This is a genomic window from Erythrobacter sp. JB1-4 (assembly GCF_057365025.1).
Genome location: NZ_CP200292.1, coordinates 2361372 through 2416693 on the forward strand (window position 1 = coordinate 2361372; position 55322 = coordinate 2416693).

Here is a 55322-nt window from a genome sequence, read left to right on the forward strand (position 1 = left end):
GCGCGCGTTCATCCGACGCGGCTGATAGGTGCCACCATCAGAGCAAGAGCTGATCTCGCGGTAAGCGCCTTGCCCTGGCAGCCAAACCTCAAGGTCATAGGTCTTCATCATCGACGCGCCCATATCGCCAGAACATAGCGCCATTACGCGGTAGTGGAGCCCCAGTTTCTGCAAGAGCCCCTCGGCAATTCCTGTAATCCGTTCATGCTCCTGCGCCGCCTGATCGGGCGTTGCGGCAACGATCATCTCGACCTTTTCGAACTGGTGCTGACGGATAAAGCCGCGCGTGTCGCGCCCAGCTGCGCCCGCTTCAGAACGGAAGCATGGGGTGAGGGCTGTCAGCCGCATGGGGAAATCGCTTTCAGCAAACAATTGCTCTCGGAACGAATTGCCCAGAACCATCTCGGATGTGGAGATGAGAATACGGTCGTCCTTGGTCCAGAACAGGTCTTCGCCAAATTTGGGAAGTTGCCCGGTGCCGTAGCCTGCCTGCTCATTAATCAGCAGCGGCGGATTGCATTCGGTAAAGCCATGTTCGCGCGTATTGGTGTCGAGCATGAACTGACCCAGCGCACGGTGAAGGCGCGCCATATCGCCGCGCAGAAAGGTAAAGCGCGCACCCGAAATCTTGGCGCCCGTTTCGAAGTCCATCCCCAATGCTGGTGCCATATCGGCGTGCTCTTGGGGGTCGAAGTCAAAACTCGGCTTTTCGCCCCACTCGCGAAGGTACTGATTATCGTCCTCGCTCTCCCCATCAGGCACAGACGGGTCGAGGAGGTTGGGAAGAGCCAGCATTGTGTCTTGCAGCTTTGCGCCAAGCTCTCGGTCTTGCTCTTCGATCGCGGGCATGGACTGCTTGAGGTCGGCAACTTCAGCCTTCAGCGCTTCGGCCTTTTCTTTGTCGCCTTGACCCATCGCCATACCAATGGCCTTGGAGGCTTCATTGCGGCGCGATTGCATCTCTTGCAGCTTTGTGGTGAGCGCGCGGCGTTCCTCGTCCAGCGCGAGGATCTGCGCTGAGACAGGGGCGTGGCCCCGCCGTGCAAGGATGGCATCAAACCCGTCCGGGTCGTCTCGGATTAAGCGAATATCATGCATGGCAAGCGCCTATGCCCGTATCGCTTTGGTAAGGGAAGGGGGATCAGCTCGCGGCAAGCAGAACGCTTGCCGATGCCCCTGAAAGTGCGCCTTGATCTGCATCCAAGCTCTCTGGACGCTCAACGCTGGGGTAGGCTTCTGCCAGCAATGCAAGCGCTTCTTCGATTGCCTTTGCAAGGTCTGCATCTTCGCCATTGATTGCGCCACCAGAACGCTCGTAGGCCGCCTCAGCCGCCTTATAGAAGCCATAGCCATCAAGGTACGGGCCATAAATCGTGGTGTCGGCGGCTTGGCCGTACATCTGGGCCGCGCGCTCAATTTGATCAGCCACAACGCCGGCGGCCACTTTTCCTGCGCTTGCATCGCTGGTGGGTGCTTTGTTTTCAGCTGCGCGAAGGGCGGTGATGATGCCTTGCGCTTTGGCAGCGATTTCATCAGCGGTAGCCCCCTGAAGGGCTGCGTCTGATGCGCCTGTGAAAAGCGGAGAGAGGTCATCCACGCCGCGCTCAGCAAAGACGGGTGCCAGTTCCAGCAAAACCTCGGAAACGGGGTGCGCGAACATCTCAGCGCCTGCCTCTTTTTCGCCTGCTGCATAAGCATCGCGCGCGGCAATCACATGGGCTTCGGCAATCGCAAGGGCAGAGCCATAGACAACCGGATCGTTTGAGGCAGCAGACGTGTCTACGCCGCCCTCTCCGCCAGTGCCTTCACCACCCTCGCCGCCTTCACCTACGCCGCCTTCTCCTACGCCGCCTTCGCCCTCTCCAGCGGTGCCAACAACAGCATTCTCGCCGCCTTCGCCTGCGCTATCGCCTTCGCCAGCGTCGCCAGAGCAACCTGCAATAGTAAGTCCCAAAGCGGTTGCAACGCCAAGCGTGCCCCAGGTTTTCAATTCGACTTTCATGACACAGTGCTCCAAATCAGCAGAGGTTTGTGCTAGCCATAAGCCAAGCGATCCTTTTTGCAAACGATTATCAAGAGGGATGTATGATCCTCAATATTGCCGCTGTTTCTGACCTCGCAAAGCTTGCCGAAATTCAAGGCGCGCTTGCTAAGCTCGAGTGGCAGGATGGGCGCAAGACGGCTGGCATGGTGGCCGCGCGGGTAAAGGACAATGCCCAAGCGGTAATGACCAATGCAGCAGGCCGCGCGATAAGCCAGATGCTGATGCCGATCATCACAGACAACGCCATCGTCAAAGCAGGCGCGCGGCCAAAGCGCATATCGAACCTTATCATCAGCAAGACCCGGGATGGGGGTCATTACGGCGCGCATATCGACAATGCTCTGATGGGAAAGGGCGATGCTCAGCTGCGCACCGACATCTCATTCACGCTCTTCCTAAGCGATCCGGCGGATTACGAGGGCGGCGAATTGGTGGTGCAGACCGCCGGTATGACGCAAACGATTAAAGGTGAGGCGGGGCATTTGGTGCTTTATCCCTCATCAAGCGTGCATGAAGTGACCCCCGTGACCAAGGGCACGCGCATGGTCGCCGTGGGATGGATAGAAAGCCATATCCGCGACGTTAATCAGCGTGAATTGCTGTTTGATCTGCAAAACACACGCGCGTCTTTGGCCGTGAAACTTCCAGCGAGTGCGCCTGAGCTTTTGATGATCGACAAGACCATCGCGAACCTTACGCGGATGTGGGCTGGGCTTTAGGAGGCTTCCTTGGAGGAGTCTTGCGCTTGGCTTGAAGCGAGAAACCAATGATCAAAGCAACGCCAACGGTGCTTGGCAAAGCCCAGACGAGCGGGTTGAAGACATGCTCTGGGATATATCGGATTAGACCCACTGACATGAAGGCGGTGTAGGCGGAAATCCCCATGCCGATCAGCGCACGGAAATGCTCGCCCACGTAGGAGCGTTTGGTCGGCGGCTGAGCGCGCCAAATGTAAAGCTGCTGAATGCTCATCGCGACAATGCCAAGGCACGCGACAGCCATCATCAGCGCCTCGCCAATGCCAAATCCGAACCAGAAGCAATAGGCAGCGGACAGCAAAACGGCGGCGATCACAATCTGATAGCGCGGGGCCCGAAGGGCTGCGCGATTGCGGGAATGTTTGACCACAGCAAGGCCATAATCAGCAAAGCCAATGGTGAGGATGCCAAGGTAAAGCATCATCCATCCAAACAGCCCCTCGAACAGGACCCGGTCTGTGACGGAGGGAAGCCGCTCTTCGGACCCGTATAGTGAGATCAAAGCCATCGCGATTGCAAGCGCGCCTGCACCGATAAAGCCGTAGCAACAAATGCGCCCCCAGCGCCGGTGGTTCACTGCGCCTTTTTTGGCAACAATCGGCACCCAAAAGGCGATGAGGCCGGTCGTCCCGGCGATCACGTGCAAGACAATAAGAATCTCGAACAGATGCATAAGCGCTAGTTTACAGAAATTTAGACGGCTTGAAAATCCGCTCTTTTTGACAGTCAGGCTGTGGCCTTAGTGAACCCTTCGCTGTGATCCGCCGTTTGCGGCTGGGTGAGGAGGCTCACGACAATCAGAACAGGCACATGCACCATAAGCCCGAGCATCCCTTCGTGCAGATCATAGGGCCGCAGGTCATTGCCGAAATATCCGCTCAGGAAGAAGAATGCAGCGGTTAGCGAACCGCTTGCAAACCCTGCGATAACCCCCGCGGTGGTTGCACGGCTCCAGTACATGGCGGCAACGATGGGCGGGGCAAGCTGACAGATAATGCCATAGGCCGTGAGGAGCAGCACCACGAGCGACATGCCTTCGCTTACAGCGAACACGAATGCAATCGCGCCCACCACAACGACCAGCACCTGAATAAGGCGCCTGCGCGCCTCGTCCGACATGTCTTTGAAGGGCTTAATCCCGTCCTCCACGGTAACCGATGCAGCAGCATGCATCAGGGAATCGCCGGTGGACATGGATGCCGATAAAGCGCCTGCACAAAACAGCCCCACTACGATAGCGGGAAGCTCTGCGTTGAGGATCATGAACGGCAAGATGAAATCGGACGAGGGCGGAGCTTTGGGATAAAGCACGCCTGCAAACCCGATCAAAAACACCGGGATCAAGAACAGCTGAAAGGTCGGGAACAGGACAACGGTCTGGCGAAGAGTGTTGTCGCTCCTTGCGGTAAAGGCCTTCATGAACAGGTGTGGCCACATCATCAGGCCCACAGCAGAGACGATGATAGCGCTGGAATACCCGCCCCATGACCAAGGTTCGCCAGACGCGGTGAGCCCAGGCATAGTGAGAAGCTCTGGTCGCTCAGCCAAAATCTGGCTGAACATCTCACCCACACCGCCATAGAGCGAAATTGGCAGATACAGCCCTAGCGTCCATGCGATGGTGAGCATGAAAATGCCTTGGAACGTATTGGTCCAACCAACCGCGGCAACCCCAGAAAACAGCACATAAATCAGCACGATGCCATAAGCGACCAAAGCGCCTGCCCAAAGCGGCACATTGCCCTCGGTCACTGCCTCAATCACGATCCCTGCACCGCGCATTTGCAAGGTGATGTAGGGGATGAAGGCAAGCACGGTTAGAACCGCAATCATCAAGGAGAGCGCGCGCGATGGGAAACGCCCGCAAATCAGCTGTGCCTGTGTCACATAGCCAAATTTGCGGCCCAATGCCGCCGCTTTTGGCCCAAGGAAAAAGTAAGGCACAATGCCCAGCACACCGTAGCACAGTATATAGAAGGCTGCTGCTCCCCGGCTATAGGCCCAGCCCGGCCCGCCAAGGAATGCGAAGGCGGAAAAGATCGACGCGCCGAGCACGAAATACATGACCAGAAGGCCAAAATCGCGGTCTCCGGCGACATAACCTGCAACGCTTTTCGAAGCGCGCCTACCCGACAAAAGCCCAATCGCAAGGGTGACGCCAAGATAGGCTGCGATGACGGCTGCAATAATGTGCCAGCGTTCCATTGCCGCTTAGTCCTCAGCCCTGGTTTCGCTGACATAAAGCGCTGCGAGCAGCACGAGCGCAATGACGATCAAGGCTGCGATCACAAAGAGGTTGAAGGGGAGGCCAAAAACCGGAGGGGCCGCGACATTGTAAAGCATAGCGCCCGGCCAAGTTGTGGCCATCAAGAAGATGACCATGTATCCTGCGACCAATCCTCTGATTGCGTTCTTTTGCAAATTGCGGCTCCCAAACCAATTTAATGTGCGCTGCATAAACTCAGTGGCGATCCTAAAAAGCTCACTTCGTAATGCCCACCGCGTTCTGCCCAAGCCTCTGCCCACGCCTCTGCCCACGCCTCTGCCCAAGCCTCTGCCCACGCGCCTGCCTCGCCCAATTCGCGCCAATGCACAAGCGACAGGGATGATGGTGGCATGTTTCAGGCGTCCTAGAAAGGAACATTTGGCCGACTTTTTGCAAGCATCTGCACGCAAGGGTTGTGTGATCGCGATTTACAATTCTATGTCAAACCGCCCAGAATCGTGCGGGTCAGTCAAAGCTTGTGGAGCGGGCATGCAGATTGTTACAGCGCTAGTATGGCCTGCCCTCGCGCTGGTCTTTGCCGGGGCGTTTTTCTACCTCTGGAATGCTGATCGATCTAGGGTTCATCTCTTTAGCTTTGGGATCGGTTTTTTGGCGCTTTTTCTGGTCATGACCGTGGTCATTGCCATTCCTGCGGCAAATTCATCGCTTGTTACCTCACTCTTGCATGGCCTCGCCTGTACCAGCGTGATGGCGATCGTGTGGGGAGCAACATCGCGGCTTAAACAAAGAACACCACTGCTTGGAATGTCCGTGGTCAGCGTTATTTCGTGTTCACTTTTGTTTTTTGCTTTGAGCGAAGAAGAGCATTCGGTTGCCCTGCTTGTGCAAAATGGAACAAGTGGATTGCTTTTTGGAATTGGCGCTGTTTCCTTGTGGACGGCGCGCTCCACCAACGTATTTGACCGCGTGCTTGTATGGACCATGAGCCTGCTTGCCGGTTTCAGCTTGTTGAGACCACTTTGGGTCCTTTATCTCAAAATCGAAGTTGGCTCTCTCGTGAATCGCACGATTGAATTGGGCGCAGTCAATGTGCTTGTGCTTACAATTTTGACCGCGATTTTGGGCATTGCCCTTATTGCGATCGCAGTGCGCGAAGCGATTGAGATACGGCACGGTGCACAGCGCGCAGATCCCGTTTCTGGTTTCCTTGACCAGCGAACCTTTGAACACGGCTGCGAGCCAGCTCTTGCGACCGCTCAACGGCTGGATATGCCGGTCTGCCTCGCGGTGCTCCAACTCGATTGGTTTGATCGGATCATGGAAAAATGGGGGCCCGACACAAGCGATATGGTGTTGCGCGAAATTTCCGATGTTATCCGCGCCTGGCAGCGTGACAGTGACGTAATTGGCCGGATCGCAGAAAACCAATTCGGTATACTCTTCGTGGGTGTGAGCGCCCATTCTGCGCAAAAAATCGTATGCCAATTGCGGGCCGATATCGATCAAGCGTGCAATGACCGGATGGAAGGATTGCTAAAGTTCACTGTGACGTCTTCGATTGCACAGGCGGCGGACAGAACAAGCTTTAAAACGTTGCTGCGCGATGCTCTTACCCCTTTACCAAAAGCACAAAGTCGAGGGGCGGGAGTTAGCTTTGTAAACGGCGATGAGTTGCAAGAGTCACAACTGACCTCTCGCCGAGATGGAACCTTTGTCACTCATGGTTAGTATATTTACGCAGTGGCCGCGTGTTTATGGCGGTTGGGATTATCAAGGCTGAAATGACAAATGGCTTCCAAGAATACGTCGATGGCGTTCAAGCCATCGCGTGAGACTAGAACCCAAGTTGCGACACGGCTGTACCGAGAAAGACAAGCTCGAACAGAGCTGTTCGCGGATAGCGAGCTTTTCGGTGAGCCTGCTTGGGACATCCTCCTGTACCTCTTTCAAGGCCATTCGCAGGGCCGGGGCGTCAAGATTGAGCGGGTGGCAAGCGCCACAAGCTTACCGGCGACTTCGACCTTGCGATGGCTTGAGCTCCTTGAGAGCAAGGACCTTGTGTTTGCTTACCGCGACGAGGATGAGGTGAAGCAGATATATCTGCGTCTTTCGTCCAAGGGGCTTGTTGAGATGGGCAATTATCTCGATCGCATTGCAGCACGGCGCGAACCGGCGAGCGACGTTCGCTCGGTGGGTTAGCGCAGCTGTGTTCAGTCAGCCAGCCATGCGCCAATGACCTTCAATAGGCCGTCACCGTCCCGTGCACTGACGGATTGAGGACTGGTGGGACACTCAAGACAATAGGCCTGAATGCCCTGCGTCCCGGAAAGCATCTTTGCATCATGCGCCAATTGGCCAATCAAAACATCGCGCTGACGAGCGGTCGCTGCGAACAGGTCACTACGCGGTGCGGTGACCTTTGGTGCCACTGCATTGGTCACGAGCTGACGGATCAGGGAATCGTAATTGCCAGGAGCAGTGCCAAGGAACATCGCGCTCCAATCGTCTTCTTCAAGGCCCGCTTCTGAGGCCACCCATTGCATCGCATCCTCAAGCCCGCCGAATTGATCGACAAGGCCCAGTTGACGCGCAGTGCCGCCATCCCAAACGCGGCCTTGCGCGATGTCATCGACTTTGTCGGTTGTCATGCCGCGTGCTTCGCCAACGATGGTAAGAAAGTCGGTGTAGGTGTCTTCGATCCCGGCTTGCAAAATGGCGTCAAGCTCAGGTGAAAAGCCATCGATCAAATCAGGCTGACCGGACAAGGGGGTGGTTCGATACCCGCCCGCGCTCACGCCGATTTCATCCGCAGTGCCCTCAAACGTTGGAATGACAGCAAAGACGCCGATCGAGCCGGTGATTGTCTCAGGCTGGGCAAAAATGCGGTCTGCTTTCGTGGCGACCCAATAGCCGCCGCTTGCAGCGACATTGGCAAAAGAGACAGCGACAGGCACATCTTTTTCAGCACGGTAACGCTCGACCGCTTGGCGGATGTCTTCAGATGCGATGGCTGAGCCACCTGGGAATCGACCCGGACAACAAGCCCTTTGATGTCATCATTGCTAAAGGCGTCGTCGAGAAGGCCAACAATGCGCGCGCCTCCGGCGGTGCCGGGTCCCGCTTCGCCATCGACGATGACGCCGGCAACGGTTACCACCGCGATTTTGTTGCTGGATGATCCAGTGCCGGGCCCTACGTCAGCCAAGAACGGGGCAAGGTCGCTTTTGGCATAGGCGCCAGGTGTTTCGTCAAACGCATCTTCACCAGCGATTTGTGCCACGTGTTTGCCAAATTCGACCTTCGTGCCAATTGTGTCGACGAGCCCTGCGTCAAGCGCTGCTTTGGCAAGGTCGCCGGACGATGCCTCGACCCATGCGACAGGGTCTTTGGTCACCCGGTCCAGTTCCAGCGAGGGGCGCGCTTTCTTTACATTCGCCTGCCACTCTTCCCACAAAGAGCCGTAAAGCGCCTCCAGGTTTTCACGGCTTGCATCGGATGGCCCATCGAGCAGATAAGGCTCCACCGCCGACTTAAAGGTGCCCACGCGATACACACGCACGTTGACTTTCAGCTTTTCAAGAAGGTCCGCGTAATAAAGCCGCGCGCCGCCGGGACCAACGATTGTTGCGCCGCCCATCGGGTCGACCCAAACCTCGCTGGCATGAGCGGCAAGATGCATGTGGTCATCGCCATAACCCAAGGCGTATGTGAGGACCGGCTTATCAGCTTTGCGCACCCGGTCCATTGCATCAGCGATAGACTGCATGTGCACCTGACCCCCGCCAATAAATCCGCCAAGGTCCATCACAACCGCTTTCACGCGTTCATCGGTCGCGGCTGCATCAAGTGCGCGGACAAGATCACGGGCGCGAAGTTCGACCGGTGGAGCTGTCCCGCTTAGCAAAGCCTGGAAGGGATCAACCTCGCTTTTTTCTTCAACAACGTAGCCCGACATATCGATAAGGAGCGCGCCTTCGCGCACTTGGCCAGGGTTGGGAGCTGCTGAAAGGATGCTGAAAAGAGCGATGAAGAAAAGCAGCATGAATACAAGAACAAGTCCGTCTTTGATGCCGACGATGACCTTCCATGCTTTACCCAAAAAGCTCATTCTTATTCCTTATCTGTGCGTGACCTGGTTGGCTTGCACGCATTAACGCTTTTGCAGCCCATGCAGTTCCTTTGACGTATAACGGGCCCCGCGTAAACTTCTAGGGGAAGTGAGGCCTTCATGGGTTGAGCGTTGCACATGTCTCGACTAAGGGCTTGGCTTTAATGAACCAGACGCCAAATCCAAGCGAAGCCTCAACGTTGACCGGAGTGTCAGGCTCCGGACGATTTCCCGAAGGCCGCCTCGCTTTCCCCCATCGTGATCTCACCGGCATAAGCCAGCTTGAACGGCACGAAATCCTCTATTTGCTGGCATCAGCTGAGGAATGGGTCGACCTTAATCGTGGGCGAAACAAGCGCGCTGATCTCCTGAGTGGGCTCACCATCATCAATGCGTTTTTTGAAAACTCCACCCGCACGCTTTTGAGCTTCGAGATTGCGGGCAAACGCCTTGGCGCAGATGTGGTGAATATGCACGCCGCACAATCAAGCGTTAAGAAAGGCGAGACACTGATCGATACAGCGATCACATTGAACGCCATGCGGGCTGATGCGATTGTGATCCGGCACGGTTCAAGCGGTGCGACACAGCTGATCGCAGACAAGGTGGATTGCCCCGTTTTGAACGCAGGCGATGGACAACACGAACACCCCACACAGGCGCTTCTCGATGCGCTCGCTCTTCGCCAGGCTCTGGCATCGAGAGGCGAGGCGACGGAGGATTTCACCGGGCGAACGGTTCTGATTTGCGGCGACATTTTGCACAGCCGCGTTGCGCGCTCGAACATACTTTGCCTCCAAGCGATGGGGGCACAAGTGCGTTTGTGCTCACCGCCTGCTCTTATGCCGCAAGGGGTGGAGATGATGGGAGCAGAGCCTTTCCATGATTTCGATGCTGCACTTGCAGGTTGCGATGTGGTTATGATGCTGCGGCTTCAGTCAGAGCGGATGTCGGGCCAATTCATCCCTTCTGCGCGCGAATACCACCACCTGTATGGGCTGACCAAAGCGCGGTTGCAGCGCGCGGCGCCTGATGCTTTGGTCATGCATCCAGGGCCCATGAACCGCGGCGTAGAAATCGATAGCGAAGTGGCAGATATGCTCGACCGTTCAATCATCACCAGCCAGGTGGAAATGGGCGTTGCCATCCGCATGGCGTGTTTGGATGTGCTCACCCGTGGCACTCGCGGTGTTGAGGGGTGGGTCGCATGAAACAGTCACGACCCTTGACCATCGCGGGCGGAACGCTCGTCACTTCCAAAGGCCTCATTGAAGGGGGTGCGCTGTGTTGATGGAGTGATCGCGGCGGTAGGCGGTGATCTTGCTCCAGAGGAAGGCGACAAGGTCCTCCACGCCAAAGGCAAGCTGATAACGCCGGGTATCATCGACCTTGGTGTTTTCGCCGTGGATAAACCTGCGTTTCATTTTGGCGGCATTACCCGTGCAGCTTTGATGCCCGACCAATCCCCGCCGCTCGATTACCCGAGCCGGGTCAATTACATCGCAAAAAGCGGAAAGCCTGACTTGTGGGTCCACCCTCTAGCGGCTGCGACACGCGGGCTTGAGGGGCGCGAACTTGCTGAAATCGCGCTCATGCGTGACGCGGGCGCAAAGGGCATTGCCACAGGGCGCAAATGGATCGCCGATAGCGGCGTTATGCTGCGCCTCTTGCAATATGCAGCGATGCTGGATCTGGTGGTTGTGACCCATTCAGAAGATGCAGGGCTCATTGGCGAGGCGGCAGCGACCGCGGGAGAGTTTGCGACCCGATTGGGCCTCCCAAGCGCGCCTGCCGAGGCGGAAACTCTGGCAATTGCGCGCGATATTGCTTTGACTGAGCTCAGCGGCGGGCGGCTCCATTTGCGCCAAGTCACAACGGCGGCTGGCTTTGATCTGGTGCGCGCGGCCAAGGCCCGCGGTGTGGGCGTAACCTGCGGGATCACCCCTGCGCATTTTATGCTCTCAGACCTTGCAACAGCAGATTTTCGCACCTTCACAAAGCTCTCCCCGCCTTTGCGCAGCGAAGCGGACTGGCAAGCAGCGCTCAGCGCGATCGGGGATGGCACTGTTGATGTGATCTCCAGCGGCCATGATCCACGCGGACCAGAAGACAAGCGCTTGCCTTTTGCCGATGCTGAACCGGGTATGGCAGGGGCTGAGACCCTATTGGCGATGGTCCTTGGCCTTGTGCGCGATGAGGTGATCGATCTGACGCGAGCCTTCGAATTGTTGGCGGGCAATCCCGCAACGCTGCTTGGCGTGCCAGCAGGCGCTCTCACAGTAGGGTTAGAGGCCGATATCGCAATTATCGACCCGGAGGCCCCTTGGGTGGTGGATCGCCGCAAGATGGCTGCGACTGCTGACAATACGCCGTTCGATATGCAGGGCGTCCAGGGCAGGGTGCGCGCGCTTGTTAAAGGCGGCGTGGCGATTGAAAGCTAAGGCGCGTCAACAAAAAATGCCCCCGAAAGCATAAAGCTTATCGGGGGCAGTCTCGCTGAAGCTGATCAAAATGCTAAAGCGGGGGGAATTGTTTGGTGTTTAGCGCGCGGCAACACGCACGCTGCGCTTGACGGCACCGGCTGGTGGGCTGGATTTGGCATAGGCGAAACAGCCGCCGCCAGTAGCCTTAACGGAACCGCACATGGAACGCGCTTGACGCTCGCCAAAGCCTGCGGCGGCAACACGGAAGAATGTGCGACCATTTACCTGAGCTTCGGTGATGACAACATCGCGGCCCTTCAGGCTTGGATAGCGGCGTTGGAATTCGCGCCATTTTTGTTCGGCGACTTCGCGGGTGTTGAATGAACCGAGTTGAACGCGGTGTGTGTCGGCTGAACCACGGGCGGGATTGCTGCGGGTCGGGGCACTGCGGGTCGGGGCACTGCGGCTAGGAGCGCTTGCGCGGCTGGGTGCAGCGCGTGAGGCGACCTTTGGTGCGGCAGGCTTTGGTGCTGCAATTTTTTGGACAATTTCGTTTGAAACGAATTGCTGCCTAGGGCGCGGCGCTGGTTTTGGTTTTGCAACAGGTGCAGCAACCGAAGGTGCGGCGGGCTTAGGCGCCGAAGCGCTGTGTGTCACATTGTCAAAACCGCCTGCGTTAAAGGCAAGCGTTTCGCTTTGACGCGGCGCGGCAGGAGCGCTTTTGGGCGCCATTGTCTCATCCGCTTTAGCCACTTGTGCAGCTTCTGCTGCGAGCTCAGGCTGGCTTGGGAAGTTCGAAAGCGCCAGATATTGCGGCTGACCGCTATCCGATACGGGCCGTAGGCCAAGCAGGTTGGATACGCGCACCATATGGTCTTCCGGACGCGCGGTCGCGGCCCAATCAGACAGGCGAGTATCAAGTTGGTCCGGTGCCACATCCTCTGATGCCATCACACGCGCTGCCCGCCAATTGCCAGCCAGCGCATAGGCGTAAGCGAGGTTTTGACGCGCTTTGGGTGTTCCATTGCCTTCGCGAATTGTGTTCACGAGGATTTCAACGCCGCGATCCGCTTCGCCAGCAAGGGCAAGGGCAAGACCAAGATCAGCGCGAGGTACGCTGTTTTGGCGCGCTTGGAGAACTTTAACGGCCGCCCGGTTGTCACCGGTGGCCACTTGGGTGAGAGCATAGCTCAGCACGGTGCGCCCGCGGATGTCGCCCAGTTCAATTGCATCGCCAAATGCTGATGCTGCAGATGTGTAACGGCCCGCTTCGAGATAAGCAGAGCCAAGGATCGCGCGATATTCAGGGTCGCGCGGTGCCGCAAGCACGGCGGCTTCGGCGTGAGAAATCGCCTTATCGACCTTACCATTTTCAAGAGCGGCTTGCGCTTTATCGAAAGAAACTTGCGCAGGAGGCGCAGATGATGCGCAACTTGCCAGAGCAAGGCTCGCCAATGCGGAGCCAAGGACTAGGTGAAGCTTTGGGCTGCTTTTGCGCGCAGCGGCAACACCTTGGTTTGTGCAAGCCATTTCAAATTCCCCTAACGTAATACTGTTCTGGCGGCATTTATTTACCGCAAAGGGTTAAAATTCAGTTTCTTTTCATTCGGCTTGCGAGGGCATCAAGGTCCTCGATCTCGCCAAACATTGCATCGATTGCATCGGTCACCAGGGCTTGTGCGCTTATGCCGTGCATGGTCGCAGCAAGGCGCAATTTGAGGTGACGGTCTGAATCCAGCCTCAAGGTGAACGCCGCGCGGCGCTTATCTGCTTTTGCGTCTGCTTTTGACGCGGCAGATTTTTTTGAAACTTTGGTGGTTTTGGACGACTTGGGTTTAGGTTTGGCCTTCGCCTTCGTCTTACGAGGTGCGTGTCCACCCGGGCCACCCGGGCTGCCCGGACTTGCCTCTCCCATGTCATTCCAGCCAAGATCCTCAAGGCTGTCTGTGTCAATCGGTCCCACTTCGGGAAGGGGAGCGAGTTGTGGACGCATTGCTGGTTTGGCGCCGCCTTTGCGAGCAAGCAAAGTTGGTCCAAGCGAAGCAAAGCCGGTATCTGATCCGGTGTTTGACCGGGCTTTTGTCCCCGTCACTGATCTGGCACTCGACATTGCGCGCGGCACCTTCGGTTACTGCGCCACGCGGCGGCCAAAGCCACCTGCTGGGCGCTGAACGCCATTGGCTTGGACCTGGTGCCCGCTGCCGGGTGATGCGAAGACTGTGCGCCGGAAGTTTTTCTCAAGTCGGTCAGAGATATATTTCCACAAGGCGCTGATTTCTGCGGAACTGCGGCCTTCTGGTTCGACTTCCATAACCGTGCGACCATCGATCATCGAGGCGGCAAAATCTGTGCGGTGGTGAAGGGTGATGGGTGCAACTGTGCCATGCTGCGAAAGGGCAACAGCGGCCTCCGATGTGATCTTGGCCTTGGGTGTTGCGGCATTCACGACAAAAACCAGCGGCTTGCCGGCGCGCTCACACAAATCCACCGTTGCGCCCACAGCGCGCAGGTCATGCGGACTTGGCCGGGTTGGTACGACAATAAGCTCTGCAACAGAGATGACTGATTGGATCGCCATTGTGATTGCAGGCGGTGTATCGATGACAGCAAGCTTAAAGCCTTGCTGACGAAGCACTGCCAGATCATTCGCGAGCCGCGACACGGTGGTTTGAGCAAAGGCAGGATATTCTGCCTCGCGTTCATTCCACCAATCGGCAAGCGAACCTTGTGGGTCGATATCAATCAGCACAACCGGCCCAGCGCCAGCGCGCTGTGCTTGAACAGCCAAATGCCCGGACAAGGTTGTCTTACCCGATCCGCCCTTCTGCGAGGCCAAAGCTAGTACACGCAAAGCAGGTCCCCCTAAAATGTGACCTATAAAAACACCGCCCAATTGCGGCTTCTGAATTGCGTGGATCGCAGACTACCCCTAATTTAGAGTTAACAGCTAATCGCCTTACTTCGCCCATTTGCACCCGATTGAGGGCCAAACACGATTTAAGCTCGCGCCGCACACGTTGGCCGCGCTGCCCTCCCTTGCGAACGGGCACTCAGGCGGTGTCTGTCAATAATTTGCTAACCATTCTTGCGCTAGGAAAACTGCGAAGGCTCTAGCGAAAGCATGCGATTTCGTCCGAGCGAGTTAACACAAGAGCGGTTACACAAAGGACACCAAGCGCCATGGCACAAGGTATTGATTTTAAATCTGGCTTTATTCGCTCGATTGCGGGCCTTGGACTTATAGCTGCAGCCGCTGCAGCAGCGCCTGCGTCAGCCGATGTTAAGCAAGGCGTCGATGCTTGGAGCGCGGGCGACTACACCACGGCTGTGGCACAGTGGCAGCTGCCTGCAAGCAACGGCGATGCAGATGCGCTCTTTAACCTTGCGCAGGCCTATCGCCTTGGCCGCGGAGTTCCTGCCGACATTAACCGAGCCCGCGAGCTTTACGCCGAAGCGGCACAAAAAGGCCATGTGAAGGCGGCGGACAATTATGGTCTTCTCCTCTTCCAACAAGGTCAGCAGGCAAACGCGATGCCGCTTATCACAGACGCAGCAGAACGCGGCGATCCGCGCGCGCAATACGTTCTGGGCCTTGCTCATTTTAATGCTGATTATGCGCAAAAAGATTGGGTGCGTGCCTATGCACTCCTGACGCTTGCGAACGGCGCTGGACTGCCGCAGGCGGCCAATGCGCTTAAGCAGATGGACCAATATGTTCCCATCGATCAGCGTCAGATGGCGCAATCTGTGGCGCGCGAGCTCGAAGGCAAAGCCGCGCAGCGCCGCAGCGCTGAACTCGCAGCTCTAGATTTGGGGACACCTGGCAGCAAAGCGCCTCTAAATAGCACGCCCGCACGCAGCTATCCGGCAGCTTCAAGCGCTCCCATCACACAGCCGCGTCCTGCATTTGTAGAGCGTGCCCCGCGTGCAGCGCCCGTTTCGCCAACACCAGCCGTGATGACGAGCCCTGCACCAGCCCCGGTTCAGGCCTCCTCCCTTCAGGGGGCGCAATCATCAACCCGCACTGGCGATTGGCGGGTGCAACTCGGAGCATTCGGCGTATCGAGCAATGCAGATCGCCTGTGGTCAAAACTGCAAGCAAATCCTGCTCTTTCAGGCACCCGCAAATCGCTTGTGCCGGGCGGCAATGTCACCCGCTTGCAAGCGGTTGGTTTTTACAGCCGCGCCGAAGCACAGCGCGCCTGCGACAGCTTGAAACGTCAGGGACAAGGTTGCCTGGTGAAGCGGCCTTAAGCGCCCCTTACACCTCAAATTTCTCTTCCCTCTTCCCCTGAGCTGCAGTGATGCTAGTCTTTGCTGTAAACACGGCTCAGGGGGATATTTATGAGCGCTGCGACAACGCCGCATGAAGCTAAGGGTACGTCTGGTTCCCAGGAGCCAGTAATTCACACAGGGCCGGTCGCTAAAGGCGACAGGATTGAAACGCTCGACTTTATCCGCGGGATCGCCGTCATGGGCATTCTTGCAGCGAACATCGTTGTCTTTGGACAGCCGTTTAACGCTTACACCTATCCAGCGGCCTGGATTGGCCCGACGGGTGACCCTGATGGTTGGCTTTGGATCGCACAATTTATCCTTGTCGATGGCAAAATGCGCGGGCTTTTCACGCTTTTGTTCGGAGCAGGCATGTACCTGTTTATGGAGCGTGCATGGGCGAGGGGAGACACGGCCAAACTGCAAGCGTGGCGTTTGTGTGTCCTATTCGTGTTCGGCTACATCCATTTCCTCTTCATCTGGATGGGCGATATTTTGGCGATGTACGCTTTGCTGGGATTGCTAGCTCTCACTTGCATCAGGTGGAAGGCGAAAACGCAAATGGCCGTGGGCCTGACCGTCTATGGCTTTGGCGCTTTCGTTTATTCCCTTTTCTCATTCCCTTATTTCATCGTCAACACTGCGTTGGGCGAAGCTGAAGGTATGGAAGAAGTGCGCAAAGATATGAGCGATGGGGTCACCGAGGCGCTTGCCGATGATAAGATCGTCACAGCGCTCAAAACATCAGGTGATTATCTTGGCCTTGTTCAGCACCGCTTGAGTGAGGATTGGTACTTCCCGTTCGCCAATTCGAGCATATTCTTCCTCGAAACCCTTCCATTGATGCTCATCGGAATGGCGCTGTATCGCTTTGGCTTCTTCAGCGGTTCGTTCAATCGCACCAAGATGCTTCTATGGGGCTGGATCGGCGTGATCAGCGGCGGATTTGTCACCTTGCTTATTGGCATGGTCGCACGAGCCTCAGGGTTTGAATATTGGGCAAGCAATGCCGCATTCCTTGCCTGGAGCCCTCTGCCGCGCCTTGCCATGGTGCTGGGCATTGCTGCGCTTTTGGTGGCGTATTCGCCCGCTTGGACCGGATGGCTTGCGGAGCGAGTGCGCGCGGCGGGAAGGGCGGCCTTTACCAACTATCTGGGCACATCGGTGCTTATGCTGTTTGTGTTCCATGGTTGGGCACTTGGTCTTTTTGGCGAGCTTACCAGGCCACAGCTTTATCTTGTGACGGTGCTCACATGGATTGTGATGCTAGCCTGGTCCAAGCCTTGGCTCGACCGGTTCCGCTATGGCCCGCTTGAGTGGCTGTGGCGCTGTTTGACCTATCGCAAGCGATTCCCGCTCAAACGATAGGCACTGCGCAAGGCGCAGTTGTGGCAAAGAAAGCGACAGCGGAGCGCAGTTTTACCTTGCTATTGCGATTAATTCGCATATCTAAGTGTTGCAAACGCTTCGCAGGAGTGATTCCCAAGGAGCTATTGGAGCCTTATGTACACTTGCATTTGCAACGCTATTCGCGAATCCGACTTACGTGCAGCTGCGCTTGACGCTGGCGGCGATGCCGAAACGGTCTACGCAAGCCTTGGGAAAAAGCCGAACTGCGGGCAGTGCCTTGAGAAAGCTCAGAAAACTATCGAAGAGGAGCGCGCTCTTGTCGCCGCGCTCGATCCGGCCCGCACACTCTGCGAAGTAGTCGCATTATAAGGCGCTAACTCGCAATTGCGAGGGCTTCGCAAGGCACTGATTTAAAACAAAAAATTACGAAGGCACCCTTGCCGAACCATGGGAGTTGCCTCTATATGTCTGGGCATTCAGCATCTGGAGATAGAGGACCCATACCCATGAAGGGCGACCCCAAAGTCATCGAATTTTTGAACAAAGCTCTCACCAATGAGCTCACCGCAATCAACCAGTATTGGCTGCACTACCGCGTGCTCGACGATTGGGGCGTGACCAAGCTTGCAGAGTATGAGCGCAAAGAATCCATCGAAGAGATGGAGCACGCCGACAAGCTGGCTGCGCGTGTTCTGTTCTTAAACGGCCTCCCCAACTTCCAGGCGATCCATAATCTTCGCGTAGGTGAGACGGTTCTTGAGATCCTCAAGGCTGACATGGCTCTTGAGGAAGACGCGATCCCGCTGCTGCGCGATGCGGTAGAATATTGCGATAACGTGCGCGACTATGTCAGCCGCGATCTGTTCAACTACATCCTCGACAATGAGGAAGAGCATGTGGACTTTCTTGAGACCCAGTTTGATATGATCGAGCGTATGGGCCTTGAAAACTACGTTCAGTTGAACAGCCGCGCGGCGGGCGATAAAGGCGAATAATCTGGGGCTAATAAAACCGCCTGTTACCCCGCGAACAGATTTGAAATCTTGGCATTACGAATAAGGTCAGTCGCTTTGGCGGCTGGCCTTATTTTATACCGGTCATTCTGTGCATTCATCGCGGTGAAGGGCTGCCCTTTGGGAGTGTAAATGCGCGATGTGATGCTGCCATCGTCAAGCTCGTAATAGACCTCGCAAATCGTCAGTTTCGCAGTGGTGTCCATTAGGGCGTAGAACACGGCGCTTGCCCCGAGTTCAAGCTCGCCCCACTCATCGGTGTTCTTGGCCGAGTAGAGGGTTAAACCCATGTCGAACGAGCTGCACATTGCATTCCCTTTGCGGGTGTATCCGGCAACGCCGCCGATCCAGAAATCGGGAGCAAATCCAACCAATGCATGGTACTTTTGCGGTGTTTGCACCGGCGCAGCCAGCGTCCAGCTTCGATAGCCTTTAGGCAGCGAAATTGGCTCCTCACCAAAGGTGACTAAGCTAAAAGGGCTTTGCTCTTCGCTGACAAGAATATGGTCGGAGACATCGCCTCCGCGTGCTTCCAAGAAGTCCGGTAGGAAGATGCCTTTGGTGTTCCAATTCTTCTCAGGAGGGCCAAGCGTCATTAGCTCCTCCATCATGGGCTCCATCGCCGCGCCAAAGCTTTCATCCTCGAGCACAACCGAGAAAATCTGCGCCAATTGCTCACTCGATAGGTCCGGGGGCAAAATGCCTTTGGCTGCTGGATTGTCGTTAATAGGAGCGCTTTCGGAAACGCTGTCATGGGCACTGTTAGGAGCAACGTCCCGCGCGCTTGCTGCGGCCGAGAACACGCAGAGCAAAGCTGCGTGCAGGCAAAGGGATATTTGGAAAGTCATGGATTGTTGGCCCCACCTCGATGTGTTGGGAACACCCTATTTCCAATCAGACACGCCCTTCAAGCATTAACAAGCAGGCTCGCGCTTATTCCTTTTCTCGCGGACTGTCCGCAGCCATCAAAGATTCGCGCAGGAAATAGCCAAGTCCCGTGATCAACAACCCAATCGTGGTCACCCAAAGAACCGCAACGAGCACGCCGATATTGGGCTTTATAAATGCCGATACGAACAAAAGAGCGATCACAAGGCTGATTACAGCGGCGGCTGCGGTGGAGAACTTGACCGCAACCCGCACAAGGCGGCGGCGTTTGGAGAGCCATTCGACTTCAACTTCAAAAGGGATACGGCTGAGAAAGTCAGGCGTGGGCGACGTGGAGTTCACACAAATCCGCTCAATCCGGCCCGCCAGCCAGACAAGGCGCTGCATCATCACGTTGAGCAGACCGCCGATCCCGACAAGGAGGAACGCAGGCGCCAAGCTGAGTTCAACGGCCTCACGCACACGCGATGTCGATGCCGTTTGCTGAAGCAGCTCACTGGCAACGCCCACGGTAGAGATATCAAAAAACATCACCCCGCTTTAGCGTCAAGCGCGTGTGCCACAAGCGTCGCAATGCAAAAGCGGGCATTTCATGCAGTTTACGCTAAATCACAGCGCCCGGTGGCAGCGTGTAATAGATCACTTTGTTGAGTTCCGGGTCCACGATGTGCCGATACTGTGCGCCTTCCTCGAAAGGCCGCGACAAAAGACAAGGTTCGTTGCGCAAGAATGCCTCATACATTGCAGCAGCGAGAGCCTCTGGGCTTTCGTAGGACGGCGGCGTCAGATCCATATTGTCCCATTGTGACTGGCATCTGGGCGAATTGCGGATTGAATATGTGATCGGGTCTGGTTGAAATCCCGGCATAATTGCTTTGGGGCCGGTTCGCCAGATATCGGGCGCGGGGTTTATGGTCACGCTCTTGATATCGGGGTTGGTGAGCAGCGCTATACAGCGCATATCGCAGCGGACCTCGTTGGCGTGTGACCGGCGCTCAAAAAACTCTGTATGGATCAAGACGTCACCGGAAAGGTCCAACGCTGCCATGTCTTTATCTGTCATCACATATTGATCGATATCATGCTGCACCGCAGAAATATTGAGCCAAGGCAACGCGTTAATGGGGTAATGGGGCCCGATCATGCGTTGGGTGACGTAATCGCGGCGTGAGTGCTCTTGGATTAGAATGAATGCGGTTGCGATGAGGGCAACACAGACAACCACGGCAAGGAAAACGCTCAACTCAGGCCATATCCTTGAGCGCATAATAAAGGCGCCAAATGCAACCGAGATGGCAAGCGCGGTCGAGACCGGGGCAAACATGAAGAGTGAGACGAGCACCAGAGGGCACATCAAAGCGATTGTTGCTGCCCAAAAGATGCCAGGGGCTGAACCTGTTAATCGCGTTTGCCCCTGATGGCGTTGATCTGTGCGGATCGGCTGCATGAAGGCAACCTATCGCAAGAACGCCCTCTTCGCAAAATCGGCGTGATGTTAGCTTTTCTTATCGCCACCCGAATAATTCCCGCCCCCGCCGCGGTTGGCATTGTAGGGGTTCTTGGGGCTCTTCAAGGTGACGCGAACCGGCACCGCCTCAAAGCCTAATTTCGCGCGGATACCGTTGATCAAATAACGCTCATAGCTTTTGGGCAAATCATCAAGGCGCGATCCGAACACCACAAAGCGGGGTGGGCGGGTGCCTGCTTGTGTGATGTATCGCAGCTTGATCCGGCGGCCACCGGGCGCTGGCGGAGGGTTGGCGGCAAGGGCATCGTCGAACCAGCGGTTGAGGGCAGCGGTGGGCACGCGCTTGGACCAGCTATCGCGCAAGGTGAAGGCTGCGCTCAGCATAGTGTCGAGGCCTTTGCCGGTCTTGGCGCTGACGGCGAAAACGGGAAGTCCGCGCACCTGCGCAAGGCCATCGTGGAGCGCGGCTTTGATCCCGTTGAAGAGGGAGGAGGCGTTTTCGGCCACATCCCATTTGTTGATCGCAACCATCAACGCACGGCCCTCTTCAAGAGCAAGCGCTGCGATTTTGAGATCCTGGTGCTCAAGGCCCTGTGTTGCGTCGAGCAGCAGCACTACGACCTCAGCAAAATCCACCGCGCGCCTTGCATCAGCGACCGAAAGCTTTTCCAGCTTCTCGGTTACATTGCGCTTCTTGCGCATGCCCGCTGTATCGATCAGGCGGATTTCGCGGGTGGTGCCGGATTGTTTATCCTCCCACTCCCAATCGATCGCAATGGAGTCGCGGGTAATGCCTGCTTCGGGTCCGGTCAGCAGGCGATCTTCGCCAAGCAGCCGGTTGATGAGCGTCGATTTGCCTGCATTGGGACGCCCGACAATTGCTAGCTTTAGCGGGCCAAGCGGTGCGTCTTCATCCTCTTCCAACGGCGCATTTGCTGCAGCCTCGGCTGCATCGGCCTTTTCGCCAATGATTGGCCATAGCCCTCCGAACAGGTCTGCGATGCCTTCGCCATGCTCGGCGGACACAGCCACGGGCTCGCCAAAGCCAAGCTCATAGCTTTCCAAGACGCCAGCTTCGCCTAATTTCCCTTCTGCTTTATTGGCGACCAGTACAATCGGCACATCATGTTCGCGAAGGTAGCGGGAGATTTCATTGTCGAGCGGTGTCAGACCAGCGCGCGCGTCCACCACAAACATCGCTGCATCTGCGCCCTCAAGGCTGGCTTCTGTTTGTTTGCGCATGCGGCCGGGCAGGCTGAGTTCATCCTCATCCTCCCAACCGGCGGTATCGACCACGGTGAATTGCAGCCCCGCAATCTCCGCATCACCCAAACGGCGGTCGCGGGTCACACCGGGCTGATCATCGACGAGCGCAAGCTTCTTGCCCACGAGCCGGTTGAACAGCGTCGACTTGCCCACATTAGGGCGTCCGATGATAATGACAGTTGGTTTTTCGAGCGAGTTCATTGGTGATGCCTGATAATCTGGCCGCCAAGTGGCCCCTTACCGGCCAATTAGCAAGTTTTGTCGAAATACGCCGCCGTCAAATGTCAGGGGCCGCCAAATGTTACGGCCCATAGTTGTCACGGCTCGTAAAAACACGAAACAGCGTAAACCCGGAATTAACCCTTATCCAAAGGTTCATATCAAGATTACCGGGTCATTAGGGGTAATTATGAATTGCCACCTTAAACCTTTCATCGCTGCCAGCATCGCTCTGGCGAGCACATCTGTCGTTCTCGCGCCTGCACCCGCAGTCGCGCAAAGCTCCAGCTATCTGCAATGCGTTCCCTATGCGCGCGAGCTGTCTGGCATCCAGATTTACGGCGATGCGCGCACGTGGTGGGATCAGGCGGATGGCAAATACGCTCGGGGCAAACGCCCGCAAGAAGGCGCGGTGATGGTGTTTAAGCCCCATCGCAATATGCGCCTTGGGCACGTTGCTTATGTTAGCGAAGTGATCGATTCGCGCACGGTGCGCCTTACGCATGCCAATTGGTCAGAGATCAACGGGAAACGCGGACAGGTGGAGCGCAATGTCCCAGCGATCGACGTCTCGCCCAACAATGATTGGAGCCAAGTGCGCGTGTGGTATCATCCGATCCAAGCACCGGGACGCACCAAGTGGCCGCTTGCAGGGTTCATCTATGGCGATGAAATGTCGCAGCCAAAACAGGCAATGCCGCGTGTCCGGGGGCCTGTTAAGGCGAACCCCAGCCGCGAGTTTGAACGCGCTTTTGCAAAGTTCAGCCGCTAACAAGCGTTGCGGGGCTTAGCCCTTTTTTGCCACGGGTGGTTCGTCGCCAAGGTCTTCAAACCACGCCTCAACAGGGCCATTGAGTTTGATCGTCAGGGGGTTGCCCTTGCGATCCACGGTCTTTCCCGCTTGCACCCGGACCCAGCCTTCTGAGATTGAGTATTCCTCAATATCAGTGCGCACGCGGTCCTTGAATTTGATGCCGACGCCGCGCTGGAGCACGTCTGCGTCAAACACGGGGCTGCGCGGATTGACCGAGAGATGGTCGGGGGGCACGTCGCTTGCATTTGTTTCGTCGCTCATGGGAAAGGGCCCTTAATCGCCTCGCCCGCGCGAGACAAGTACGCCTGCACGAGTTGTTGGCGCTTGCCCTTTTGCTTGGGTGCCTTTAGGGGGCCTGTTCTGACGCGCGCGGGACAACTTTGGTTTTCCCGCGCGGCTTCGTCTGGGCAAGCGGGCGTGGCGAAATTGGTAGACGCGCCAGATTTAGGTTCTGGTATCGCAAGATGTGGGGGTTCGAGTCCCTTCGCCCGCACCAATATTCGCCCCTCTGTCGGCCTAAGGCGTTGAGACGAAATTTCTGTTCAAGAAGGCGTAAAGTACCACCTCATGGCTATTAAGCAGACCACTAACGAAGGCCTCAAGCGCGGCTATGTTATCACGCTCACCGCCGCTGAAATCGCTGCGAAGATCGAAGCTGAGATCAAGAAGATCGCGCCGCAGGTGAAAATGCCGGGTTTCCGCCCGGGCAAGGTCCCCGCCAATCTCGTGAAGAAGATGCATGGCGAGCAAATTCACGGTCAGACTGTCAATGACATGATTCGCGAATCGGTCGATGGCATGATTGCGTCGGAAGAACTGCGTCCCGCCATGCAGCCATCTGTCTCGCTTGGCGAAGATTATGAGGAAGGCAAAGACGCTGAGATCACGGTTGAGCTTGAAGTGCTCCCAGTGGTTGAGGCGCCTAGCACCGATGGGTTGAAGCTTGAGAAGCTCACGGTTCCTGTAAGCGATGAAGCACTTGAAGAAGCGATTGCGAACATTGCTGGCTCGAACAAGAGCTATAAAGATGCAGCCAAAACCAAGAAAGCGGCTGACGGCAACCAGTTGATCATCGACTTTGTTGGGAAGCTCGACGGTGAAGAGTTTGAAGGCGGCAAGGCCGAAGATGCTCCACTTGTGATCGGCTCGGGCGCGTTCATTCCGGGCTTTGAAGAGCAACTTGTCGGTTCAAAGACCGGTGATGAGAAAACCATCACCGTGACTTTCCCAGAGGATTATCAGGCCGAAAACCTCGCTGGCAAAGAAGCGACTTTCGATGTTACCGTTAAGGCCGTGAAGGTCGAAACCGAGACCAAGATCGACGACGAGTTTGCGAAGAACCTTGGCCTCGACAGCCTCGACAAACTCAAAGAGATCATGACAGGGCAGCTTGAGCAGCAAACCGCTGGCCTTACTCGCACGCAGATGAAGCGTCAGCTTCTCGATCAACTTGCCGCCGGTCACGATTTCGAAGTGCCATCGCAAATGGTCGATGCGGAATTTGAGCAAATCTGGGCTCAGCTTCAGCAGGAAGCCGCTAAGGAAGAAGATCCCGCAGCAGCGATCAAAGAGATCGAAGCTGAAAAGGATGACTATAAGACAATCGCTGAGCGCCGCGTGCGCCTTGGCCTCCTCCTTTCCGAAATCGGTCAGGCGAACAATGTCGAGGTCAGCCAGCAAGAGATGCAGATGCTGATCCAGCAAGCAGCGCAGCAATATCGCGAAGAAGATCGCGAGCGCTTCATGCAGTACATTCAGCAAGACCCAATGGCCGCCGCTCAACTGCGCGCACCGCTTTACGAAGACAAGGTCGTCGACTTCCTATTCGACAAGGCTGACGTGACCGAGCGTGAAGTGACCGTTGAAGAGCTTCAGGCCGCGATTGAAGCGGATGAGGAAGCTGAAGCGGCGAAGGCTAAGAAGGCGCCCGCTAAGAAGAAAGCTCCGGCTAAGAAGCCAGCGGCGAAAAAGGCACCGGCCAAAAAGGCAGCTGCTAAAGACGCTGAAGAAAAGCCAGCGGCCAAGAAGGCACCTGCTAAAAAAGCTCCGGCGAAAAAGCCTGCTGCTAAAACGGCTGAGAAAAAGCCAGCCGCGAAAAAAGCGCCTGCCAAAAAGGCTCCAGCAAAGAAGCCTGCTGCTAAGAAATAATCTTGCAGAACCAAGGCTAGAAATTCGAAAGCCTCGCCTCGGAATATTCCAGGCGGGGCTTTCTCGTTTTAGCCTTCAGGCGACCAGCGCTTGAAGCTTGGCTCCGGCAGTTCGGCGCTGCGCGCCCGCTCATACGCTGCGCCCACTTTTAGCACATCATGATCGGCCCATTTGGCCCCAAAGAAGCTGATCCCGACCGGCAGACGCTCCACACGGCCCATTGGCACGGTCAAGTGCGGATAGCCTGCAATCGCGGCAGGTGAGCCAAACCCGATGGAGCCGTTGAACTGGTCCCCCAGCACAAGGTCGCTCATCCAAGCCGGGCCGCGCGTTGGCGCGATGAGGAATTGCACATTGTGCTTGGCAAACAGCATGTCGAGCGTCTCTTTGCCCGCGATCCGCACCGCCGTTTCGCGCGCCTTTTCGTAGGCCTCCCGGTCGGTTGTCATTTCAGCTGCCTGAAAAAGCCCCTGATCAAACCAGCGCATTTCTGTTTCGGCATTCTCTTTGTTGAATGCGATTAGGTCGGCCAGGCTGCGCGGTGCAACGTCGCTATCGGTTTCGCCCGGGCCGCCTCCAATGGCAGGAATGCTCTCGAGATATTTGCCCATCTCTTTACGCAGTTCGAACAAGAGAACGGTAAAGCTGTTGCCGTACATTTCGGTGTTCACTTCATGCTCGATATCCACGAGCACCGCGCCTGCGCGTTCAAGGTCGGCAAGGGCGGCGGCGAACACGTTTTCGACCTGATCGTTGTCACCGATTTGACCACGCATCACGCCAATGCGCACGCCCTGAAGGGAATAATCGCTAAGACCTGCGGTGTAGTCGCTCACCCGAACTGCATCCGATGTGGCGCTGTCGGCGGGGTCTTCGCCCGCAATCGCGGTGAGCAATAAAGCAGCGTCGTACACCGTCTTTGTCATTGGCCCTGCGGTGTCCTGCGTGCTGGAAATCGGCACCACATGGGTGCGGCTAACGATGCCAACGCTGGGTTTAAACCCGACCACGCCGTTGATGGAGGCAGGGCAGGTGATCGAGCCATTGGTCTCTGTCCCAATCGCGCCCCAGGCAAAGCCAGCGGCCACCGCTGCCCCGCTTCCCGACGAAGAGCCGCAGGAATTGCGGTCAATGGCGTGAGGGTTGCGGGTAAGGCCTCCCACCGCGCTCCACCCGCTGGTTGAGCTGTTTGAACGGATGTTTGCCCATTCTGACAGGTTTGCTTTGCCCAGAACCACTCCGCCCGCCGCGCGCATATTGGCGATCAGAGGCGCATCCCGCCTAGTGAAGTTGTGTCGCAGCGCCAAACTGCCTGCGGTCGTGGGAAATTCCTCTGTCTCGATATTGTCCTTCACCAGCACCGTGCGCCCGCGCAAAATGCCCACGTCCGACATCTCGCGCGCCTTGAAACCGGCGGTATAGGAATAGGTAATGACCGCATTGAGCCCGTTTTCACCGTCATCATATTTCTTGATGCGCTCAACCTGCTCGCCGACCTCTTTGACAGCGTCATATTCGGGTGGGTTTTCCTGAGCATTGAGGGAAACGGGGCCAAGGGCGAGCGAAAGCGCGATTAGCGAAACGAGAGGTTTTTTCATGGGCGCAAACCTCGCACTTTTGGAGCTTTTGCCCAAGAGCAAAGTTAACGCCCTTGAAGAATGGACTTATCCGTCCGACATAGGACGCCAACATTCTTGATGAGGAAATACTCGATGATCGATCTGTTCGGCAATTCTGGCGAAACCTTCGGCTCGCAAGGGCAGTTTGGGCATGATCCCGTGACCGGCGCATTGGTGCCGACCGTGGTCGAGCAATCCTCACGCGGTGAGCGCGCGTTTGATATCTTCTCGCGCCTTCTTCGCGAACGCATCGTGTTCGTAACGGGTCAGGTCGAAGACAATATGGCCTCGCTGATCGTGGCGCAGCTCCTCTTCCTCGAAAGCGAAAACCCTTCCAAGCCGATTTCGATGTATATCAACTCGCCCGGCGGCGTTGTGACCGCGGGCATGGCGATCCATGACACGATGCAATACATCAAGCCTCGCGTATCCACCGTATGTATCGGTCAGGCGGCTTCCATGGGCTCATTCCTGCTGGCAGCGGGTGAGCCGGGGATGCGTGTCGCGTTGCCAAATGCGCGGATCATGGTGCACCAACCATCGGGCGGCGCTCGCGGTATGGCATCGGATATCGAAATTCAGGCGCGCGAAATCCTGCGCATTCGCACTCGGTTGAACGATCTTTATGTGAAATACACAGGCCAAAGCCTCGACGACATCGAAGCTGCGATGGACCGCGACACCTTCCTCGAAGCTGAAGAAGCCAAAAAGTTCGGCCTCGTCGACAAAGTCTTCGAAACCCGCCCTGAGGCAGGGGATGAGGCAGGGGAAGGATCGGACGACAAAGGTTCAGGCGGAGCGCCAGAATAACCGGTAACCAACGCCCGGCCCCGCGCCCCAATGCGGGACGCGAGGGCAACAGGCTTAATGCCATGTCCACTTTTTGGGCGTTATTATCGGCATTGCGGATCAAAAATGCTGCGCCATGTGTTGATTCATGTGGGCAGCTAGATACACTTGCCGAATCCGGTGTTGTGTCTTTGGTGAAGACGAACGCGGATTCGAGGAACATTAGGAATGACCAAATTGAGCGGATCTGACAGCAAAAGCACCCTCTACTGCAGCTTCTGTGGGAAGTCGCAGCATGAAGTGCGCAAGCTTATCGCTGGACCCACGGTGTTCATTTGCGATGAATGTGTTGAACTTTGCAACGACATCATCCGCGAAGAGACCAAAGCTGGCATCGCTGGCAAGAAAGAGGGCGAGGTTCCAACTCCGTCCGAAATCTTCGCAACGCTCAACGATTATGTGATTGGTCAGAAATCCGCCAAGCGCAATCTCTCGGTTGCGGTTCACAACCACTACAAGCGCCTAAAGCACTCAGGCAAAGCGGGCGAAGTTGAGTTGGCGAAGTCCAACATCTTGCTTGTTGGTCCAACCGGCACGGGTAAGACGCTACTGGCCCAAACACTGGCACGCACATTTGATGTGCCGTTCACGATGGCTGATGCGACGACGCTTACCGAAGCGGGCTATGTGGGTGAGGATGTTGAGAACATCATCCTCAAATTGCTTCAGGCGTCTGACTACAACGTCGAAAAAGCCCAGCACGGCATCGTCTACATCGATGAGATCGACAAGATCACCCGTAAGGCCGAAAACCCATCCATCACACGCGATGTATCGGGTGAAGGCGTGCAGCAAGCGCTGCTCAAGCTGATGGAAGGCACCACCGCATCTGTGCCTCCACAAGGTGGCCGTAAGCACCCGCAGCAGGAATTCCTGCAAGTGGACACGACCAACATCCTGTTCATCTGCGGCGGCGCTTTTGCGGGCCTAGATAAGATTATCGCTGACCGGTTGCAGAAACGCTCCATCGGTTTTGGCGCGCATGTCGCCGATCCTGAAAAACGCCGCATTGGTGAGCTTCTGGAAAAGAGCGAGCCTGAGGATCTCCTCAAGTTTGGTCTGATCCCGGAATTCGTTGGCCGTCTGCCGGTAATCGCGACGCTGCACGACCTTGATGTCGATGCGCTGGTGACGATCCTGCAAGAGCCCAAAAACGCTCTGGTGAAGCAATATCGCAAGCTGTTCGAACTCGAAGATGTGGACCTCACCTTCACTGACGAGGCCCTTAAAGCCATCGCCGAACGCGCGATCAAGCGTAAGACAGGCGCTCGCGGCCTTCGTTCTATCGTCGAAGGCATCCTGCTCGACACGATGTTTGACCTTCCCGATATGGAAGGCGTGACAGAGATCGTGATCGACGAAGACGTGGTCGGCGGCAAGAAAGACCCCGTGCGCGTTCACGGCGGTGAAGAGGCGAAGGAAGAGGCGGCCTGATAAAAGGCGTGCCCAGCTTTGGCTGAGCAAGAGTTCTTTGTTGCTGCCGTTATTGCCTTGCTTGGATGGGGTGTAGCTAGCGGGCTGGCCGCAATCCGGGCTCGTACCTTAAAAACGGACAGCGCTAAGTCGCTGTGTTGGACGGTCCCGTTCCTGGGCCTGCTTGTGTGGGCATATCTGATCTACGAAGGCCTCTATGGCAAAGCGAGCGGGTTTCGTTCTCTTGCGCTGGGTCTTGTGTCGATCGCCTTTTACTTGCTGACCGTTTGTTTGCCACTGGCACAGTTGCTGTTTGGCTATCTGGCACGAGCAATTGACCTGAGTGATGAGTGACACATTCGCTCTTACACCTATTATGAGAGGACAGGGTTGATGCGCACCATCGGCATCATCGGCGGAATGAGCTGGGAAAGCTCGGCGCAATATTACGCCTTGATCAATCGCGGTGTGCGTGATCGGTTGGGGCCGGCGCATTCGGCGAAAATCCTCATGCACAGCCTCGATTTCGGCCCCATTGCGGGGCTTCAGGCTGCGGGCGAATGGGATGAGCTTGCCGAAGTGCTCGCAGACAGCGCCCGCTCGCTTGAGGCGGGCGGGGCGGAGTGTATCCTCATCGCCACCAATACCATGCATAAGCTTGCGGATGAAGTGGAGGAGGCGGCGGACCTGCCGCTCATCCATATCGCGGATCCTGCTGCCGATGCGATTTGCGATGCCGGGATCACCAAGGTGGCACTATTGGGGACGGCCTTCACCATGGAAGAGCCATTTTACCGCGAGCGGCTGGAGGAATATCACGGCCTCGATGTGATCATCCCCGAGCCAGACGCCCGCGCTGAAATCCACCGCGTAATCTATGAAGAGCTAATTGCGGGGCAAGTGAACGAGGCCTCGCGCGAAGCATACCGCGAGATAATCGCAGAGCTTATTGATGAGGGCGCTGGGGGCATCATCCTTGGCTGCACCGAAATCGGGCTCCTGATCGATCAGAGTGACAGTGCAGTGCCGCTCTTCGACACCACTAAACTTCACGCCCAAGCTGCGGTTGAATTCGCTCTCAGCTAACCCTCAATAAAAACCCCGCCTGGCTCAGGGGGAGAGCCAGGCGGGGCGGTTACAAGCGTCTCTTGGTTGGGAGGGGGACAGGTAAGAGACGCCTGTTTTCAGCGGGGTGTGAGAGAAGTTACGCCGGCAGGAAGACGCCGTCCGTTACATGGATGATGCCGTTTGAGGTGCTCACATCGGCGGTGGTGACAGCGGTCGCGCGGCCTTTCGCGTCGGTTACCACGATATTCTCGCCTGAAAGCCGCGCTTCGAGGACGCCGCCAGCAAGAGTCTTAATCCGGGCGATCCCGTCATGGCTGTCGTTAATGTATCCAAGGATCATCTCGCTCGTGATGCGGCCGCCCACTACGTGATAGGTGAGGACGCCGGTGAGGGCCTCTTTGTTTTCCGGCTTCACGAGGGTGGCGACGGTGCCTTCGGGCAATTTTGCAAAAGCTGTGTCAGTTGGGGCAAAAACGGTGAAGGCGCCCGGTGTGGAGAGTGTGTCCACAAGACCCGCCGCTTGGACTGCGGTGACGAGCGTGTTGTGGACGCCGGTGCTTTGTGCGGTCTGGACGATGTTGGGCGTTTCAGCGGCGCGCTGCTTGTGTGCGGCGAGCGGGGTTGTGCTTACTGCAACAAGGCCGGTGGTGGCAGCGGCAAGAGCGATCGAGATGGTACGGAAGGTCTTGAATTTCTTGGACATAAGGGATCTCCAGTTGATGCAAGCCCTCCCGGTCTTGCATTGAAAATTACGCAAGACTGATCGATACGGATGCGACAATCCCAAATTTTTTCTGAATATTTCAAGAAGGCACTGGATTCTTTGGTCTTTTATTTGACCACTTCCAACGTTCAGACTGTGTTGAATGCACCTTCAGCCACAACCGGCCCTGCATCCACGCCTTCTGGCTTACCGCCAATAGGTTCACGCGTGAGCACAAGACCCACCCCATCGCCCATGTTGGCGATCGTGTCATTGCTAAGCTCTTTGCTCAGCACTTCGCCAGGCTTCACAACGCCAAGCGATTGAAGCGCGCTGCCATCTGCTGGCACCAACCACAGCTCATGGTCGTGAACACCGTCAGCGGTAAGGCCAATGGCTCCGACCAAAAGCTTTTCGCTTTCAGGGATATACGTGACATCAAGGCGAAGCCCTGTATCTCCGATTGGCACTTGCGCCACCAATGGATCGGTTGCCGCCAAGCTGGGCCCATCGGGTGTTGGCGCAAGGGATCCGGGTTCGCTTCCGGGGCTGAATACCATCACGGCAAGCATAAGGGCAGCTGCGGCAGAGGTGATGCCTGCTGTCCATTGCCAACGCTTAAGCCGGGCAGTGAGGTCGATGACATTGGAAGTGCCCGTTGGCGCAACCGATGCAACTTCGAGCGCTTTTACCTCTGCATCGATGCGTGCCCAGATTGCATCGCTCGGTTCAGCACCGGCGATCTCATCGCTCCATGGCGCGAACCAATTGTCCCACCAATCTTTGCGACTTGCATAGTCGGGGGCCGAAGCAATCTTCCCGCGTGACGTAAGCAATTCCTCGCCCTCAAGCAGGCCAAGAGCATGCTCAGCCGCGCGCATTGGATCATCGCGTTCTGCGTCGTCGAAAAGTGTTTTATCGGTGCTCATACGGCTTCGCTTGCCTCCAAACAGGCACGCAGTTTTTGCAAACCACGGCGAATCCAGCTTTTCATCGTGCCAAGAGGCACATCTGCGCGTTCTGCAAGCTCTGCATAGGTAAAGCCATCGAGAAAGGCGCTTCGGATATGTGTTTGCGTGCGTTCATCAAGCCCTTGAATGCACTTGTGAATTTGCGCCGATTTTTCTGCATCCACCAAAAGGGCATCCGCCAATGGCGCGCTATCGGGCAGTGGCATGGCCTCTTCCACAGGTACAGCTCCGCCGCGCACTTTGCCGGTGCGCAGACGATCAATCGCACGGTTGCGCGCGAAGGTTGCGAGCCACGAAATGGGGCTTGCTCTCTCCGGGTCGTACCGGTCGGCTTTCTGCCAAAGATTGATGTATACGTCTTGCAAGGCGTCTTCTGCTTCTTTCTGATCACCCAAGATACGCAGGCAAATCCCAAATAGCTTCACCCGGGTCGCCTCGTAAATTTCCTCTAGCGCTGCGCTGTCACCATCGGCGAGCCGAACCATAGCGGCGCGTAGGCGTTCACGTGCGATTGTTGCGGCGGGATCATCGCGGCCATCAGCCATCGTGCGACCCTCCGGCTGCACGGATCATTGACCAGATTGGCTGACATCGCACTGTGTAAACGTTCCTCACAAGCGTCCCTTGAGCATTGGGCGGGCTTTTGGTCAATCCTTGCATTGATTGCAATTGGCCCTTTGGTTTTGGGGACGACTGGGCGGTGGAAAGGTTCCTATTCGTAGACACATGCGCCAAGGCCGCTCGCCTTCACATCACCGATGCTGCGTTCAATGCGATTGCCGTGGCGTGCGAGCCATCCGCCGGGGTTTTTGACTGAACGCTTTTTGGGCAGCGGTAAGGCCACTGCCATACGGCTGGCTTCATCGGGCGTGAGCTGAGCGGCGGAATGCCCGAAATATCGCTGTGCACCGGCTTCCGCGCCGTAAGTCCCGATGCCTGTCTCCGCGACATTGAGATAGACCTCCATGATGCGTTCCTTGCCCCAAACCGCCTCGATCCAGAAGGTGAACCACGCCTCGAACGCCTTGCGCACGTACCCGCCGCCTTGCCAGAGAAACACGTTTTTGGCGGTCTGTTGGCTAATGGTGGAGCCACCTCTGATACGGCCACCTTGCGCGTTTGCACGCGCTGCCTTTTCGATGGCTTCGGTATCAAAACCCCAATGTTCGCAGAACTTTGCGTCCTCCGCAGCGATGACGGCATAGACGAGATTGGGATCGATGTTTTCGAGCGCTTCCCAATCCTTAGTGATCGAATGTTCATCCATCACCATTGTTGCGGTCATGGGCACGGGGATCCACTTAAAGGCGATCACCAGCAACAGGCTGAGCCCTACAAACCACAAGATGATCTTTGCCAAAATGCGGGCGAATATTGAGCCGATACGCTTCATAATGGGTGATTTAGGAAGCAAGTGATGAACGCGCAATTGAAAGAAATCGCTCGGGGAATTGCGAGGCCAATTGTTTGAGGGCAACTTGCATGGAGGCGCGCTGCGTGCTTGATGGGCGAAAATCATATCGGGGAAACCATCATGACATTCATCCGCACCACCGCAACCGCGATTGCTCTTGCGCTTGCGAGTACATCGATCGTTGCAAGCGCTGACGATCATGCGGCTGATCACGCAGCCATTAAATCGGCGGTCGAAGCGGATTTTGACAGCTATCTCGCCCCGCTTTTTCTGCACTTCCATCGCAATCCTGAGCTGTCTTTCCTCGAAAACCAGACCGCTGCACGCATGGCGCAGGAGCTGCGCGATGCTGGCGTTGAGGTGACCGAGGGAGTGGGCGGCACAGGCGTTGTGGGCATGCTCGAAAATGGTGCAGGGCCGCTGATCCTGATCCGTGCGGATATGGACGGGCTTCCCGTACTGGAGAAGTCGGGTCTCGATTATGCCTCGACCGCCAAGCAAGTGGGGCAGGACGGCAAGGAATACCCCGTGATGCACGCCTGCGGGCACGATGTGCACATCACCTCTCTGGTGGGCACCGCGCGCCGGCTTATGGCGATGCGCGATCAGTGGTCGGGCACCATCATGTTTATCGTGCAACCTGCCGAAGAGCGCGTGGGCGGGGCAAAAGCGATGCTGGCTGATGGGCTTTATGAACGGTTCGGTACGCCCGACTATGCGCTCGCCTTCCACGTCGCCTCGGTCCTGCCAACGGGCAAAGTCTCCGCTGCGGAGGGCATTCAATATTCAAGCGCGGACAGCGTCGATATCAAAGTTCCCGGCATCGGCGCGCACGGTGCAAGCCCCCATGCAGGGCGCGATCCGGTTTATATCGCCAGCCAAATCGTGACGGCGCTCCAGTCTATCGTGAGCCGCGAAGTGCAACCGCTCCAGCCAGCGGTCATCACGGTGGGCTCATTCCATTCAGGGTCCAAGCACAACATCATCTCTGACCTTGCAGAGCTTCAACTGACGGTGCGCGCCAATGACGAAAAAGTGCGCGCGCAATTGCTTGAGAGCATTAAGCGTATCGCTGTGAACACGGGCAAAGCGCACGGGCTTCCCGATGACATGCCGGTTGAAGTGGTTGTGAGCGAGGGCACGCCGGTCACGTATAATGACGTCGCATTGGCAAAGCGTCTCAATGGCGTGATGAAGCGTGACCTTGGCGAAGAGAGCTTCCTTGAGTTCCAGCAAAAGGGCATGGGTGCAGAGGATTTCTCCTACTTCGTGGCCGAGGATATGGGCGTGCCGGGTTATTACTTCGCGGTTGGCGGCACCCCTCAATCGGCCTTTGACGCGGCCGAAAATGGTGGGCCAGCGGTGCCAAGTCACCACTCGCCATTATTCAAAGTCGCCCCGCGTCCCAGCGTCACTCTCGGCACGCGCGCAATGATTGCTGCTGTGCTGGACCTTGCGCCTTCGAACTAGGTTTCAGATACTAGCTCGGCCCACGCCACACGGCGCAACGGGCCGGGCGTTGTGCTTCCAAACGGGTAACAGGTGGTGAGGGCAAGCAGGCCTCCATCACCAAACCCGCGACCGTCATGTGGATGCACAAATTCGTCCCAGCGCACGGTTTCCATATGCGTGATGCGATAGCGGGCCTCGCTCCCATCGATCCGTTCCAGCGTGACCATATCGCCTTTGCGAAGGTCTTGGACGAATTCGAAATGCGTATCGCGGTGGGCGGCCAGGACGGTCAGAGCGCGGGGTTGATCATCGACCAGCGCCGTGGGCCCAAACGCCATTGCTTCGCCCGAGCCGCCCGAAAGCACCACATCGCTCGCCCCCAGTCTGGGCACTGAAATGCGAGCGATGGGCGCTGTATCGGCCCAGCTCCATGGTTTGACCGGAGTGCCTGTATCGACGCTCTGGTCAAAGGCGCGGGTCAGAAGCACCTGCGCCACTTCAGCCTTCAGCGGAATGTAGAGTGCCTTGGCAGTCATCACAGCGCCGCTCAAAAGCAACGCTGCGATGACGATAAAGGGAAGGGCGCGCGGAAATGCTCCTTTCTGATGCGCGCACCCTTCATGGAGGACAAGGTTATGGGGGGCAGTGGCTTGCATCACATGCTCGCCAGCTGAGGAGCACGATGGGTGCGTTGCTCGCGCCGCCACCACATGGCACCGCCGATCCCGGAGAGGAGCAGGGTGAGGCCCATCATCAGCGTCAACTGATACCCGGTAAAGGTGTTGGGCAGCTCCAGCCGCTTGCGTTCTTCGCTATTGCGGCTTGGCATTTCGCGTGAGCCATTGGCGAATTGCACGCCAAAGAGGTGGTCGAAATCCCATCCCGCTGGCAGCAGCAGGGGCAGTTCTTCGCGTGTCAATCGGGCACCATCAGGACGGCTCGGCGTATCATCCACTGCGATAAGGCTGGTGCGGCTGGTGACGAGATGGAAGTCCATGCCCAGCTCCTCAATCGAGGCATCAGCGCGTTCATAAGTGGTCTCGCCCGAGTAACGCTCAGCCTCGACCTCCTTGATCCTGCGGCGCGCCCAGAGTTTGGCGACCACATCGCTCTCGCTCGCATTGGTGAGGTCCACCCGGCGGCTCCAGCGCTTTCCATCGGTGGTCCCGCTGACGGTCAGAGTGCCTTGCAGATGCTTGGTCCGGCCCAGCAGCACCAGCGGCTCACCAGCATAAAGGTCAGGCAAATCACGCGGGGCAAAGTCGATATTTCCGCCGGTGACGTTCGCGGTGATGTTGGTGGCAATGGGCTTGCTGAGACGATCGAGCAAGCGCTGCATTTGCGGCTCGGCCTCATCGCCATAGCCCACATTGGTGAAGGTCCCGCGCCCTGCCTCTGCCATGCGGCTCATCAGGTAGTTGTTGGGAGCCGAGCCGATACCGACCATGAAGATGCGGGAACTGCCGCGGTTCTGGCTGATCTCGCTCATCATGGCTCTTTCGTTGGAGAGCCCGCCGTCGGTCATAAAGATGACTTGGCGAATGTGGGTTTCGCTTCGCGGAGCGTTCAAAGCTGCTTGGAGAGCAGGGAGCATCTCAGTGCCGCCGTCTGCGTTAAGACCGTGAGTGAAGCTTTTGGCCGTAGCGATATTCTCATCGCTCGCAGGCACGGCGTTTACGAACAGCTCGTCCATCGTATGGTCGAAGCGGATGATATTGAACCGATCCTGTGGGCGCAGGGTCTCGAGCGCATAGAGCAAGCTCCGGCGCGCAGCGGGCATGCTCTCGCCTGCCATGGAGCCCGAATTGTCGATCACAAAGATCATTTCACGCGGTGGTACTTCGGTGCTGGCACGCTCAACGCTAGGAGGTGTGATCGTTGCCATCACATAATTGAGGCTGCCGTGCTTTTGCTTGAACATGCCCAATTGCGGCACTTCATCGCCCGCGCTCCATCGCAGTTCGAAGTCCTTGTTTGCGGGCACAGCGCCGTCCTTAAGCGTGATGGTGCGTGTCTTGCCTTCGCCTGCCACTTTGACCGCGTGATAGGGGCTGGAGATATCCTTCGCGGTAAAGCCGGGTTCAAGGTTCACCGTGATCGAGACAGGGTTGAGCCCGCTTCCAGCCTTGGCGACCATCTTGGGGTCTGCTGTGGGCGCAAGGATATCGCTAGAGCCCGCCAAAAGCGCAGCGCGTGAAAGCGAGCCGTTTTCATTCGCGCTGCCCGCGATATAGCGCGGACCCACCACCAGAGGCATTCTCAGCGAGTAATTACCCTTGATTTGCTTGATCGGAGCCTGAAATTCGATCTGCACCAGAACCGTCTCACCGGGGCCCACATTGGCGATGGAATTGCGGAACATATTGGGGCGGTGCTGTTCGACAAGGCCTGCCTTCTGCCCATTCGCTTTGGCTTCCTCATAGATTTGCCTGGCCTCTTCCTTAGGCTTGATCTTGCCAGAGAAGATGCGGTCGCCAACCACCATCTGAAGCGTGTCCACCGCGCCGTCTTCGGGCAAGGGGTAGAGATAGGTCGCTTCCATCCAATCGTCCGACGTGTTGCGGAAGGCCTGTGTGACGGTCACGCGGGCAGTCTGGCCCGAGACGTCTGCGACAATATCTGTGCCAAGACGCACGGCGGGGACATTGGTCACGGCGCCATCCCCGCTAGAGCCGCGCAGCATCAGGCCGCCCTCTGAGGTTGCGGGCGTGTAGCTGGCCCGTTCAGCTTGAGGCGATGTGGGGGCGCTATTGTTGGCGCTGTTATAGGGGGCGGGGTTCGCTCCCGCTCGCGATCCGAGTGACATTGCGGTCACCGCGAAGAGCGCCAGAACGCCCAAAACACCCATCACCACCAGCGCATCCCGATTGGGGAACACCTCAACTAAGCCAATTCCTTTTGGTGCAATTCGTCGCACGTAAGCCTCCATTCATCTATAAGATGTATCTCACTTGCGACGAACTGAGCGGCGGCGCCACGGCCAAGAAAAGCCAATTTCTGCCGGTTTGTGCGCAAGGCGCGGCGAGGATGTGAGGGAATTTGCGGATTTGTCCGGTTTTGTGTGACTTGAGAGCGATAAACAGGAGGAAATGATGGGGTATGCGGGTGTGATTGGGGAATTTGACGACGCTGTTGTGGCGGTGCGCCTGCGAGAAGAGATCGCGCGCCAGAGGATTTCGCGGGCGGGGCTAGCGCAATCGGCGCGGCTCTCTGTCTCAACGCTGGAAAAAGCGTTGTCTGGACGCAGGCGCTTTACTCTCGCAACTATCGTTCGGCTTGAGGAGGCCTTGGGCGCATCTTTGCGGGGTAGCGCGATGCCCGAACCCGAAGTTGCCGCTCCGGGTCCAGTGTTAGCCCCCGCCGAGATGGGCTCCTACGCCCGTCAAGCTGTGCGGTGGATCGAAGGCGAATACCTGACCTTGCGCGCAAGCTTTGGCGAAGAGGGCGCGGTCTACGCCTATCGCACCTGCATCCGCTGGGACGAGTGCAAGGGGCACCTCGTATTTTCCGAAAGCGATCGGCTGGACACAACTTTTGAGCAAGCAGGCTTTGTCTCTATGCCGCACCTCTCGGGGCATACATACCTGATGACGTCGGAAGGCGGGCAGTACCGAATGATTATGTTGGGCAGAGCCACGCGCGAGCAGCGTATGTTCGGCCTCCTCTCAACGCTGCAAGTGGGGCAGGGCTCGCAATTGGTGCCCGTGTCGTGTCCGGTGGCGTTTGTACCGCTCGAGCAGATGGAGGCGCCGGTCTTTGGATTGGTGCGCGAAGGTGATGCGCAGCTTGCCGAATACCGCGAGGTTCTCAATACAGCGATGGGCGACGATTTTTGTCGGTTGCGGGAGTGAGCACACCGTCCTGTGGCACTCTTAGTCGGACAGTTTTTCCATCGTAAGTTCACCAGCTCTTACGATTGGCTTACTGTCTGAAAACCCAAGCCATTTCCCTCTTGCTTTACGACCAACGCTCTCGAAGCGAACTTGATAAGCCCCGTGGTAACCCGCCGTGAAACCGGATTTATCGCTCCAGGTCCCCGTTAGTGTTTTCTCACCCTTATCTAATCGACCCACAAATAGGTATTTCACTTGCGATCCCGCTTGCTCGAATTCACCCACCGATACTACGTTACTGAAAAGCTTGTAGACCGTCGTTCTAGCTCTGTTTTCTGGCGGGTAAGCCTTACTCTTTACATGCCAACAGACTTCCCAGTCGCCAGAGATTACAGGATCACGCAAGAAGAACAGGATATTTGATCCGAGGCGCACGAACCAAAATTGCATTGCCAGTTTCTTGGAGAAGTCTCGGACCAATGCGGCGACCAGGGTTCTTATTAGAACTATCGCCGCACCAACGCCAATTGCGGTATAAAATTCGCTCGTGAAAAGCTGTATGTTTTCCATCGGTTGAAAGCTGAATTATTTTGACAGCTTAGTCGAGAGCTTTTGAAACAAAAAAGGGCGACCAGTCGGGCCGCCCTTTTCAATTCGATTTTAGGAAAATTCTCAAGCCATCCCAGGCAACAACCGCTCACCCGCAATCCGCTGCATTGCTTTTTGCAGCTTCTCAAAGGCGCGCACTTCGATCTGGCGGATACGCTCGCGGCTTACGTCGTAAACCTGTGAGAGCTCTTCCAACGTCTGCGGGCTTTCCGTCAGGCGGCGCTCGGTCAAGATGTGCTGCTCACGCTCATTCAGCGAGTCCATCGCCTCAACCAGCATTTCGTGGCGCACGCTCGCTTCTTCGGCATCGGCTACCGTTTCGTCCTGAAGCGGGGCGTCGTCCGTCAGCCAATCCTGCCATTCGCCAGCACCCTCTTCGCCATTGCGCATCGGTGTGTTGAGCGAGCCGTCGCCGCCCATCATCATCCGGCGGTTCATATTGACGACTTCTTGCTCTGGCACGCCAAGGTCTGTCGCGATTTTGGTCACGTCATCGGGGTGCAGATCGGAATCATCATATGCCTCAAGCTGTTTCTTCATCCGGCGAAGGTTGAAGAATAGCTTCTTCTGAGCCGCAGTGGTGCCCATTTTGACAAGGCTCCACGAGCGCAGGATGTATTCCTGCATGCTCGCCTTGATCCACCACATCGCGTAAGTCGCGAGGCGGAAACCACGGTCGGCTTCGAATTTCTTGACGCCCTGCATCAGGCCAACGTTCCCCTCTGAGATCAGATCCGAGACGGGTAGGCCATAGCCGCGGTAACCCATCGCGATTTTCGCAACGAGACGCAGGTGGCTTGATACCAATTGCGAAGCGGCTTCGGGGTCTTCGTGCTCCTCATAGCGCTTCGCAAGCATGTACTCTTGCTCAGCGGTCAGCACAGGGTATTTTTTGATTTCCGACAGATAGCGATTGAGGCTTTGCTCACCGCTCAGGGCCGGGACTTTTGCTGTAGTGCTCACGTTATTTCCAACCTTTCTTGCGTCGACCTCGTCGTGTCGGACCCCTGATGGGCATCCGGAGTTACGGGCCACATGGTTACATATATGCGAGTTCTGCTCATTTTGCAGCGCATTTCATCGATAAGAACACGCTAGTTTGTCGATTAGTTCCATCATATCCGCTGGTAAATCCGAGCTAAACCTTAGCTCTTGGTGAAGAACCGGGTGTAGGAAACCCAATTCTGCCGCGTGCAGCGCTTGCCGGGCGAAGTTTAGCTGACCAAGCAGCGGTTTGAGGGACTTGGGAGCTTTTCCGTATAATGGATCTCCTAATAGCGCATGGCCGATTGACGCACAGTGAACGCGGACCTGATGCGTGCGCCCGGTTTCCAAACGACATTCTATGAGGGAGGATGCATCCAACCGCTCAAGCACCTTGTAGTGGGTAACGGCGTGTTTCCCGCGTGAGGAATTCTTTGGCAGGACAGCCATTTTCTTTCGGTTGTGGTCTGAACGGCCGAGTTTTTCGTCTATTGTCGCTTCAGCAGGGCTTGGATGGCCCCCGCACACTGCAAGATAGCGGCGGTGTACGGAATGCTCGGCAAACTGCGCCGCTAACCCCTCGTGAGCGGCATCGGACTTTGCGACAACGAGCAGGCCTGAGGTATCCTTGTCGATGCGGTGGACGATACCGGGGCGTGCGACCCCGCCTATGCCCGACAGCGACCCGCCACAGTGGTGGAGGAGGGCATTCACCAGCGTTCCATCGGGATTGCCAGCGGCTGGGTGGACCACCATTCCGGCGGGCTTGTTCACGATGATGAGGTGCTCATCCTCAAACGCGACATCGAGCGGGATATCCTGCGGCTTCGCTTCGGCTTCGGCAGCGGCGGGTACGGTGATGTGAAAGCGAGTGCCTTCTGCAACCTTTGCGCTGGCAGAGGTGGCGGGTTTGCCATTCACTTCGACGCGGCCTTCACCGATCAGCGCCTGAGCGCGTGCACGTGATAATTCGGTCGCTTCGGCAAGCGCCTTATCGAGCCGTGCAGGGGCGACAAACACGCCTGTAATGACTTGACCCTCGGACATGGCTAAACCCATGGGCGATGGTAACACTCGTGACAAGTCAGGTGCTGGACGAGCTGCGCGCTGCGGCCGAACGTGCCCACCCGCAAGAGGCCTGCGGGATATTGCTCGGGGAGGGCGGCGCGATTACGCAATTTCGAGCGACCCGCAATGTTCACCAGTTTCCCCAAACGCATTTTGAAATCGATCCCCGCGCGCTCATCAATGCGTATCGCGAGAGCCGCGATGGCGGCGTGCAAGTGGTCGGCTATTTTCATTCGCATCCCGGCGGACCCGCTTCCCCCTCAAAGACCGATCAGGACATGGCGGCAGGCGATGGCAAGATCTGGGCGATTGCGGGGCAGGGTGAAATCCGGCTTTGGCGCGATGCCAAGGGCGGCTTTGAGCCGCTTTCCTACCAAGTCCGGAAGGCGTAAAGCGCCCCGTATGCGCCGTGCACACAGCAGATTTTTGAACCACTTTGGTGGAACAATGGTGCACCAGTGTGGCGGGATGGGTTTTTTGGGCTTAGACAGTGTGCCAAGTGTGCCAAACTTTGTACGGAACTAAGGGCTAAATGACCTCTCAAACTGATCTCGCCGCGCTTTTGTGTTCGCGCCTCTGCCACGATTTGCTCTCGCCTGTGGGCGCGCTTTCCAATGGGATTGAGCTGCTCGCGGATGAAACCGATCCGGAAATGCAAAAACGCTGCGTTGAGCTGCTTGAACAAAGCGCCAAGACCAGCACGGACAAGCTCAAATTCTTCCGCCTCGCCTTTGGCGCGGCTGGTGGTTTTGGCGAGTATGTGCCGGTGGAAGAAGCGCAGGAGGTCATCTCCTCGCTTGCATCGGATGCGAAGCGGGTGGAGCTGAACTGGGCGATTTCGGACGCTAAGCTACCCAAGGCGGCGATCAAGGTTATGCTAAACCTGTCGCAAATTGCGCTGGATGCGTTAGTTCGCGGCGGAACGCTCGATATCGGGGCGGAGCGCACTGGCGGTAATGTCGAGATCGTGGCGCGCGCGACGGCGGAAAAGCTGGCGTTCGATGAGACGATAGGTCTCGCGCTTCAGGGTCAACTTGACGCATCCGAAATCTCCAGCAGGACGGCAGCAGCCCATATGATCGCATTGCTGGCACAGGATATGGGCGGCGGATTGCAATTCGCGCTTGCCGATGGCGCATTGGTGCTGGGCGCTGTCTTGCCCGAGCCCGAAGGCATGATTGGGTGACAAACACGCTCCCGCCTGTCCCGCCCCTGGGGAGTTCGCCCGATGGAAGTTGGCGCGATATGGAGGTGGGCGAGCTGGTTCATCGCGTGGTGCCATCGCCCAATTGCAATGAACGCACGCTGCCGATCAGCATGCTGGTGGTGCACTACACTGAGATGAAGCCGGTTGAGACCGCGCTGGAGCGTCTTACCACCGAGGAAGGCGGCGTCAGCGCGCATTATCTCATCACCGAAGAGGGTGAGGTTATCCAACTCGTGAGCGAGGCCAAGCGTGCTTGGCATGCGGGCGCTTCTTATTGGCGTGGCACTAAGGATGTGAACTCGGCCAGCATCGGGATCGAGCTCGATCATCCGGGGCACGACCCTGCCAACGGCGGCTATCGCGGCTTTGCTGACGCGCAATTTGAGGCCCTGGTGCCCTTAGTCGCTCGCATCGTCAAAGACTACGATATTGCGCGGAGCAATGTGGTGGGGCATTCTGATGTGGCCCCTATGCGCAAAGTCGACCCCGGCGAATTGTTCCCGTGGGAGCGTCTGTCGGAATACGGCCTTTGCCTGCCAACCCCTGCCAAGTTTGAACAGGCTGATCCGTTCGACAATGACGGTGCGTTCCTCCTCGCGTTGGAGCGGTTCGGCTATGATATCACAGACGGTGTAAAGGCAATTGAGGCGTTTGAGAGGCGCTGGCGGCCTGAACGGATCGAAGGCCACGTCGATGCGCAACTGGGCGCGATTTTGTGGCAATTGTTGCTTGAGCGTGATCAGGGCCTTGTTCGCTAAGGGCGCCGCTAAAGGTCGCGCCAAGCGAAGGCGCGCGCCGCGATTTTACAATTACTCACAGCAGCACGCGGGAGAATGTGCTTTAGTGCAATTATTGCAACAACAACATCTGGGAGGGATCAAGGATGATGAAGAAACTTGGGGCCGAATTTATCGGCACGTTTTGGCTGGTATTCGGGGGCTGCGGGTCGGCGGTGCTCGCCGCTGGATTTCCTGAGCTTGGCATTGGTTTCGTGGGCGTATCGCTCGCCTTTGGTTTAACCGTCCTCACCATGGCCTATGCGGTCGGGGGTATCTCTGGCGGGCACTTCAACCCCGCCGTTTCGCTTGGCCTTGCAATCGGCAAGCGCTTCTCTTGGGGCGAGCTTGTCCCTTATTGGGCAGCGCAGCTCCTAGGCTCATTCACTGCTGCTGGTATGCTCTATGTCATCGCAAGCGGCGCGCCCGGCTTTGAAGCGGGCGGGTTTGGCTCAAACGGATATGGAGAGCTGTCGCCGGGTGGATACTCAATGACCGCCGCATTGGTGGCGGAGATTGTCCTTACGGCTGGCTTCCTGATCGTGATTTTGGGCGCGACCTCAGCCAAAGCGCCAGCAGGCTTTGCGCCGATCGCCATTGGTCTTGCCTTGACGCTGATCCACCTGATTTCCATTCCGGTGACCAACACTTCGGTAAACCCGGCCCGCTCAACCAGCGTTGCCTTCTATGCAGACACCGCCGCTGTGCCGCAATTGTGGCTGTTCTGGGTCGCGCCACTGGTGGGCGCTGCGATTGGTGCTGTGATCTGGGGGCTGATCACGCCTGACCAATCGCTCGAAAATATCGGTGGCACCGAAGACTAAGGCGCAGTTCGCGAGACCACGATACGAGGGCGGCCTGTCCAAGGTCGACCCCCGCCAAATTCAGATCAATCAAAAGGCCGGCTTTCCTGAAGCCGGCCTTTTTGGTATGCGCTAGAGGTATCAGGGGGCTGAGGCAGCCGCGTGTCGCTTCGGCGGCGCGAGGAAAGTCCGGGCTCCACGAAACAAGGGTGGCGGGTAACGCCCGCCGAGCGCTCGTCTTCGGACGTGCGTTTAGGGAAAGTGCCACAGAGAGCAAACCGCCGATGGGTCTTCGGACTACAGGCAAGTGTGAAAGGGTGCGGTAAGAGCGCACCGGGGCTCTGGTAACAGCGTCCGCACGGCAAACCCCACCCGGAGCAAGGCCAAATAGGGGTCTCGTGCTTGCCCGAGGCATTGCTGAGGCGCAGGCGAGGGTGTTTCGCCCTTCGAAGACCCGGGTTGGCTGCTAGAGCGCGCCTGGCAACAGGCCGCCCAGATGAATGGCTGCCGCCTCTTTTGAGGAGACAGAACCCGGCTTATGATGCCCCCTGATATTCAGCTTCTGAGCGCTGTTCATAGCGTGTTCAAAAGAGGGTGGCAGTTTGTGACGATGGGGTGGATGCGATCTACGGTATTAGCAACCGCGGCCGGGGCCGCAGCAATAGCCGCGCCTGCTCCGGCAGTTGCTTGCAGCCCCTCGTTTCCGATTGAGCTCAAGTATGATGGACCTCCGCCCAGCTTCAAGACTGAATGCCGTGCGGCTTGGCGAGGGAGAGTTAAGCTTCTTGCTGATCTGGCAAGCGGCGAGCAGTCCTTTTGGGATTACAACCATATTGCCAATGCCTTTCGGGAAGGGACCAATGGATGTCGTAAACGCCCTGCTTTTGCGCTTTCTATGGCAGATGCTGCGTTAGGTAGTCCGTTTCGGCCTTGGTTAGGCGCTGCGCCAACGGCTCAATTCCTCGAGTGGAAAGATGAAAGCATTCCCTCTGCACGGGTGGAAGAGGTGGTTATTGGTTCTTGGCTTCTTGGACGTGCACGGCGCGTAACCCAGCTGTGGAACTGGTGTGCGCCAGGCTATTACGCGGACGAGGTGCCGCCTGGTGTAACGCGTGAAAAGCTTGCTGACTATTTTGCGAACGACGAATATTGGACCCGAATTCGTGAACGCTTTGGCCACAATCCAGGGCGCGACCGGCTGGTTCTTCGCGAGCTCATTGATCCATCATCGGCGCGTTTTGACCTCAAACTGGCCGCTGAACTGGCGCCCAGTTTTTACCAGGGTGACAAGCCCAGAGGGCTGATGCCGATATTGGTCGATGTGGCTGAGGCGCTCGCAAACCCCGCTCTCGGAACGCCTGACTATGAAGCGGCAAGACAGACTTTGGAGTGGTATTCGCCTTATACGCCCAGCAGTCTTGATAAAGGCGCAAACGAGCGGGCACAGGCGCTATTGGAGAGGATCGCGCGAGAACGGCTCTCTCACCCGGATCAACAGGTTCGCCGTGATGCTCGTATCGCAATTGAGGTAGGAGACCCCCATGCCAAGGCTGGGGCCTCGTTCGAAGAAGTGTTGGGCGACGGCGTCAAAGTGCGAATTCTGGAGGAAAGGCCAGACAGCCTCCCACCCTTCCAACGCTTTGCTCGGACGATCAAACGGGTCGCGAATTACTATCCACGCCGGGCGCTTCGAAGGTGGCGCGGCGGAAGGGTTGAGCTTGGAATGCTGTTCAATCCTGACGGCAGTTTCCATTCGGTCCATATCATGCGCAGCGCGGGGTCAACACTCGACAACGCCGCGAAAAGTGGCCTTAGGCGTTATCTAAGACCCCGGATTTCGCAGACGAGGCTCTCCGGTTTTGAAGGCCAGTACGTGTATGTTCCGCTGCCCAACTTCGAATATCGCATCGTCTTTGAACCACCCGAAAACTTCGATGAGTTTGAAGCAGGGTTTGAAGACAACACCATCACCATTGTTGGGGAACTGCGCGCGCCGCGCGGCTACTGAGGGAACAAGCGCTACGCCGTTGTCGCCTTCTTGCAAAGCGCATTTTCCTACTATGCGTGCGCTCGCTATTCAGATGGCATGTTCCAAGCGCTTCTCCTTGTAAGACCGCCGAAACATCCTCTCGAATTCCCGTGCGCATTCCTCGTGCACTTTTTGCGCCCAGGACAGTGTGCCAAGTGTGCCAAACGTCAGGAAGGGGGCGGATAAGCTGAACAGATCGCCTGCGCCAACCCATGACCTAGATCGCAAACGCCCAAAGAAAAACCGGGCCCTGCCATATGGCAGAGCCCGGTCTTCAAAGGTCTTAGCTCTGTATCTGGAGCTTAGAAGCGCCAGCTCAGTGAGGCTTGCGCTTGGTCGTTCGAGAGAACGCCGCGGCCCATGTCTGAGGTAACAGAGACGGATGCTGAGAAGTTGTTACCCAACAGCATCTCTGCGCCCGCGTTCACGCTCACCCACTCTGGATCGAGCGAGTTGGAGAATGAGAACGATGCATCTTCAGCGCCGAAGAAGTGAGCGGTCACTACATCCGTCGTATCGCCAAGCTCGCGAGCATAAGCCACCGAACCGAACGCCTTGATGGCGGTTGTCTCAGTGGACTTGATGTCGAAGCTGGCCATTGCGCCAAGTTTCGCACCGACAGAGGTGAAGTTACGATCGTTAACCGACAGACCAAATGCACCAGCACCGCGCTCATCAAAGCCGCCGATGTCGCTGCTCAGATAATCCATGCTGGCCACAGGGCCTACTTCCATGCCTTTGCCAAGATCGAAGGCGTAGCCGAGGCGAACGCCGCCGAAGACTTGGTCGCCGTCAGACTGGCCGATGGCGTTGTCGTAAAGCGCGGCAAACTCACCAGCGGATTGACGCGTCGCGCCAAGGCGTTGGTCAGCGGTCCCTGCATAACCATCAGCGAAGAAGCCGTTGTCGCTGTAGGTCGCGTAGATTGCGACCGAGCGGCTGTTGTCTTCTTGTGCCTGATCGCCTGCAAGCGCCAGCTGGCTGTTGCGGATGTTAGACACCGCGACACCGAAGCTGAAGCCGTCCGTCACACGAACGTCAGCACCAACCGTGATCTCACCAGCTTCGCTAAGCGAAAGCTGTTCGAACGCGTTTGCGCCAACTTGTGCGTTGGTCGAGCCATTGATGCCCACGTTAGCAAAGCCGTTCGTGCCATTGCCAAGGATGCTTGGCTGCTGCTGACCACCGTTGAGGTAGATGCCAGAAGCGGTACCGAACATGGCAACCTTACCGATATCGGCAGGAGCTTCACCAGCGATGGCGTAGCTTGCGTTACCAGCTGCGGTGAAGCCGCCAGCGGCACGCGAACCATCACGAAGAGCAAGAGTACGCTGTGCGATTTGCCCTGTGAAACGCTGCGAGAACGAGTTGGCTGTGAACGTCTGGTTGAAGGCGTTCACTGGGCTGATCGAAGTCAGCGTTGCACCCAGAGTGTCAAAGGTTGCGCTGTCGACGATGTCGAACAGACCTGCAAACTCTGCAAAGCGGGTGGAACGCAGGCCATCAAGAGCGCCGCCAAGCTCTTCCATACCGCCTCTGCGGCTGAAAAGGCTGCGCAGGCTGCGAGCGGTGATCTCAACGATCACGTCGTTGCCTTCAACGCGGCTTTCCGCCTGAAGCGTTGCAGAGCTGCTGAGAAGCACGGTCTCATCAAACGTACCATCAATCGCGCCAGCGGTGAGAGCAGTGTACTCTGTGCCGAAACGTGGACGACGATCGTCGGTGCTTACGAGCAGTGTACCGCCAAGCAGAGCAGTGCCAGTGACCTCGTAAGTGTCCGAGTTGATTGTCCGGCGACGACCACGGCTGAATTCAGACAGAAGCCCGCCGCCAGAGGTCTGGAGGAAATCACCGTTGATGGTCATTGTACCAAACGAACCCTGACCGCCTGCATTGAGCAGACCGGCAACGTTCAGAAGGGCATTGGTGTTGACCGTACCACCGTCACCACCAAGCTCACCAGAGATCAGGAAGTAGAACGGGGTGTTGATCGTGCCATCGTTCTCAACGAAGCCACCGAATTGCTCGATGTCTTGGATGAGGGTCAGGCTCTGCGCGTCGGGTACGAACACTTCGGCAAGGCCGTTGTTGATCACCAGCTTGTCGATCTCAACGTCGATGTCGACAGTGGTGCGACCTTCGTTGTTCAGGTGAACTTCGAAGTATTGCGCAGGGTTCGCAAATGCGACGCCTGGCGTACCGTCGGTGTTCTGAGGAACAAAACCGGTCGAACCTGGGCCAAGCAGAGCCGAGCTTTCAGGCAGTGTGATAGGAATGCCTTCAAACCCTGGTGTGATCGCGGTCGTATTGCCCGAGATGTCTTGACCAAGAACATTACCGAACTTGCCATCAGAGGCCGTGATACCTGGCTCATTGCCACCAGGAATGCCGTTGACGATTTCGCCAGCTTCGTTCTGGATAAAGAAGCCTGGATCAAGGTCCTGTGTCCAGTGCGATGCATCCGACCAGTTACCATCACCTGCGTTCGCCGAGACATACTTGTAAGGTGTGTTCTCAGTGATGAACTCAAAGAAAGGATAGAGCGGGTTGTAGAAGCTCACATCGGAGAAAGTGCCGCCGAGTTGGAAGAAATCAAACCCGCCGGAAAGTACACCGATGGCGAGCGGGAATTCCGCAAGCTGATCAGCAACCAATGGAGAGCCCGAGTCGCCAGGACCGGTGCCCGATTCAAGTGGAAGTGCATCGCCATCGAAGAAGTCGATCGCGAACACAGCTTCAAGCGAATTACAAGAGATGGTGCCACCTGGGAAGGTACAGCCAGCTTGTTCTTCAGGGGTGCGATCAGGATTGTCGAAATCGGTCCAGTAGTAGTTCTGGCTTACCGAACCGATGACTTGTGTCGCTGGCGCGATGTCTGGGAAGACACCGCCAAGGAAGTCACCAAGGCTGCCGTTAAGGCCAAGCATGTTCTCACCGATGCGGCGAAGGAAGCGGCTGCCGGCATTTGTGCCGCCCGTCGTGCCAGTGCCGTTGGTGCCGTAACCGACCTGAAGGACGTGCGTTGCTTCGCCAAGTGGTGAGAGCAAAAGCGAGAGTGAAGGAACGTCGGTGATCGGCGAGTCGACCGCAACAAGGGCAACATCTGCCCATGGGAAGCCAAGGCCTGTGTTGTCCGCATTACCAGTTGGGTGGATGATGACGTCGGTTGACGATGCAACGCCGCCCTCATCATAGCCAGCGCCGGTTGGCAGGTACGTGAAGAGACGGTCTGCGCTGCTTTGACCTGTCGCGATAAGAAGCGTGGTGTCCGCACCAGTGCCGGGAAGGCCATAGGTTTCCGACGACGTGGTCGCAACAGGACCATCGCTGCCGTTAACACAGTGCGCTGCGGTCAGGATCGTGCGCGGGTTGATCACACTGCCTGAGCAGTTGAAGAAAACGCCGCCATCTGAGTTACGCTGAGCGAAAATCTGTACTGCGTAAGGAGCCACATTGTCAGGGTCGCCAAAGTCTACGCCCACGTCATCGCGAACAAGCAGACGTTGCTCTGGATCGGTGATAGTCCCGATCAGGCTTTCTTCGGTGCGTGCAACGCGGAAAGACGTAAGATCAGTGGTTGAAGCGACCAAGTCGCTTGTGTCGATGCCCGCAAACGCACTGTGCAGTCTCATCGCGCTTTGCGCACTCGATGCGCTGACTGTCAGCGAGTCTTCCGATTCATCAGCCGCTTCCAGACGGTATGAGTCGCCAGATTCGCCTTCGCTGCTCGTTGCACCAGCGCCATTCGCATAGGCGGGTGCAGAAGCAAGGGCTCCAGCAAGAGCCATAAAGCCCGCGCTAGAGAGTAGGATACGATTTTTCATGTATTGCCCCTTTGCAATGTAGTTTCCCCTGAGGAGGAGGCTACAGAGACTCAAGGGGATTCCCAAGTTAATTTTTACACAATGTTAAACTTTGTACCCGGGATGAATTCCGTCCAACCAACGCTGGCTATCATGACCGAAGGGCGAGCCGCCTAATTCCGGCTATTCCCGGCCAATGCTGGCATAAGTAAACCCGCGTGAACGTACATCGTCTGGGCTGTAGATATTGCGCAGATCGACCAACACAGACGCATTCGCGAGCTCAGCGACTCGGTCAAGGTCCAATGCGCGGAATGCGTCCCATTCGGTCACGATTACGGTCGCATCAGCGCCCTCAATCGCAGAGTAAGGATCGTCGCACATTTTCACCTGAGGCATAAGCGGTTGTGCCAGCTCCATGCCTTCTGGGTCATAAGCCGAAACCTCGACGCCTGCATCGGTAAGCGTTTGTGCAACGGCGATTGCCGGAGAATCGCGCATGTCGTCCGTGTTGGGTTTGAAAGTGAGGCCAAGGAGCGCAGCCTTCTTACCGCGCGCAGCCTCTGCACCGCCCAAAGCCTCGAGCACCTTGCGGCCCATCGCGCGCTTGCGGCTATCGTTCACTTTGACGACTGCCTCCACAATACGCGTCGGGCTGTCGTAATCCTCAGCGGTCTTAAGAAGAGCCAGCGTGTCTTTGGGGAAGCATGAGCCACCATATCCGGGCCCTGCATGCAGGAACTTGGAACCGATCCGGTTGTCCATGCCAATACCGCGGCTCACGTCTTGAACGTTGGCGCCGACCTTCTCGCAAAGATCAGCCATTTCGTTGATGAAGGTGATCTTGGTCGCAAGGAACGCGTTAGCGGCGTATTTGATGAGTTCGCTGGTCCGGCGCGAGGTGAAGAGGATCGGCGATTCGTTCAGGAACAGCGGGCGATAGACCTCGCTCATCACATCGCGGCCAAAATCATCCTCAGCGCCAATGACTATGCGGTCTGGGCGTTTGAAGTCGCCGATCGCAGCGCCTTCTCGCAAGAACTCGGGGTTTGAGACCACCGCAAAACGGTGCGACGTTGCGCTATCGGCCAGAATACGCTCAACCTCATCGCCGGTGCCAACGGGCACTGTTGATTTGGTGACAATAACCGCGTCGTTTGAAAGGCTCTCACCGATTTCCTTGGCGACAGCATAAACGAAGGACAAGTCCGCATGGCCATCACCGCGGCGGCTTGGCGTACCCACGGCGATGAAGATGGCCGAGGCGTCCTTGATACCCTCTGCAAGAGATGTCGTGAATGAAAGGCGGCCTGCCTTCACATTGCTTTCGACAAGGCTATCGAGACCGGGTTCATAGATCGGCATGATGCCATCATGAAGGCGATCGATCTTGCTTTGATCTTTGTCGATGCAAACCACATCGTGGCCAAAATCGGCAAAACATGCCCCTGATACGAGCCCAACGTAGCCCGAACCCACCATTGCAATCTTCATCGTCTACGTCCCTTGGGCCAATACTCTTCTGGTGAGGTTGGCCGGTTATACTGGTTCGCCACTCTGACAGGGCCATTAGCCCTGCGTCGCTACACTCATTTCGTTACACTTATATTGTGAGGCAGTTATTGCCCTCTTTCGCCGTGAAAGATCTCGACTGGACCATCATCGGCCCGGATCGTTTGAATGATCCGGCGCTGATCGTCTTCGAGCACGAGCGCGCTAAGCACACCTGAGCGAAAAGCGCCAGTGTCTATGCCGATCCGGTTGCCGCAATCCATCACCTTGTTGAAAATGGTATGGCCGTGAACGACGACCTTATCGAGAGGGCCCTCGTGGCTCAAAAAGCGGTCGCGGATCCACAAAAGGTCGCTTCGCTTCTGCTCTTCAATGGGAACCGCGGGATCGACCCCTGCATGGACAAACATATAGTCGCCCGCCACGATATACTCTTCAAAAGAAGCGATATAATCGCGTTCCGATTGCGAAATGAGCTTAGGCAAAGCCTCAAACAAGTCGTCCAATGTCATGGCGTTGAACTGCTTCTTTGTAAGCCCGTAGGACATCACAGTCTCGCGTCCGCCATGCTTTAAGAAATGGCGCAGAATTTCGGGCTTTTTGAAGGCATCAAGCATCATCTGCTCGTGATTGCCTGCAAGCACTCGAACATTGCGTTGGGTTTGCCAATGGCGCGTGAGTGAAACCACACCAGCGCTATCTGGGCCACGGTCAACCAGATCGCCCAGCAAGATGACCTGCGTGTCGCGCGCCTCCCGCGATGCATCGTCGTCTTCAATCGCAGCGACCATCGCCTCATACAAATCCAAACGTCCGTGAATGTCGCCGATAAGATAATAGCGCTCACCTTCCGGAACAGCGGGCAAGGGCGCCTGAGGACGAGGTTTGAAAAAGGAGCGGATCGTGTCGAACATTGATTGGTTTTGGGTCTGGTTTTCTGGTCCGAGCGCTTGAAATGGTCGCGCTGGCCGTTGTCTTTCTTTTGCCGCGAGTGCGAGAGTGAAAGCGACTTGTATAGCCGAGTTATTACCATCTAGTCACAGTGAGCGGATACGGCAACTGAAGCAGGCGGCATAGGCGCACTATTGAGAATTTTTGCCCAAAGCCAAGTGATGCACAAACTCCACAATATCAGAGCAATCTGGTGAGCAAATGTCACACAAGTGCAATTTCTCTTGTGCTTGGCAGCGCGACTGTGCACGATTATGTCGCGTTTGGATGAGACTGCGTCATAAATAAGCAGCCGGCAAACGTGCAGGTGGGACGAAGCAACAACAAAACTAAAGGAAGTTGTAATGCTCACGTCCATCCGCGGTCTTTCGGCCGCAACCCTCTCTATGGGTCTGTTCATGACAGCAGCCCCTGCTCTTGCCGATGATGCGTCTGTTGGTGACGCGAGTGAACTGACAAGTGTCAGTGAAGAGCTCGTGGCTGCTTCTGCAGCGCTCGACGCAGAGTCAACTCTTTCAACAACCCGCGCCATTGAGCCGATCGATGAAAAGACGGCCAACAAAATGGCAGGCGACAGCGGTCTGAGTTTTTCAGCCAACGTTGCTTTCGCGACTGAATATCGCTTCCGCGGTGTAAACCTGTCTGATGGCGAGTTTGCCGTGCAAGGCGGTTTTGACGTCAGCCACTCGTCCGGCCTCTATGTCGGCACTTGGGCGTCAAACATTGATGAGCAAACCGTTGGATTTGGCTCGACCGAGGTCGACCTTTACGGTGGTTGGAGCGGCGATGTCTCTGACGGCGTTTCTGCTGATATCGGTGTGATCTACTACATGTATCCCGACGCGCCAGGTGTATCGGGCGACACAGACTACATCGAATTTTACGGATCGCTGAGCTTCTCGCTTGCGTCTGTATCGATCACGCCAGGTGTTGCTTATGCGCCTGACCAAAGCTCACTCGGCAGCACCGACAACCTGTATCTGTACACCGACCTTAGCGTTGGTATTCCTGATACGCCTGTGTCGATCAATGGGCACATCGGTTACACTGATGGCTTCCTGACCTTCACCAACAACAGCAAAGCTTGGGACTGGTCGGTCAGCGCAGATTATGCGCTTAGCGACACATTCACCGTAAGCGCTGCTTACATTGGCGTTGAAGGCGATGCAGCCAATGATCTGATCCAGCCTGATGGCGATCTGGTCTTCACTGGTGATGCGTTCGTCGCGACGTTGTCAGCAAGCTTCTAAGCTTAATCGCAGACAGACAACCCGCAAAATAGCGGGAGGAACGGGGTGCAAGGTCAAAAGGCTTTGCGCCCTTTCTGTTTTGCGATCTGAGTTGCGCAAGGCCTAAGCCTAGTGTTTGGGCATGGAAGTTGGTGAGCTGCGCAACACTTCGAGCCTGCGTTTCGCTTCGGCTAAGCCGTATTGCTTTGGTCCAACGTCAAGCGGGATTACGCGGCCTGGCGCATCGCCAACAGGCGGGGAATACACCCAGATCACACCGCCCGTATCGCTCGCAGCCTGGCGATAGAGTGATTTCGCGCGGCCCAGGTTAACAGGTAAACCCCGGCCTTCCTCATAGCGGATACCAAGTTCAAGTTGGGCATGTTTGCTGCCTGCCTGCGCACTTCTCGCTAGCGACTGGATGCGCCTATCTGTGTCGCCAGCTACAAGGCTTACCCCTGCGTATGAGTAGGGGGCAGAGCATGCTGCTGTAAAGAGAATAGCGCCTGCCGGGATTACTGCCCTGATAAAGCCTGCAAGTTTGCAAAACGGCGCCATGCCTTGTTTCCCTTCATTACAAACGGTCAAACAGCGTTAGCCTTCCCCAACCAACTCCCTCAAAAGGTATCGCGCTTCAAAGGTTTATGCTTCGTCAGGCTGGATCCCTTGATCATCGCAGTCTTGGACCGAGTGTTTCGTTGTGAGCATGAGGACTACAAACCCGAGAACTGCTGAAATTGCTGATCCCGTTAGGATACCAATCTTGGCCTCTTCAACAAGGATCGGCTGTTCTGGGAAGGCGAGACCACCGATGAACAAGCTCATCGTAAAGCCGATACCGCACAGGATCGAAACACCCCAAATCTCCGCCCAGTTGGCATTCGCAGGCCGTGCAGCAAAGCCGGTTTTATCAGCAAGCCACACACATGTGAAAATGCCGACCTGTTTTCCAACCACCAGCCCTGCAGCGATTGCAATCGGCAGCGGAGCAAGAAGGGCTTCAGCGCCAAGTCCCTGAAGGGAAACGCCTGCATTTGCAAAACCGAACACAGGAACGACCAAATAGGCGCTCCAAGGTGCAAGACCATGCTCTAGCTTTTCAAGCATCGAGTTGCCGTCACGCCGCTTCAAAGGAATGGTGAGGGCCGCCACCACACCTGCGATCGTTGCGTGGACGCCTGTGTTAAGCACACAGTACCAAAGGACAATCGCTAAGAGGATGTATGGCCAAAACACCGAGACCTTGAAGCGATTAAGCGCGATCATGGCCGCCAAAACGCCGGTCGCTGCCAGCAACCAAGTGAGATAAATCGTCGGCGTGTAAAAGACTGCGATGACAAGCACCGCTCCGATGTCATCGACAATAGCCACCGTCAAAAGAAATAGACGCAATGACGCTGGCACACGGTTACCAAGCAGGCCCAAAACACCCATGGCAAAAGCAATGTCAGTGGCGGCCGGGATAGCCCATCCATTGGTGTACTCACCACCGCCAGATACGCTGATGTAAACAATAGCAGGTGCAATCATACCAGCAGCCGCTGCCAGCATTGGCAATCGCCGCGCGGCAGGATCCGACAAAGAGCCAGCGATCATGTGGCGTTTCACTTCGAGACCGACGACGAAGAAGAAAATCGCCATAAGTCCGTCGTTTATCCAATAATGAAGGTCCTTCAACTTAGCGATAGGGGTCCAAGCGAGCTTGCCATAGAAAAGCTCCCGATATTCGTCAGCAAAAGCCGAGTTCGCAGCCAGCATTGCGGCCGCTGCGACCAGTATCAACAAGATTCCCGCTGATGCATCGCCCACAAACAAAGCGCGTACGGGGGCAAAGACTCGGCGTAATGGACTGGGACTATTGGAAATATTGCTTGACATTACTATGTGTCCATTTTGGATGTATTGATTTGGTTGCCATGAACTTAGGCGAGTGTTAAACAATTAATAGTTCAAAGATGCCGGAGGCCTTTGAATCTATGACATCTGATGTGTGGCAATTCTTGGCTTTGGTTCAACATGAACTGCTTC

General features: G+C 56.7%; 53 protein-coding genes, 1 tRNA gene, 1 other RNA gene and 2 pseudogenes (2 of these 57 cut by a window edge). 26 read left to right on the top strand and 31 right to left on the bottom strand.

Features of this window, described 5'->3' with window-relative positions:
- A protein-coding gene (gene serS / locus AC0V61_RS10905; protein WP_486157456.1) for a serine--tRNA ligase crosses the window boundary here: on the bottom strand, positions 1–1098 show its 5' portion. 183 nt of this gene lie to the left of the window's left edge; the window shows 1098 of its 1281 coding nt (coding positions 1–1098); it begins with the start codon at positions 1096–1098; the stop codon falls past the left edge of the window.
- A 43-nt stretch (positions 1099–1141) separates the two neighbouring features.
- Positions 1142–2002 carry a hypothetical protein gene (locus AC0V61_RS10910; RefSeq protein WP_486157458.1) on the bottom strand — a complete coding sequence of 287 codons (861 nt, stop codon included), beginning with the start codon at positions 2000–2002 and terminating at the stop codon, positions 1142–1144.
- Between the two features lie 83 nt (positions 2003–2085).
- Here AC0V61_RS10910 and AC0V61_RS10915 point away from each other — a divergent pair, with 83 nt between their 5' ends.
- Positions 2086–2763 (top strand): Fe2+-dependent dioxygenase, encoded by a 678-nt coding sequence (locus AC0V61_RS10915; protein ID WP_486157460.1) that lies wholly within the window; start codon positions 2086–2088, stop codon positions 2761–2763.
- Here AC0V61_RS10915 and AC0V61_RS10920 read toward each other — a convergent pair.
- From AC0V61_RS10920 to AC0V61_RS10935, 4 genes are read right to left on the bottom strand one after another with little or no spacing between them, the layout of a single operon-like run.
- Entirely contained in the window at positions 2738–3475 is a 738-nt protein-coding gene (locus tag AC0V61_RS10920) for a hypothetical protein (protein WP_486157461.1), read from the bottom strand. The genes AC0V61_RS10915 and AC0V61_RS10920 overlap by 26 nt on opposite strands.
- Positions 3476–3528: 53 nt before the next feature.
- On the bottom strand, positions 3529–5007 hold the full coding sequence (locus AC0V61_RS10925; RefSeq protein ID WP_486157463.1) for a sodium:solute symporter family protein: 1479 nt from the start codon (positions 5005–5007) through the stop codon (positions 3529–3531).
- A gap of 6 nt (positions 5008–5013) precedes the next feature.
- Positions 5014–5223: a hypothetical protein gene (locus AC0V61_RS10930; RefSeq protein WP_486157465.1), complete on the bottom strand. Its 210-nt coding sequence runs from the start codon at positions 5221–5223 to the stop codon at positions 5014–5016.
- Between the two features lie 20 nt (positions 5224–5243).
- Positions 5244–5420 (bottom strand): hypothetical protein, encoded by a 177-nt coding sequence (locus tag AC0V61_RS10935; RefSeq protein ID WP_486157467.1) that lies wholly within the window; start codon positions 5418–5420, stop codon positions 5244–5246.
- Between the two features lie 137 nt (positions 5421–5557).
- On the opposite strand from AC0V61_RS10935, the gene AC0V61_RS10940 reads away from it, so the two are divergent.
- A complete protein-coding gene (locus AC0V61_RS10940) occupies positions 5558–6757 on the top strand; it encodes a GGDEF domain-containing protein (protein WP_486157468.1) in 1200 nt (399 codons plus the stop codon).
- A gap of 60 nt (positions 6758–6817) precedes the next feature.
- The gene (locus tag AC0V61_RS10945) at positions 6818–7228 is read left to right on the top strand and encodes a hypothetical protein (RefSeq protein ID WP_486157470.1); all 411 of its coding nucleotides are present in this window, start codon (positions 6818–6820) and stop codon (positions 7226–7228) included.
- A gap of 11 nt (positions 7229–7239) precedes the next feature.
- Here AC0V61_RS10945 and AC0V61_RS10950 read toward each other — a convergent pair whose 3' ends face one another.
- Both AC0V61_RS10950 and AC0V61_RS10955 read right to left on the bottom strand, forming a co-directional pair.
- On the bottom strand, positions 7240–7983 hold the full coding sequence (locus tag AC0V61_RS10950) for a S49 family peptidase (protein ID WP_486157471.1): 744 nt from the start codon (positions 7981–7983) through the stop codon (positions 7240–7242).
- A gap of 395 nt (positions 7984–8378) precedes the next feature.
- Positions 8379–9137: pseudogene (locus AC0V61_RS10955) on the bottom strand (S49 family peptidase); the annotation flags it as partial.
- Positions 9138–9301: 164 nt separating this feature from the next.
- Between AC0V61_RS10955 and AC0V61_RS10960 the strand changes: the two are divergent.
- Both AC0V61_RS10960 and AC0V61_RS10965 read left to right on the top strand, forming a co-directional pair.
- Positions 9302–10348, top strand: a complete 1047-nt coding sequence (locus tag AC0V61_RS10960) for an aspartate carbamoyltransferase catalytic subunit (RefSeq protein WP_486157472.1) — start codon at positions 9302–9304, stop codon at positions 10346–10348.
- A pseudogene (locus AC0V61_RS10965) lies at positions 10345–11578 on the top strand (dihydroorotase). The gene AC0V61_RS10960 and the pseudogene AC0V61_RS10965 overlap by 4 nt, the downstream one beginning before the upstream one ends.
- Before the next feature lie 99 nt (positions 11579–11677).
- Here the strand turns inward: AC0V61_RS10965 and AC0V61_RS10970 are convergent.
- The 3 genes from AC0V61_RS10970 to AC0V61_RS10980 form a co-directional block, all read right to left on the bottom strand.
- Positions 11678–13090: an SPOR domain-containing protein gene (locus tag AC0V61_RS10970; protein WP_486157474.1), complete on the bottom strand. Its 1413-nt coding sequence runs from the start codon at positions 13088–13090 to the stop codon at positions 11678–11680.
- Between the two features lie 61 nt (positions 13091–13151).
- A complete protein-coding gene (locus AC0V61_RS10975; RefSeq protein WP_486157476.1) occupies positions 13152–13670 on the bottom strand; it encodes a type II toxin-antitoxin system HicB family antitoxin in 519 nt (172 codons plus the stop codon).
- An 18-nt stretch (positions 13671–13688) separates the two neighbouring features.
- Complete coding sequence (locus AC0V61_RS10980; RefSeq protein ID WP_486157477.1) at positions 13689–14411, bottom strand: AAA family ATPase; 723 nt, start codon at positions 14409–14411, stop codon at positions 13689–13691.
- 329 nt (positions 14412–14740) lie between these two features.
- Between AC0V61_RS10980 and AC0V61_RS10985 the strand changes: the two genes are divergently transcribed.
- The 4 genes from AC0V61_RS10985 to bfr all read left to right on the top strand — a co-directional run bounded on the left by AC0V61_RS10985 (position 14741) and on the right by bfr (position 18180).
- Positions 14741–15814, top strand: a complete 1074-nt coding sequence (locus AC0V61_RS10985) for an SPOR domain-containing protein (RefSeq protein ID WP_486157479.1) — start codon at positions 14741–14743, stop codon at positions 15812–15814.
- Between the two features lie 90 nt (positions 15815–15904).
- A complete protein-coding gene (locus AC0V61_RS10990) occupies positions 15905–17203 on the top strand; it encodes a DUF418 domain-containing protein (RefSeq protein WP_486157481.1) in 1299 nt (432 codons plus the stop codon).
- Positions 17204–17338: 135 nt separating this feature from the next.
- A complete protein-coding gene (locus tag AC0V61_RS10995; protein WP_486157483.1) occupies positions 17339–17554 on the top strand; it encodes a (2Fe-2S)-binding protein in 216 nt (71 codons plus the stop codon).
- Between the two features lie 137 nt (positions 17555–17691).
- The gene (gene bfr, locus AC0V61_RS11000) at positions 17692–18180 is read left to right on the top strand and encodes a bacterioferritin (RefSeq protein ID WP_486157485.1); all 489 of its coding nucleotides are present in this window, start codon (positions 17692–17694) and stop codon (positions 18178–18180) included.
- Positions 18181–18203: 23 nt separating this feature from the next.
- Here the strand turns inward: bfr and AC0V61_RS11005 are convergent, their stop codons facing one another.
- From AC0V61_RS11005 to der, 4 genes are all read right to left on the bottom strand, one after another.
- Complete coding sequence (locus AC0V61_RS11005) at positions 18204–19046, bottom strand: hypothetical protein (RefSeq protein WP_486157487.1); 843 nt, start codon at positions 19044–19046, stop codon at positions 18204–18206.
- Positions 19047–19131: 85 nt separating this feature from the next.
- Complete coding sequence (locus AC0V61_RS11010) at positions 19132–19617, bottom strand: DUF2721 domain-containing protein (protein ID WP_486157489.1); 486 nt, start codon at positions 19615–19617, stop codon at positions 19132–19134.
- A gap of 73 nt (positions 19618–19690) precedes the next feature.
- Entirely contained in the window at positions 19691–20533 is an 843-nt protein-coding gene (locus AC0V61_RS11015; RefSeq protein WP_486157490.1) for a hypothetical protein, read from the bottom strand.
- A 48-nt stretch (positions 20534–20581) separates the two neighbouring features.
- Positions 20582–22021: a ribosome biogenesis GTPase Der gene (gene der, locus AC0V61_RS11020; protein ID WP_486157492.1), complete on the bottom strand. Its 1440-nt coding sequence runs from the start codon at positions 22019–22021 to the stop codon at positions 20582–20584.
- A gap of 208 nt (positions 22022–22229) precedes the next feature.
- On the opposite strand from der, the gene AC0V61_RS11025 reads away from it, so the two are divergent.
- A complete protein-coding gene (locus tag AC0V61_RS11025; RefSeq protein ID WP_486157494.1) occupies positions 22230–22811 on the top strand; it encodes a CHAP domain-containing protein in 582 nt (193 codons plus the stop codon).
- Positions 22812–22826: 15 nt separating this feature from the next.
- Here AC0V61_RS11025 and AC0V61_RS11030 read toward each other — a convergent pair whose 3' ends face one another.
- Positions 22827–23114 carry a DUF3297 family protein gene (locus AC0V61_RS11030; RefSeq protein ID WP_486157496.1) on the bottom strand — a complete coding sequence of 96 codons (288 nt, stop codon included), beginning with the start codon at positions 23112–23114 and terminating at the stop codon, positions 22827–22829.
- A gap of 150 nt (positions 23115–23264) precedes the next feature.
- Here AC0V61_RS11030 and AC0V61_RS11035 point away from each other — a divergent pair.
- Both AC0V61_RS11035 and tig read left to right on the top strand, forming a co-directional pair.
- A tRNA-Leu gene (locus AC0V61_RS11035) sits at positions 23265–23349 on the top strand.
- A 71-nt stretch (positions 23350–23420) separates the two neighbouring features.
- A complete protein-coding gene (gene tig / locus AC0V61_RS11040; RefSeq protein WP_486157498.1) occupies positions 23421–25001 on the top strand; it encodes a trigger factor in 1581 nt (526 codons plus the stop codon).
- A gap of 68 nt (positions 25002–25069) precedes the next feature.
- Here the strand turns inward: tig and AC0V61_RS11045 are convergent, their stop codons facing one another.
- Positions 25070–26599: an amidase gene (locus AC0V61_RS11045; protein WP_486157500.1), complete on the bottom strand. Its 1530-nt coding sequence runs from the start codon at positions 26597–26599 to the stop codon at positions 25070–25072.
- Between the two features lie 114 nt (positions 26600–26713).
- Between AC0V61_RS11045 and AC0V61_RS11050 the strand changes: the two genes are divergently transcribed.
- From AC0V61_RS11050 to AC0V61_RS11065, 4 genes are all read left to right on the top strand, one after another.
- A complete protein-coding gene (locus AC0V61_RS11050) occupies positions 26714–27430 on the top strand; it encodes an ATP-dependent Clp protease proteolytic subunit (RefSeq protein WP_486157502.1) in 717 nt (238 codons plus the stop codon).
- 207 nt (positions 27431–27637) lie between these two features.
- Positions 27638–28903: an ATP-dependent Clp protease ATP-binding subunit ClpX gene (gene clpX / locus AC0V61_RS11055; protein WP_486157503.1), complete on the top strand. Its 1266-nt coding sequence runs from the start codon at positions 27638–27640 to the stop codon at positions 28901–28903.
- Between the two features lie 18 nt (positions 28904–28921).
- Complete coding sequence (locus AC0V61_RS11060; RefSeq protein ID WP_486157505.1) at positions 28922–29236, top strand: hypothetical protein; 315 nt, start codon at positions 28922–28924, stop codon at positions 29234–29236.
- A 39-nt stretch (positions 29237–29275) separates the two neighbouring features.
- A complete protein-coding gene (locus AC0V61_RS11065) occupies positions 29276–29968 on the top strand; it encodes an aspartate/glutamate racemase family protein (protein WP_486157507.1) in 693 nt (230 codons plus the stop codon).
- A 118-nt stretch (positions 29969–30086) separates the two neighbouring features.
- On the opposite strand, the gene AC0V61_RS11070 is transcribed toward AC0V61_RS11065, so the two are convergent.
- The 4 genes from AC0V61_RS11070 to mtgA all read right to left on the bottom strand — a co-directional run bounded on the left by AC0V61_RS11070 (position 30087) and on the right by mtgA (position 33017).
- Positions 30087–30653 carry a fasciclin domain-containing protein gene (locus AC0V61_RS11070; RefSeq protein WP_486157509.1) on the bottom strand — a complete coding sequence of 189 codons (567 nt, stop codon included), beginning with the start codon at positions 30651–30653 and terminating at the stop codon, positions 30087–30089.
- A gap of 149 nt (positions 30654–30802) precedes the next feature.
- Positions 30803–31582, bottom strand: coding sequence for an anti-sigma factor (locus tag AC0V61_RS11075; RefSeq protein ID WP_486157511.1), 780 nt, complete (start codon positions 31580–31582; stop codon positions 30803–30805).
- The gene (locus tag AC0V61_RS11080) at positions 31579–32169 is read right to left on the bottom strand and encodes a sigma-70 family RNA polymerase sigma factor (protein ID WP_486157513.1); all 591 of its coding nucleotides are present in this window, start codon (positions 32167–32169) and stop codon (positions 31579–31581) included. Before AC0V61_RS11080 ends, AC0V61_RS11075 begins: the two co-directional genes overlap by 4 nt.
- Before the next feature lie 167 nt (positions 32170–32336).
- A complete protein-coding gene (gene mtgA, locus AC0V61_RS11085; RefSeq protein WP_486157515.1) occupies positions 32337–33017 on the bottom strand; it encodes a monofunctional biosynthetic peptidoglycan transglycosylase in 681 nt (226 codons plus the stop codon).
- Positions 33018–33158: 141 nt separating this feature from the next.
- On the opposite strand from mtgA, the gene AC0V61_RS11090 reads away from it, so the two are divergent.
- On the top strand, positions 33159–34508 hold the full coding sequence (locus AC0V61_RS11090) for a M20 metallopeptidase family protein (protein ID WP_486157517.1): 1350 nt from the start codon (positions 33159–33161) through the stop codon (positions 34506–34508).
- Here AC0V61_RS11090 and AC0V61_RS11095 read toward each other — a convergent pair.
- Complete coding sequence (locus AC0V61_RS11095) at positions 34505–35146, bottom strand: sortase domain-containing protein (RefSeq protein ID WP_486157519.1); 642 nt, start codon at positions 35144–35146, stop codon at positions 34505–34507. The genes AC0V61_RS11090 and AC0V61_RS11095 overlap by 4 nt on opposite strands.
- Positions 35146–37407: a marine proteobacterial sortase target protein gene (locus AC0V61_RS11100; RefSeq protein WP_486157521.1), complete on the bottom strand. Its 2262-nt coding sequence runs from the start codon at positions 37405–37407 to the stop codon at positions 35146–35148. Before AC0V61_RS11100 ends, AC0V61_RS11095 begins: the two co-directional genes overlap by 1 nt.
- Before the next feature lie 172 nt (positions 37408–37579).
- On the opposite strand from AC0V61_RS11100, the gene AC0V61_RS11105 reads away from it, so the two are divergent.
- On the top strand, positions 37580–38341 hold the full coding sequence (locus tag AC0V61_RS11105) for a helix-turn-helix domain-containing protein (protein ID WP_486157523.1): 762 nt from the start codon (positions 37580–37582) through the stop codon (positions 38339–38341).
- A gap of 21 nt (positions 38342–38362) precedes the next feature.
- On the opposite strand, the gene AC0V61_RS11110 is transcribed toward AC0V61_RS11105, so the two are convergent.
- From AC0V61_RS11110 to AC0V61_RS11120, 3 genes are all read right to left on the bottom strand, one after another.
- On the bottom strand, positions 38363–38893 hold the full coding sequence (locus AC0V61_RS11110; RefSeq protein ID WP_486157525.1) for a hypothetical protein: 531 nt from the start codon (positions 38891–38893) through the stop codon (positions 38363–38365).
- A gap of 102 nt (positions 38894–38995) precedes the next feature.
- Complete coding sequence (rpoH, locus tag AC0V61_RS11115) at positions 38996–39895, bottom strand: RNA polymerase sigma factor RpoH (protein WP_486157527.1); 900 nt, start codon at positions 39893–39895, stop codon at positions 38996–38998.
- Between the two features lie 114 nt (positions 39896–40009).
- Positions 40010–40963 carry an RluA family pseudouridine synthase gene (locus tag AC0V61_RS11120; protein ID WP_486157529.1) on the bottom strand — a complete coding sequence of 318 codons (954 nt, stop codon included), beginning with the start codon at positions 40961–40963 and terminating at the stop codon, positions 40010–40012.
- 17 nt (positions 40964–40980) lie between these two features.
- Between AC0V61_RS11120 and AC0V61_RS11125 the strand changes: the two genes are divergently transcribed.
- The 6 genes from AC0V61_RS11125 (at position 40981) to AC0V61_RS11150 (ending at position 45778) form a co-directional block, all read left to right on the top strand.
- Positions 40981–41376, top strand: a complete 396-nt coding sequence (locus AC0V61_RS11125; RefSeq protein ID WP_486157531.1) for a M67 family metallopeptidase — start codon at positions 40981–40983, stop codon at positions 41374–41376.
- Positions 41377–41516: 140 nt separating this feature from the next.
- Entirely contained in the window at positions 41517–42170 is a 654-nt protein-coding gene (locus AC0V61_RS11130; RefSeq protein WP_486157533.1) for a histidine phosphotransferase family protein, read from the top strand.
- Between the two features lie 59 nt (positions 42171–42229).
- Positions 42230–42949, top strand: a complete 720-nt coding sequence (locus AC0V61_RS11135) for an N-acetylmuramoyl-L-alanine amidase (RefSeq protein ID WP_486159524.1) — start codon at positions 42230–42232, stop codon at positions 42947–42949.
- 125 nt (positions 42950–43074) lie between these two features.
- Positions 43075–43791, top strand: coding sequence for an aquaporin Z (gene aqpZ, locus AC0V61_RS11140; RefSeq protein ID WP_486157535.1), 717 nt, complete (start codon positions 43075–43077; stop codon positions 43789–43791).
- A gap of 121 nt (positions 43792–43912) precedes the next feature.
- Positions 43913–44325, top strand: an RNA gene (gene rnpB / locus AC0V61_RS11145) — RNase P RNA component class A.
- Between the two features lie 64 nt (positions 44326–44389).
- Positions 44390–45778, top strand: coding sequence for an energy transducer TonB (locus tag AC0V61_RS11150; protein WP_486157537.1), 1389 nt, complete (start codon positions 44390–44392; stop codon positions 45776–45778).
- 323 nt (positions 45779–46101) lie between these two features.
- Here AC0V61_RS11150 and AC0V61_RS11155 read toward each other — a convergent pair whose 3' ends face one another.
- The 3 genes from AC0V61_RS11155 to AC0V61_RS11165 form a co-directional block, all read right to left on the bottom strand.
- Positions 46102–49623 carry an autotransporter domain-containing protein gene (locus tag AC0V61_RS11155; protein ID WP_486157539.1) on the bottom strand — a complete coding sequence of 1174 codons (3522 nt, stop codon included), beginning with the start codon at positions 49621–49623 and terminating at the stop codon, positions 46102–46104.
- A gap of 162 nt (positions 49624–49785) precedes the next feature.
- On the bottom strand, positions 49786–51096 hold the full coding sequence (locus AC0V61_RS11160) for a UDP-glucose dehydrogenase family protein (RefSeq protein WP_486157541.1): 1311 nt from the start codon (positions 51094–51096) through the stop codon (positions 49786–49788).
- A 125-nt stretch (positions 51097–51221) separates the two neighbouring features.
- The gene (locus AC0V61_RS11165) at positions 51222–51980 is read right to left on the bottom strand and encodes a metallophosphoesterase family protein (RefSeq protein ID WP_486157543.1); all 759 of its coding nucleotides are present in this window, start codon (positions 51978–51980) and stop codon (positions 51222–51224) included.
- 429 nt (positions 51981–52409) lie between these two features.
- Here AC0V61_RS11165 and AC0V61_RS11170 point away from each other — a divergent pair, with 429 nt between their 5' ends.
- Complete coding sequence (locus tag AC0V61_RS11170) at positions 52410–53315, top strand: TorF family putative porin (protein WP_486157545.1); 906 nt, start codon at positions 52410–52412, stop codon at positions 53313–53315.
- Positions 53316–53423: 108 nt separating this feature from the next.
- Here the strand turns inward: AC0V61_RS11170 and AC0V61_RS11175 are convergent, their stop codons facing one another.
- Both AC0V61_RS11175 and nhaA read right to left on the bottom strand, forming a co-directional pair.
- Entirely contained in the window at positions 53424–53852 is a 429-nt protein-coding gene (locus AC0V61_RS11175) for a hypothetical protein (protein WP_486157547.1), read from the bottom strand.
- 84 nt (positions 53853–53936) lie between these two features.
- Positions 53937–55172, bottom strand: a complete 1236-nt coding sequence (gene nhaA, locus AC0V61_RS11180; RefSeq protein ID WP_486157549.1) for a Na+/H+ antiporter NhaA — start codon at positions 55170–55172, stop codon at positions 53937–53939.
- 98 nt (positions 55173–55270) lie between these two features.
- On the opposite strand from nhaA, the gene AC0V61_RS11185 reads away from it, so the two are divergent.
- Positions 55271–55322, top strand: the 5' end (the start) of a protein-coding gene (locus tag AC0V61_RS11185) for a glycosyl transferase family protein (RefSeq protein WP_486157551.1). Its footprint extends 1430 nt past the window's final position; the window shows 52 of its 1482 coding nt (coding positions 1–52); the start codon lies at positions 55271–55273; the stop codon falls past the right edge of the window.

What these genes read in the sequence shown, in the direction of transcription:
- AC0V61_RS10910 (WP_486157458.1), bottom strand. Translation starts at nt 2,002, where the DNA reads ATGAAAGTCGAATTGAAAACCTGGGGCACGCTTGGCGTTGCAACCGCT.
- AC0V61_RS10915 (WP_486157460.1), top strand. Translation starts at nt 2,086, where the DNA reads ATGATCCTCAATATTGCCGCTGTTTCTGACCTCGCAAAGCTTGCCGAA.
- AC0V61_RS10920 (WP_486157461.1), bottom strand. Translation starts at nt 3,475, where the DNA reads ATGCATCTGTTCGAGATTCTTATTGTCTTGCACGTGATCGCCGGGACG.
- AC0V61_RS10925 (WP_486157463.1), bottom strand. Translation starts at nt 5,007, where the DNA reads ATGGAACGCTGGCACATTATTGCAGCCGTCATCGCAGCCTATCTTGGC.
- AC0V61_RS10935 (WP_486157467.1), bottom strand. Translation starts at nt 5,420, where the DNA reads ATGCCACCATCATCCCTGTCGCTTGTGCATTGGCGCGAATTGGGCGAG.
- AC0V61_RS10940 (WP_486157468.1), top strand. Translation starts at nt 5,558, where the DNA reads ATGCAGATTGTTACAGCGCTAGTATGGCCTGCCCTCGCGCTGGTCTTT.
- AC0V61_RS10945 (WP_486157470.1), top strand. Translation starts at nt 6,818, where the DNA reads ATGGCTTCCAAGAATACGTCGATGGCGTTCAAGCCATCGCGTGAGACT.
- AC0V61_RS10960 (WP_486157472.1), top strand. Translation starts at nt 9,302, where the DNA reads ATGAACCAGACGCCAAATCCAAGCGAAGCCTCAACGTTGACCGGAGTG.
- AC0V61_RS10970 (WP_486157474.1), bottom strand. Translation starts at nt 13,090, where the DNA reads ATGGCTTGCACAAACCAAGGTGTTGCCGCTGCGCGCAAAAGCAGCCCA.
- AC0V61_RS10975 (WP_486157476.1), bottom strand. Translation starts at nt 13,670, where the DNA reads ATGTCGAGTGCCAGATCAGTGACGGGGACAAAAGCCCGGTCAAACACC.
- AC0V61_RS10985 (WP_486157479.1), top strand. Translation starts at nt 14,741, where the DNA reads ATGGCACAAGGTATTGATTTTAAATCTGGCTTTATTCGCTCGATTGCG.
- AC0V61_RS10990 (WP_486157481.1), top strand. Translation starts at nt 15,905, where the DNA reads ATGAGCGCTGCGACAACGCCGCATGAAGCTAAGGGTACGTCTGGTTCC.
- AC0V61_RS10995 (WP_486157483.1), top strand. Translation starts at nt 17,339, where the DNA reads ATGTACACTTGCATTTGCAACGCTATTCGCGAATCCGACTTACGTGCA.
- bfr (WP_486157485.1), top strand. Translation starts at nt 17,692, where the DNA reads ATGAAGGGCGACCCCAAAGTCATCGAATTTTTGAACAAAGCTCTCACC.
- AC0V61_RS11005 (WP_486157487.1), bottom strand. Translation starts at nt 19,046, where the DNA reads ATGACTTTCCAAATATCCCTTTGCCTGCACGCAGCTTTGCTCTGCGTG.
- AC0V61_RS11010 (WP_486157489.1), bottom strand. Translation starts at nt 19,617, where the DNA reads ATGTTTTTTGATATCTCTACCGTGGGCGTTGCCAGTGAGCTGCTTCAG.
- AC0V61_RS11015 (WP_486157490.1), bottom strand. Translation starts at nt 20,533, where the DNA reads ATGCAGCCGATCCGCACAGATCAACGCCATCAGGGGCAAACGCGATTA.
- der (WP_486157492.1), bottom strand. Translation starts at nt 22,021, where the DNA reads ATGAACTCGCTCGAAAAACCAACTGTCATTATCATCGGACGCCCTAAT.
- AC0V61_RS11025 (WP_486157494.1), top strand. Translation starts at nt 22,230, where the DNA reads ATGAATTGCCACCTTAAACCTTTCATCGCTGCCAGCATCGCTCTGGCG.
- AC0V61_RS11030 (WP_486157496.1), bottom strand. Translation starts at nt 23,114, where the DNA reads ATGAGCGACGAAACAAATGCAAGCGACGTGCCCCCCGACCATCTCTCG.
- tig (WP_486157498.1), top strand. Translation starts at nt 23,421, where the DNA reads ATGGCTATTAAGCAGACCACTAACGAAGGCCTCAAGCGCGGCTATGTT.
- AC0V61_RS11045 (WP_486157500.1), bottom strand. Translation starts at nt 26,599, where the DNA reads ATGAAAAAACCTCTCGTTTCGCTAATCGCGCTTTCGCTCGCCCTTGGC.
- AC0V61_RS11050 (WP_486157502.1), top strand. Translation starts at nt 26,714, where the DNA reads ATGATCGATCTGTTCGGCAATTCTGGCGAAACCTTCGGCTCGCAAGGG.
- clpX (WP_486157503.1), top strand. Translation starts at nt 27,638, where the DNA reads ATGACCAAATTGAGCGGATCTGACAGCAAAAGCACCCTCTACTGCAGC.
- AC0V61_RS11065 (WP_486157507.1), top strand. Translation starts at nt 29,276, where the DNA reads ATGCGCACCATCGGCATCATCGGCGGAATGAGCTGGGAAAGCTCGGCG.
- AC0V61_RS11070 (WP_486157509.1), bottom strand. Translation starts at nt 30,653, where the DNA reads ATGTCCAAGAAATTCAAGACCTTCCGTACCATCTCGATCGCTCTTGCC.
- AC0V61_RS11075 (WP_486157511.1), bottom strand. Translation starts at nt 31,582, where the DNA reads ATGAGCACCGATAAAACACTTTTCGACGACGCAGAACGCGATGATCCA.
- AC0V61_RS11080 (WP_486157513.1), bottom strand. Translation starts at nt 32,169, where the DNA reads ATGGCTGATGGCCGCGATGATCCCGCCGCAACAATCGCACGTGAACGC.
- mtgA (WP_486157515.1), bottom strand. Translation starts at nt 33,017, where the DNA reads ATGAAGCGTATCGGCTCAATATTCGCCCGCATTTTGGCAAAGATCATC.
- AC0V61_RS11090 (WP_486157517.1), top strand. Translation starts at nt 33,159, where the DNA reads ATGACATTCATCCGCACCACCGCAACCGCGATTGCTCTTGCGCTTGCG.
- AC0V61_RS11095 (WP_486157519.1), bottom strand. Translation starts at nt 35,146, where the DNA reads ATGCAAGCCACTGCCCCCCATAACCTTGTCCTCCATGAAGGGTGCGCG.
- AC0V61_RS11105 (WP_486157523.1), top strand. Translation starts at nt 37,580, where the DNA reads ATGATGGGGTATGCGGGTGTGATTGGGGAATTTGACGACGCTGTTGTG.
- AC0V61_RS11110 (WP_486157525.1), bottom strand. Translation starts at nt 38,893, where the DNA reads ATGGAAAACATACAGCTTTTCACGAGCGAATTTTATACCGCAATTGGC.
- AC0V61_RS11120 (WP_486157529.1), bottom strand. Translation starts at nt 40,963, where the DNA reads ATGTCCGAGGGTCAAGTCATTACAGGCGTGTTTGTCGCCCCTGCACGG.
- AC0V61_RS11125 (WP_486157531.1), top strand. Translation starts at nt 40,981, where the DNA reads ATGGTAACACTCGTGACAAGTCAGGTGCTGGACGAGCTGCGCGCTGCG.
- AC0V61_RS11130 (WP_486157533.1), top strand. Translation starts at nt 41,517, where the DNA reads ATGACCTCTCAAACTGATCTCGCCGCGCTTTTGTGTTCGCGCCTCTGC.
- AC0V61_RS11135 (WP_486159524.1), top strand. Translation starts at nt 42,230, where the DNA reads ATGGAGGTGGGCGAGCTGGTTCATCGCGTGGTGCCATCGCCCAATTGC.
- aqpZ (WP_486157535.1), top strand. Translation starts at nt 43,075, where the DNA reads ATGATGAAGAAACTTGGGGCCGAATTTATCGGCACGTTTTGGCTGGTA.
- AC0V61_RS11150 (WP_486157537.1), top strand. Translation starts at nt 44,390, where the DNA reads ATGCGATCTACGGTATTAGCAACCGCGGCCGGGGCCGCAGCAATAGCC.
- AC0V61_RS11155 (WP_486157539.1), bottom strand. Translation starts at nt 49,623, where the DNA reads ATGAAAAATCGTATCCTACTCTCTAGCGCGGGCTTTATGGCTCTTGCT.
- AC0V61_RS11160 (WP_486157541.1), bottom strand. Translation starts at nt 51,096, where the DNA reads ATGAAGATTGCAATGGTGGGTTCGGGCTACGTTGGGCTCGTATCAGGG.
- AC0V61_RS11170 (WP_486157545.1), top strand. Translation starts at nt 52,410, where the DNA reads ATGCTCACGTCCATCCGCGGTCTTTCGGCCGCAACCCTCTCTATGGGT.
- AC0V61_RS11175 (WP_486157547.1), bottom strand. Translation starts at nt 53,852, where the DNA reads ATGGCGCCGTTTTGCAAACTTGCAGGCTTTATCAGGGCAGTAATCCCG.
- nhaA (WP_486157549.1), bottom strand. Translation starts at nt 55,172, where the DNA reads ATGTCAAGCAATATTTCCAATAGTCCCAGTCCATTACGCCGAGTCTTT.